Annotated in this window: 43 protein-coding genes, 1 tRNA gene and 1 pseudogene (2 of these 45 only partly in view); 11 read left to right on the top strand and 34 right to left on the bottom strand. The window is 70.0% G+C overall.

Features of this window, described 5'->3' with window-relative positions; translation table 11 throughout:
• Nucleotides 1-666: the 3' portion of an acetyl-CoA C-acetyltransferase gene (locus AB0O15_RS15790; RefSeq protein WP_364318802.1), read on the top strand. It extends 579 nt beyond the left edge of the window; the window shows 666 of its 1,245 coding nt (coding positions 580-1,245); its start codon lies off the left edge, out of view; the stop codon is at nucleotides 664-666.
• Nucleotides 667-759: 93 nt separating this feature from the next.
• Here the strand turns inward: AB0O15_RS15790 and AB0O15_RS15785 are convergent, their stop codons facing one another.
• From AB0O15_RS15785 to pglW, 10 genes are all read right to left on the bottom strand, one after another.
• The gene (locus tag AB0O15_RS15785; RefSeq protein WP_364318800.1) at nucleotides 760-1,041 is read right to left on the bottom strand and encodes a hypothetical protein; all 282 of its coding nucleotides are present in this window, start codon (nucleotides 1,039-1,041) and stop codon (nucleotides 760-762) included.
• A gap of 104 nt (nucleotides 1,042-1,145) precedes the next feature.
• Entirely contained in the window at nucleotides 1,146-1,976 is an 831-nt protein-coding gene (locus tag AB0O15_RS15780; RefSeq protein ID WP_364318798.1) for a Bax inhibitor-1/YccA family protein, read from the bottom strand.
• Nucleotides 1,977-2,545: 569 nt separating this feature from the next.
• Nucleotides 2,546-3,022, bottom strand: a complete 477-nt coding sequence (locus AB0O15_RS15775; protein ID WP_364318796.1) for a hypothetical protein — start codon at nucleotides 3,020-3,022, stop codon at nucleotides 2,546-2,548.
• Nucleotides 3,019-4,071: an AAA family ATPase gene (locus tag AB0O15_RS15770; protein WP_364318794.1), complete on the bottom strand. Its 1,053-nt coding sequence runs from the start codon at nucleotides 4,069-4,071 to the stop codon at nucleotides 3,019-3,021. The genes AB0O15_RS15775 and AB0O15_RS15770 overlap by 4 nt, the downstream gene beginning before the upstream one ends.
• A gap of 461 nt (nucleotides 4,072-4,532) precedes the next feature.
• Nucleotides 4,533-6,650 carry a DEAD/DEAH box helicase gene (locus tag AB0O15_RS15765; RefSeq protein WP_364318792.1) on the bottom strand — a complete coding sequence of 706 codons (2,118 nt, stop codon included), beginning with the start codon at nucleotides 6,648-6,650 and terminating at the stop codon, nucleotides 4,533-4,535.
• 9 nt (nucleotides 6,651-6,659) lie between these two features.
• Nucleotides 6,660-7,961 (bottom strand): BREX system ATP-binding protein BrxD, encoded by a 1,302-nt coding sequence (brxD, locus tag AB0O15_RS15760; protein WP_364318790.1) that lies wholly within the window; start codon nucleotides 7,959-7,961, stop codon nucleotides 6,660-6,662.
• Nucleotides 7,958-10,645 carry a BREX-2 system phosphatase PglZ gene (pglZ, locus tag AB0O15_RS15755; protein ID WP_364318788.1) on the bottom strand — a complete coding sequence of 896 codons (2,688 nt, stop codon included), beginning with the start codon at nucleotides 10,643-10,645 and terminating at the stop codon, nucleotides 7,958-7,960. Before pglZ ends, brxD begins: the two co-directional genes overlap by 4 nt.
• Nucleotides 10,642-14,412, bottom strand: a complete 3,771-nt coding sequence (locus tag AB0O15_RS15750; RefSeq protein ID WP_364318786.1) for a phage resistance protein — start codon at nucleotides 14,410-14,412, stop codon at nucleotides 10,642-10,644. The genes pglZ and AB0O15_RS15750 overlap by 4 nt, the downstream gene beginning before the upstream one ends.
• 98 nt (nucleotides 14,413-14,510) lie before the next feature.
• A complete protein-coding gene (gene pglX / locus AB0O15_RS15745) occupies nucleotides 14,511-18,032 on the bottom strand; it encodes a BREX-2 system adenine-specific DNA-methyltransferase PglX (RefSeq protein WP_364318784.1) in 3,522 nt (1,173 codons plus the stop codon).
• Entirely contained in the window at nucleotides 18,029-22,153 is a 4,125-nt protein-coding gene (gene pglW / locus AB0O15_RS15740; protein ID WP_364318782.1) for a BREX system serine/threonine kinase PglW, read from the bottom strand. The genes pglX and pglW overlap by 4 nt, the downstream gene beginning before the upstream one ends.
• A gap of 401 nt (nucleotides 22,154-22,554) precedes the next feature.
• On the opposite strand from pglW, the gene AB0O15_RS15735 reads away from it, so the two are divergent.
• The gene (locus AB0O15_RS15735; RefSeq protein WP_364318781.1) at nucleotides 22,555-23,931 is read left to right on the top strand and encodes a helix-turn-helix transcriptional regulator; all 1,377 of its coding nucleotides are present in this window, start codon (nucleotides 22,555-22,557) and stop codon (nucleotides 23,929-23,931) included.
• On the opposite strand, the gene AB0O15_RS15730 is transcribed toward AB0O15_RS15735, so the two are convergent.
• Complete coding sequence (locus AB0O15_RS15730; RefSeq protein ID WP_364318779.1) at nucleotides 23,928-24,491, bottom strand: NUDIX hydrolase; 564 nt, start codon at nucleotides 24,489-24,491, stop codon at nucleotides 23,928-23,930. The genes AB0O15_RS15735 and AB0O15_RS15730 overlap by 4 nt on opposite strands.
• Nucleotides 24,492-25,199: 708 nt before the next feature.
• Between AB0O15_RS15730 and AB0O15_RS15725 the strand changes: the two genes are divergently transcribed.
• On the top strand, nucleotides 25,200-25,376 hold the full coding sequence (locus AB0O15_RS15725) for a hypothetical protein (RefSeq protein WP_364318777.1): 177 nt from the start codon (nucleotides 25,200-25,202) through the stop codon (nucleotides 25,374-25,376).
• Nucleotides 25,377-26,371: 995 nt separating this feature from the next.
• Nucleotides 26,372-26,707, top strand: coding sequence for a hypothetical protein (locus AB0O15_RS15720; protein ID WP_364318775.1), 336 nt, complete (start codon nucleotides 26,372-26,374; stop codon nucleotides 26,705-26,707).
• A 403-nt stretch (nucleotides 26,708-27,110) separates the two neighbouring features.
• On the opposite strand, the gene AB0O15_RS15715 is transcribed toward AB0O15_RS15720, so the two are convergent.
• A complete protein-coding gene (locus tag AB0O15_RS15715; protein WP_364318774.1) occupies nucleotides 27,111-27,458 on the bottom strand; it encodes a hypothetical protein in 348 nt (115 codons plus the stop codon).
• A gap of 30 nt (nucleotides 27,459-27,488) precedes the next feature.
• On the opposite strand from AB0O15_RS15715, the pseudogene AB0O15_RS15710 reads away from it, so the two are divergent.
• Nucleotides 27,489-27,758, top strand: a pseudogene (locus AB0O15_RS15710) (recombinase family protein); the annotation flags it as partial.
• A 914-nt stretch (nucleotides 27,759-28,672) separates the two neighbouring features.
• Here AB0O15_RS15710 and AB0O15_RS15705 read toward each other — a convergent pair.
• From AB0O15_RS15705 to eno, 16 genes are all read right to left on the bottom strand, one after another.
• Nucleotides 28,673-28,755 (bottom strand) — tRNA-Leu (locus AB0O15_RS15705).
• A gap of 75 nt (nucleotides 28,756-28,830) precedes the next feature.
• Nucleotides 28,831-30,189, bottom strand: a complete 1,359-nt coding sequence (locus AB0O15_RS15700; RefSeq protein ID WP_364318772.1) for an NAD(P)/FAD-dependent oxidoreductase — start codon at nucleotides 30,187-30,189, stop codon at nucleotides 28,831-28,833.
• A gap of 92 nt (nucleotides 30,190-30,281) precedes the next feature.
• On the bottom strand, nucleotides 30,282-30,851 hold the full coding sequence (locus AB0O15_RS15695) for a hypothetical protein (RefSeq protein WP_364318770.1): 570 nt from the start codon (nucleotides 30,849-30,851) through the stop codon (nucleotides 30,282-30,284).
• Nucleotides 30,852-30,866: 15 nt separating this feature from the next.
• Nucleotides 30,867-32,252, bottom strand: a complete 1,386-nt coding sequence (locus AB0O15_RS15690) for a DUF58 domain-containing protein (protein WP_364318768.1) — start codon at nucleotides 32,250-32,252, stop codon at nucleotides 30,867-30,869.
• 13 nt (nucleotides 32,253-32,265) lie between these two features.
• Entirely contained in the window at nucleotides 32,266-33,264 is a 999-nt protein-coding gene (locus AB0O15_RS15685) for a MoxR family ATPase (RefSeq protein WP_364318766.1), read from the bottom strand.
• Nucleotides 33,265-33,291: 27 nt separating this feature from the next.
• Complete coding sequence (locus AB0O15_RS15680) at nucleotides 33,292-33,900, bottom strand: hypothetical protein (RefSeq protein ID WP_364318765.1); 609 nt, start codon at nucleotides 33,898-33,900, stop codon at nucleotides 33,292-33,294.
• Nucleotides 33,897-34,601: a DUF4129 domain-containing protein gene (locus AB0O15_RS15675; protein WP_364318763.1), complete on the bottom strand. Its 705-nt coding sequence runs from the start codon at nucleotides 34,599-34,601 to the stop codon at nucleotides 33,897-33,899. Before AB0O15_RS15675 ends, AB0O15_RS15680 begins: the two co-directional genes overlap by 4 nt.
• Nucleotides 34,602-34,611: 10 nt before the next feature.
• A complete protein-coding gene (locus AB0O15_RS15670) occupies nucleotides 34,612-35,349 on the bottom strand; it encodes a uracil-DNA glycosylase (RefSeq protein WP_364318761.1) in 738 nt (245 codons plus the stop codon).
• Nucleotides 35,346-35,714 carry a hypothetical protein gene (locus AB0O15_RS15665; RefSeq protein ID WP_364318759.1) on the bottom strand — a complete coding sequence of 123 codons (369 nt, stop codon included), beginning with the start codon at nucleotides 35,712-35,714 and terminating at the stop codon, nucleotides 35,346-35,348. Before AB0O15_RS15665 ends, AB0O15_RS15670 begins: the two co-directional genes overlap by 4 nt.
• Before the next feature lie 18 nt (nucleotides 35,715-35,732).
• Nucleotides 35,733-36,653 (bottom strand): hypothetical protein, encoded by a 921-nt coding sequence (locus AB0O15_RS15660; RefSeq protein ID WP_364318757.1) that lies wholly within the window; start codon nucleotides 36,651-36,653, stop codon nucleotides 35,733-35,735.
• The gene (locus AB0O15_RS15655) at nucleotides 36,650-36,979 is read right to left on the bottom strand and encodes a PadR family transcriptional regulator (protein WP_364318755.1); all 330 of its coding nucleotides are present in this window, start codon (nucleotides 36,977-36,979) and stop codon (nucleotides 36,650-36,652) included. The genes AB0O15_RS15660 and AB0O15_RS15655 overlap by 4 nt, the downstream gene beginning before the upstream one ends.
• Nucleotides 36,980-37,085: 106 nt before the next feature.
• Complete coding sequence (locus tag AB0O15_RS15650; RefSeq protein ID WP_364318753.1) at nucleotides 37,086-37,991, bottom strand: Ppx/GppA phosphatase family protein; 906 nt, start codon at nucleotides 37,989-37,991, stop codon at nucleotides 37,086-37,088.
• Nucleotides 37,988-38,485, bottom strand: coding sequence for an amino-acid N-acetyltransferase (locus tag AB0O15_RS15645; RefSeq protein WP_364318751.1), 498 nt, complete (start codon nucleotides 38,483-38,485; stop codon nucleotides 37,988-37,990). The genes AB0O15_RS15650 and AB0O15_RS15645 overlap by 4 nt, the downstream gene beginning before the upstream one ends.
• The gene (locus AB0O15_RS15640) at nucleotides 38,482-38,967 is read right to left on the bottom strand and encodes a DUF501 domain-containing protein (protein WP_364318749.1); all 486 of its coding nucleotides are present in this window, start codon (nucleotides 38,965-38,967) and stop codon (nucleotides 38,482-38,484) included. Before AB0O15_RS15640 ends, AB0O15_RS15645 begins: the two co-directional genes overlap by 4 nt.
• Entirely contained in the window at nucleotides 38,968-39,549 is a 582-nt protein-coding gene (locus AB0O15_RS15635; RefSeq protein ID WP_364318748.1) for a septum formation initiator family protein, read from the bottom strand.
• 96 nt (nucleotides 39,550-39,645) lie between these two features.
• Nucleotides 39,646-40,929: a phosphopyruvate hydratase gene (gene eno / locus AB0O15_RS15630; RefSeq protein WP_364318746.1), complete on the bottom strand. Its 1,284-nt coding sequence runs from the start codon at nucleotides 40,927-40,929 to the stop codon at nucleotides 39,646-39,648.
• A 168-nt stretch (nucleotides 40,930-41,097) separates the two neighbouring features.
• Between eno and AB0O15_RS15625 the strand changes: the two genes are divergently transcribed.
• Both AB0O15_RS15625 and AB0O15_RS15620 read left to right on the top strand, forming a co-directional pair.
• Nucleotides 41,098-41,757, top strand: coding sequence for a hypothetical protein (locus AB0O15_RS15625; protein WP_364318744.1), 660 nt, complete (start codon nucleotides 41,098-41,100; stop codon nucleotides 41,755-41,757).
• A gap of 40 nt (nucleotides 41,758-41,797) precedes the next feature.
• The gene (locus AB0O15_RS15620; RefSeq protein ID WP_364318743.1) at nucleotides 41,798-42,466 is read left to right on the top strand and encodes a hypothetical protein; all 669 of its coding nucleotides are present in this window, start codon (nucleotides 41,798-41,800) and stop codon (nucleotides 42,464-42,466) included.
• Between the two features lie 73 nt (nucleotides 42,467-42,539).
• On the opposite strand, the gene AB0O15_RS15615 is transcribed toward AB0O15_RS15620, so the two are convergent.
• Genes AB0O15_RS15615 through mfd form a run of 4 tightly spaced genes read right to left on the bottom strand, consistent with a single transcriptional unit; the run spans nucleotide 42,540 to nucleotide 49,454 of the window.
• A complete protein-coding gene (locus AB0O15_RS15615) occupies nucleotides 42,540-44,126 on the bottom strand; it encodes a DUF885 domain-containing protein (RefSeq protein WP_364318741.1) in 1,587 nt (528 codons plus the stop codon).
• Nucleotides 44,127-44,135: 9 nt separating this feature from the next.
• Nucleotides 44,136-45,068 carry a MazG family protein gene (locus AB0O15_RS15610; RefSeq protein WP_364318739.1) on the bottom strand — a complete coding sequence of 311 codons (933 nt, stop codon included), beginning with the start codon at nucleotides 45,066-45,068 and terminating at the stop codon, nucleotides 44,136-44,138.
• Nucleotides 45,068-45,802: a hypothetical protein gene (locus tag AB0O15_RS15605; RefSeq protein ID WP_364318737.1), complete on the bottom strand. Its 735-nt coding sequence runs from the start codon at nucleotides 45,800-45,802 to the stop codon at nucleotides 45,068-45,070. The genes AB0O15_RS15610 and AB0O15_RS15605 overlap by 1 nt, the downstream gene beginning before the upstream one ends.
• Nucleotides 45,803-45,824: 22 nt before the next feature.
• Nucleotides 45,825-49,454 (bottom strand): transcription-repair coupling factor, encoded by a 3,630-nt coding sequence (mfd, locus tag AB0O15_RS15600; protein WP_364318735.1) that lies wholly within the window; start codon nucleotides 49,452-49,454, stop codon nucleotides 45,825-45,827.
• Nucleotides 49,455-49,647: 193 nt separating this feature from the next.
• On the opposite strand from mfd, the gene AB0O15_RS15595 reads away from it, so the two are divergent.
• From AB0O15_RS15595 to AB0O15_RS15580, 4 genes are read left to right on the top strand one after another with little or no spacing between them, the layout of a single operon-like run.
• Nucleotides 49,648-51,432 carry an enoyl-CoA hydratase-related protein gene (locus AB0O15_RS15595; RefSeq protein WP_364318733.1) on the top strand — a complete coding sequence of 595 codons (1,785 nt, stop codon included), beginning with the start codon at nucleotides 49,648-49,650 and terminating at the stop codon, nucleotides 51,430-51,432.
• The gene (locus AB0O15_RS15590) at nucleotides 51,429-53,153 is read left to right on the top strand and encodes a glycosyltransferase family 2 protein (protein WP_364318731.1); all 1,725 of its coding nucleotides are present in this window, start codon (nucleotides 51,429-51,431) and stop codon (nucleotides 53,151-53,153) included. Before AB0O15_RS15595 ends, AB0O15_RS15590 begins: the two co-directional genes overlap by 4 nt.
• Nucleotides 53,150-55,087, top strand: coding sequence for a galactose oxidase-like domain-containing protein (locus tag AB0O15_RS15585; protein ID WP_364318729.1), 1,938 nt, complete (start codon nucleotides 53,150-53,152; stop codon nucleotides 55,085-55,087). The genes AB0O15_RS15590 and AB0O15_RS15585 overlap by 4 nt, the downstream gene beginning before the upstream one ends.
• Nucleotides 55,087-56,121 (top strand): glycoside hydrolase family 6 protein, encoded by a 1,035-nt coding sequence (locus AB0O15_RS15580; protein ID WP_364318727.1) that lies wholly within the window; start codon nucleotides 55,087-55,089, stop codon nucleotides 56,119-56,121. The genes AB0O15_RS15585 and AB0O15_RS15580 overlap by 1 nt, the downstream gene beginning before the upstream one ends.
• A gap of 53 nt (nucleotides 56,122-56,174) precedes the next feature.
• Here AB0O15_RS15580 and AB0O15_RS15575 read toward each other — a convergent pair whose 3' ends face one another.
• Entirely contained in the window at nucleotides 56,175-56,663 is a 489-nt protein-coding gene (locus AB0O15_RS15575; protein ID WP_364318725.1) for a permease-like cell division protein FtsX, read from the bottom strand.
• Between the two features lie 51 nt (nucleotides 56,664-56,714).
• Nucleotides 56,715-57,671: the 3' portion of a lysyl oxidase family protein gene (locus tag AB0O15_RS15570; RefSeq protein ID WP_364318723.1), read on the bottom strand. It continues 543 nt past the right edge of the window; 957 of the gene's 1,500 nt are visible here — the last part of the coding sequence; its start codon lies beyond the right edge, outside the window; its stop codon occupies nucleotides 56,715-56,717.

Genomic DNA, 57,671 nt, shown 5'->3' with positions numbered 1-57,671 from the left:
GTCTCCCGGGCGGAGATGGACGAGTTCGGCGTCCGCAGCCAGAACCTGGCCGAGAAGGCGATCGCGGACGGCTTCTGGGAGCGCGAGATCACCCCGGTGACGCTGCCCGACGGCACGGTCGTGTCGGTCGACGACGGCCCGCGGCCGGGTGTGACGATCGAGGGCGTGGCCGGGCTCAAGCCGGTGTTCCGCCCGGACGGCCGGGTCACCGCCGGCAACTGCTGCCCGCTCAACGACGGCGCCGCGGCGGTCGTGATCATGAGCGACACGAAGGCGCGCGAGCTGGGCCTGACCCCGCTGGCCCGGATCGTGTCGACCGGCGTGACGGCGCTCTCCCCCGAGATCATGGGGCTGGGCCCGGTCGAGGCGTCGAAGCAGGCGCTGGCCCGCGCGGGCATGACCATCGACGACGTCGACCTGGTCGAGATCAACGAGGCGTTCGCCGCGCAGGTCATCCCGTCCTACCGTGACCTGGGCATCCCGCTGGAGAAGCTGAACGTGAACGGCGGCGCGATCGCGGTCGGCCACCCGTTCGGCATGACCGGCGCCCGCATCACCGGCACCCTGATCAACTCGCTCGACTGGCACGACAAGAGCATCGGCCTCGAGACCATGTGCGTCGGCGGTGGCCAGGGCATGGCCATGGTCATCGAGCGCCTCAGCTGAAAATCAAGATCCCGAGGTCGTAGCTGGGTGGTGGGTGCAGACCGTCGCTCCCGCCGAGGGTCGCTTCGCTCCACCTGCGTGAGTGGTTGCGGGTCAGGAGAGGCGATGGCGGGTCTCGTCGACCAGCGAAGCGGCGCCCTCCAGCGGGGCGCCGCTTCCGATCAGGTCGTCGGCCATGACCCGCAGCTGATCGGGCAGGACCATCGGGTGCAGGCGCGGCACCGGGCGCCGGGGCCGGCCCTCGGCGTCCGCGGCCAGGTCAGCCAGGTGCTGAACCAGGGCGTGCACGTGGTCGTCCCGGCCGCGCCAACGCGACTCCGTCCAGTGGGCGATCTGCTTGAGCAGACGCTCCACGCCCGTGCTGAAGTCGGTCACGGGCCGAAATCTACCCGGCGAAGGGACAGCGCCCGGGCCGTGGGGAGACGGCTCGGGCGCTGTTGGCGGCTGGCCAATAGCCGGCCGTCGTCGTGAGTTGGGGACTAGTCGTCGCCCTGGAAGTAGCTGATCAGGCGCAGGACCTCGAGGTAGAGCCAGATCAGGCTGACCAGGATGCCGAACGAGGCGGTCCAGGCGTAACGGGCGGGCAGGCCCAGGCGGACGCCCTCTTCCACCTCGTTGAAGCTGAGGATGAAGCTCAGCGAGGCGACCACGATGCAGACGAGGCTGAAGCCGATGCCGAGGATGCCGTTGTCGCGGAGGCCGGTGTTCACGCCGAACAGCGAGAGCACGAAGTTGATCAGCATGATCGCGAACAGACCGCCCATGACGGCGATCAGGCCGCGGGCGAACTTCGGCGTCGCGCGGATCACCCGGGCGCGGTAGAGCACCGCCATCAGGAAGAACACGCCGAACGTGGCGAGCACCGCCTGCAGCACGATGCCGTGGTAGAAGCTCTCGAACGTCTTGCTGACCAGGCCGACGAACGCGCCCTCGACGATCGCGTAGGCGACCACGAGGCCCGGGTTGGCCACCCGGGAGAACGAGATGATCAGGCCGAGCACCAGGCCGACGACCGCCGCGCCGATCCAGGCGGCGCCGACCAGAGCGTCGGGCACCAGGTTCCACGCCGCCGCGCCGGAGACGCCGACGATGCCGAGCAGGATGACGGTCTTGACGACGACGTCATCGATGGTCATCGGCTGTACGGCCGGCGGGGCCGACGGGTAGCCGCCGTCAGCCGACGGGTACGGCTGACCGTAACCCGGCTGACCGGCGGCCGGTCCGTATGGCCCAGCCGGGGAATACCCAGCAGCCCGCTCTCGCTCGGCCGCTTGGCCGAGGCGCGAGAGCACCGGGTTCGAAGTCTTCACTGTGTCCAGCCTCCCTGAGGTTGCGGCACGCATGATTGTGCCGTTCAAGAGTAGGCGCAAATTGCTCATGGTGCCGTGCCCGCCGGCTGTGAGCAGGCTGAGAGCCGGAAGTTCGGCCAGCGGCTCCGACCTGCGGAAACGGGGGCCGGTGTCCACTAGTCCTCGGAGTGCCCGGGGCGGGTCACGCGAAGCACCCCAAACGCCGGCTACGGCCGGACGAACTTCGCAGCTCGTCATCCAGGAACGAATCGTCCTGCCCCCTCGATAAGGGCGACCGAGAGTTGAAGGCTTCAGCCCACACCCCTCGGTCGCGGTTGTTCTGAATGTTCGCTGCCGGGTTCGGACGCGTAGCGATGGACCGCAAAATGTGATAGCTCGCCGGACTCGAACCCGGCGGGCCGGACGTTGCACCATGCAAACCACGGCACCCTGGTGACGGGCGACCGGCTGCCAGCAGGACTGCTGGCTGGCTGTCGCAGATCATGAGGTTTCCGGCAGTTGTCCGGTCCGGACCGGACCGGACCGGTCCATCACCTCAGCAACTTCGAGCGTCGTTACCGGGTCTCATCTCAGTCAGCTGACGTTTGCCTGAAGGCGGAGCCCTTGGCTGTCCGTGATCCAACCTTCTCCGCGATACGATCGATGACTCTGGATGGGTCCTTCCACTTCATCGCGAGCCTGTCGTGGTCCATGCCGTATTCAGCGATGATGTCGCGAAGTTGTTCCAAGTCGAGTTCGGCTAGGCGCGCTCGCAGGCCGTCTTCACCTTGTTCCCCAAATACGGCGAACGGATCGAGGGCTCCCGGAGCCCGGCGTCCGCTTCGTCGTACGGGACTTCCGGGTGCTGACTGATGAACCTCAGCGGTCAGTGCGCGTTGCAGTGCAGTGGAAAATCGGCTCGTGCGGATCGCTTCGTCGGCGACTGCCGAGATGATCCTGGCCAGCGGAACGGCGACCTCGGGTCGCGTTTCGGCGAGCCGTGACAGCGAGTCGGAAGCTGCTTGCAAGGAGCCGGAGATGGCGTCCGGAGGAATTTGGCTGGTCACACGGCGTCCTCTACGGCGTCGATGAATTCTTTGGCCAGGTCACGAAAAACTTCGTAGCCGCCCTGATACTGGTACTTTTGGCGCAGGGTGGACGTCGAGGAAAACTCGGCCGAGGCGGCGATCGCATTACCTTCGGGGATGACGGTCTCGAAGACAGGCGGCAACTCTTCGTCGTTCAGCAGCCGGTCGATCGTCGTGCGATGAACCGTCGATGCGGCACGGTATTTAGTGACGATGATACCGATCTCGCTGATCGTTTCCCCAAGGTTGTCCGCGAAAGCTTTCACTCGGGCCTGAATCTGGGGAATGCCGTACGTCGAAAGAACGTCGGGGATCGTCGGGATTATGTATCCGTCGGAGATGCGAAGACCGTTCAGTGTCACGATGCCGAGGTTCGGAGGGCAGTCAACGAGGACGAAGTCGTAGTCGTCAAGGATTGGCCGGACGACCCTCCTGAGCAGGTCGGTGGGGTTATTCGAGTAGAACCGACCGGAGGGCATCGACGCTAGCCGATCTTGGACATCGATGAGATCCAGCGAGGACGGCAACAGGTCAACTGTCCTCACCTCGGCGACTGGACTGACCTTTCGCTGAAGGGTGGCGTCGAGGTCGAATTCGGCGTCCTCGCCGTCGGTGCGCAAGGCGTCCGTAAAGAGCGTAACTAGAGTGTTGCCCTGAATGTTGAGTTCACGCCATCTATCCTCGCCGATCAGGACGGTTGTTGCGTTGGTTTGAGGGTCCAAGTCAATTACCAAAACCCTCTTACCGAACTCGGCCGATAGCATTTCGGCCAGCCCAATCGTCGTTGTCGTCTTTCCTACGCCGCCCTTGAGGTTGATCGTCGAAATTACGTGCGCCATGTGCCTGCTCCTCCTCCGAAGATATCGCCTGACCGCATCTCGCGCGAACACTGGGCCGGCGCGAAGTTCCGCCACCGGGGCCGGGAAACGCGCGTCGCGTGTTCGCCAGTTGGAGACCACGGTGCGGCTGACGTGGGCTAGCTCGGCGATCTCCGCCAGGCCGACAAGATCGGCCCCATCCGCAACCATCGAACCTCCTGTGAATGTCGTTCACGACATCACGAGCAAGTGTGAACGTCGTCCACACCTCTGTCAAGGAGCGCCAATACTGCGCACGCGGCGAGCCTGAGACCCGAAGGTAGGCTCCAACAAATCGGCGGCCGCTCGGCTCACTTCAGGCTTTCGCCTCAAGTGTTCAGCGCTCCTTGCCAGGCTTCTGGCCGCAGACTCTCCACTCCGATAGAGATGGTTGGAACTCCCCCCGCATACACATTCTCCCAGCTCACCAGCCATGGGGGGTGCCGGACTTTGCACCATGCGAACCACCCGGCCACCGTCACCGGCGACCCGCTGCCGGAACGTTTGACCAGCACACGCCGCAGTCAAAGTCCCGCTTCGCCATGACGTGGTCGTCTGCCGGAAGGTTGAGAATCCTCAATCCGCGGACGACACGTCAGATGCAAATCAAGATCATCGTGGAAGAAGCTGGGTCAGGCTGAGACGAAGCGGCTCGGTTCCACCAGGATTTGTCGTGCTCCTCCGAGGTCGGCGAGTCGAGCGGCCAGCGTGGCCATCGCGAGCCGCTCCGGCAATGCCTGGCTGAACTTGAGTCCATCCAGGGCCTTCTTGTTGACTTCGGGCAGGCAAAGCCGCTGGCTGGCATCGGCGATGAGGGCCCGCCATTCGGCGGGGGTGACGTTTTCCCTGAGCCTGATGTGCCGGTCGTCGAAGCGCTGAACCGGGTCGACGACCTCGGCGAGTGTTGCGGCGAGTGTGGCGTTCGCGCGGAAGCCTGCCCAGGTCCACCAGCGGAGGTCGTCGCCGCGTTGATCGCGCAGGATGACGCTACCGCCTGGGTGCACCAGTGAGGATTCATCTTCACGCACCTGCGCGAGGCGGTCGATGGCTCGGCGGGTGAGCTTCACCGGCGGGTCGGCGCCGAGCAGTACGTCACGCATGGCACGGCTCAACTCGAAGCCGAGGCCGGACCAGCCGCCGGTCGTCCAGCGGGCTTTGCCGCCGCTGTCGGCGGGTTCGACGAAGCAGCGGCGGCGGCGCCAGTCGATGTAGGTGACGCGCCAGCTGCGTCCGTTGAGCAGGAGGCGTCGGTCGCCCTGGACCTCTTCGGTGAGTAGGGCCGGGTCGATGCGGCCCAGTTCTTCGCGGCCGACGAGCACGGTGAATTCAGGTGCGCCGGTGAAGACGGCGGTCATACCCATGAAGTGCCGGTGCCCGAAACGCCGTTCGGCTTCGGGCCCGATGAACAGCATGCCGCCGTCGCTGTCGAGATAGCCCTGGTCGATCAGGTGGCGCAGGATCGGGTCGGCGCTGCGGTCGAACGGGGCCAGGCCGTTCCACCACTGCGACCAGGTCTGATCTCCCGCCCGGTGTTCCTGCAGGCAGAGGGCGAGTATCTGTTGAGCGGCGATGTGCCGGGGTTCGGGTGGTGCGATGACGGGCTCGACCCACCCGCGGCCCCAGAGGAGGAGCAGGGCAGCGGCTTCGAGTAAGGCGTCGCCGTCGCGGGTGAGGAACAGGCAGTTGCGGGTGCTGCCGGGCCGGCGGCCGGTGCGGCCGAGGCGTTGGAGGAACGAGGCCACGGTCGCCGGTGTGTCGATTTGGATGACGCGGTCGAGGTCGCCGACGTCGATGCCGAGTTCCAGGGTGCTGGTGGAGACGATGACGCAGTCGCGGGCTTCGGCGAACGCTTCTTCCGAGCGGCGTCGTTCGTCGGCGGAGAGCGAGGCGTGTGACAGGAAGGTGGTGATGCCTTTGCCTCGCAGGAGGCTGCCGAGTTCTTCGACGGCTTGCCGGGACTCGCAGAAGACCAGGCGCTTCTCACCAGCGTGGAGACCAGCGATGATCTTGGCGGCGTTCTGGAGGGAACCGATATAGTCGAGCTCGATCTCTCCTGGTGGCACAGCGGAGGATGGTTCTCCCGGTACGAGGACAGGCAGTTCTGGCGCGACGACGCGGGCCGGGCGAGTACCAGTGCCTGAGCCTTGCAGCCAGGTCAGGAGCCGGTTCGGGTTGCCCACGGTCGCGGATAGCCCGACTCGTTGCACTGGCCGGCCGATCAGGTGGGTGAGCCGTTCGAGTACGGCCAGAAGGTGCCAGCCTCTATCGTCGCCGGCGAAGGCGTGGACCTCGTCCACCACGACAGCTCGCAGGCCAGCGAAGAACGCCCGGTGGTCGACGTTGACGCTGACCAGCATCGACTCAAGGGACTCCGGAGTGGTGAGCAGGATGTCCGGGCGGGCGACCAGGATGGCCCGGCGTTTGCTACTGGTGACGTCGCCGTGCCAGAGGGCGACACGGCGGCCGGTCCAGTCGGCGTAGCGTTCCAGCCGGGGTTCGAGATTGTTGAGCAGAGCCTTGAGCGGGCACAGGTAGAGCACGGAAGTGCCAGTCCAGCGCTCGGCTGCCATCCGGGTGAGGATCGGAAAGATCGCCGCCTCGGTCTTGCCGCCAGCGGTCGGAGCGAGCAGCAGAGCGTCCTCACCGGCGATCAGCGGCGCAACAGCGTCGCGTTGTAAAGGCCGCAGGTCGGGCCACCCGAGTGTATTGACGATGTGGTGCAGCAGCACCGGATCCAGCGTGGAACTCATGGTGGGTTCCTACAGCTGCAAGCTGATGTCGTCGGCGGAGGCGGCATTGCGTTCGACCTCGGTGAGTTCGTCCGAGCGTACGGTCAGTGCGTAGTGTTCACGCGGATTCCAGTCGGCGAACTGATCGGCCCGGTCCAGCACGTCAGCGACGAGCTTCTTGAGGTAGACGCGGGGCGCGACACCGACCTGACCGCCGAGCTTGCCGGTCACCGCGACGGCGAGTTCCCGCAGGTAACCATCGTCGATCCGGCCTTCGGCAGCGGGGCTGGCGTAGATGGCGCGGACCCGGCTGCCGAGTTCGACGAGGGCGTCGAGGGAGAAACCCGGCAACCGCAGCTGGGTCGCCCGGGGATTGTCCCAGCGAGGGTCGAACCCGAAGTCGGTGGCCAGCCGTTGGGCGAGTGGGGCGAGCCGCTGCACGCCCTGGGCGCCGTCGTAGAACGCTGGCGTGCCGGTGATGATCAGCAGCAGACCGGGGAACCGGCCGGCGTAGATCTCGTCGATGAGTTGGCGCAGCGCGTTGAGGGCTTTGTCGCGGGCGTCGGACCGGACCCGTTGCAGGGTCTCTACCTCGTCGAGTACCAGCAGCAGGCCGGGGTGTCCACTGTCGCGTAGAACGGTGAGTAGGCCCTGTAGGAAGCTCATCGCGGCGAAGTGGTCGAGGTCACCTTTGACGCCGGCGGCTCGGCGGGCGGCCGCGGCGACATGTGGCTGGCCGCCGAGCCAGGCGGCCAGTCCGTCCGCGACGGCGTGAGCGCCGGAAGCGGTGGCCGCCCGGTAGCCGCGCAGTGCCGCCGCGAAGCCCGGTGTGCTCCGGGAGATCTCGGCGAGCCTGGTCTCCAGCAGGGCACCGACGGAGGTGTCCAACCCGGCGGCGTCGTCCTCGGCCACAGCGCCGCCGTTCAGGACGTCCTCTTCGAGGGCGTAGATCCAGCCGTCCAGGATCGGGCGCAGCGCGCTGGCGGGAAACTGCTCGGTGCTCAGGTTCTCGACCAGCCGGCGGTAGACGGTCTCCATCCGGTGCAGGGGCGTTTCCAGTTCGGAAACCTGCACCTCGGCCGCGGCGAATCCGCGACGTTTGGCGCGTTCGGCGAGCCAGCGGGTGAAGAACGTCTTTCCGGCGCCGTACTCGCCGCGTACCGCCTTGAAAACGCTTCCGCCGCCGGCTGCCCGGTCCAGGTCGTCGTCGAGCGCGGCTTCGAACCGATCGAGGCCGACGGCCAGGGCGTCCAGACCGTTCATGGGTACGACGCCGCGGCGCAGAGCGTCGATGATGTCTTTGCGCCGCCGCGCCGAGATCTCCGCGCTCATGCCGTTCCCAGCTGGAACTGTTCGATCAGCAGCACCCGGTCGAGTTTGACGGTCACGTTGTCGGGGTCGATGGACAGCACCGGATAGCCCTCGACCTGGAGCTGCTTACGCAACGCGGTGATCGCCCCGTGGATCCGACCGGCGGGAACGCCGGCCCGGGCGGCAAGCGTGTCCATGGTCGCCCGGTCGCCACCGTCGATCAGCGTACGCAGCAGCGCGCCGGCCCGTTCGTCGGCCAGCGGAGCCCGGGGATCGCGGCGCTGCCGGTAGAGAGGGCTGGCCAGCAGCTCGCTGATCAGGTCGGGCTGCACCGGAACGACAGTGGGCTCAGCGGGCGGTGTGGCCATGTCGAACAGGCTCTCCGCCTGGGCCGGGACGGTCCTCTTCGACGTCGTCTGCCGACCGGCCTGCGGCGGGACCGGGTGGCTGGGAGTCAGCGGGCCGGTGGCGAGCGACTCCCGCCACCAGGACGGGCTGGCGACCGGCGCGGGCTGCCAGTCGGGATGGCCGGCATCGTCGCTGTCGGTGAGCACGATCAGTGGAATGACGACTTCGGCGGGTGCAGCGCCACCGTGGTAGCCGGCTTTCCGGGGGCCGTAGCGCAGTTGCTCGCGCCAGGCGAGCATGACAGTGCCGTCACCCTTGGCGACCCGGGAACCTCGGACGAGGATCTCGCCGTCGCCTGCGGGCGTGTCGGCCGGCCGCCAGCGGTTCTCGTCGCTGGAACTGGGCCGGTGCGTGGCTTCGGGACCGCGGTCGACCACGTGCCCGTGATCGGAGACGATCACCACGGTTCGCCCGTCGGCCAACACCAGCAGATCCTTGACGCTCGGGATGGTCTCGCTGCTCCAGACGGTGATGCCGGGTTCACTGCGGTCGAGCGCGTCGTCGATGGTGTTGACCACGGCCGCAACCAGTGGCACGCCGGGATCGGCCAGGGCGGCGGTGACGTCCGGGGCGATGGCCGCCCCGGCGTGCCCACGAAGTCTGCTCTTGTGCAGGAGTTGCCCGCCGGGGAAACGCGCGCCGAAGGCGCTGCGTTCGGCCTCTTGTTGCCCTACCGCGATCCGGCCGCTGAGCAGGCTGCACCGGCTGACCTCGGTGATGGTGGGCAGGGCGGCGAGTGCACCCGTGCGGGGCCCACCGTGTGGTGTCACCTCGCTCCAGATGCCGACCCGGGTGAGCGACTCGGCGAGTTCGGTGGCGGCGGCCACACTCATCCCGTCCATGACCAGCAACAGGACCCGGCGACCCCGGTCGAGAATCGGCTGGACCACCCGGTCGAGGACGTCCTCGACCCGGATCAGTTCCCCAGGGGCGGCCTCGGCTTGTGTGTCAGCGGCGAGCAGTTCGGCGAACTGCTGGTCGTGACGGGACCGGCGGGCGTCGACAGCTCGGTGCAACAGGTGCAGCGCCTCGGCGACCTGCGGGTCGGTGTCGCCGGCGAAGATGTCCAGCCGGGCCCGGTCGACCCAGCCGTCATAGCGCACCTGGCGGTGCAGGGCCGCGTAGAGGGTGACGGGCTTGGGCTGCTCGGGTGTGGCGAGCCAGCGCAGGAGCCGGACGGCCATCTGCATGATCTTCAGCCGGTCTGGGTCTCCGCTGCGGTGTTCGCCCAGCCGGGCCAGCGCGTCCTGCGCCGAGGCGATCAAGGCAGGGTCCGCGGTGCCGGCCACCGGCACGGCGAGGCGTACGGCGGCGGCGACGTCCCGCATCCGCTGCAGGAAACCGGTGGGCAGGAGGCTGCTCGCGCCCAGCAGGCCGAGGGCGTCGATCTCCTTCGCGATGCTCTCGGCCCGGGCCAGCATCCGGTTGGCCTCGCCGGCACCGCCTTCCAGACCGATCACCCGGTCCACCCAGATCTCCGCGGCCGACCCGAGCGCCAGCGCGTGTGCCGCACTGAGGCGGGTTCCGCCGAACCACGGCTCCAGCCGGGTCCGTGCCACCGCGATCGCGGTGGCACGCGGTCCGGTGCGGTCCGGCCAGAGGACCCCGACCAGCAGACCCAGCGGTACGGCGTCGACCCCGTGCCCTCCCCGGGTAGCCGCCATGATCGGCACCGCGACGAGCCCGGCCGTCTCGACGAGGTAGCCGGCAAGCCCGTCGAGCAGCTTGCCGGGCAGCTTCTCCAGCCGCAGGACCCGAGCCGCGTCGGTGCTCCACTGCAACAGCCCGGCGCTGTCGATCTCGTCGCGGCCCAGGCCCAGCAGTTCGGTGGCGAGGCTGCGCAGGGCATGGTCGCGGGTGAGCACGGCGCCCGGCGACGGCGGCCACTCGGCGACGGGCTTGTAGTCGATCAGCGCCTCGGCGACCCAACGGCCCTCCGCCACGAGGGTGGGGTCCACCTCGAACACCTTGAACATCTGCGTGGCGACGTCCCACATGTCGACCTTGCGGACGTGCTGCTCGCTGAGGTGGGCGAGCAGGCCCTCGCCGAGTTCGTCGTCGGACAGCTCGGTCAGCAGCACGATCCGTTCCCCGTCGGCCCGGTCGTGCAGGGCGGCGCGGGCGGCGAGTGGAGTCAGGCAGGGCACGACCCGCACGGCGGTGCCGCCGACGGTGAGGACCGGTTCACCGGCCCAGGTCGGTGCGGCCCGCAGGGCGATCGCCGGCGCCCGGTCACGGTCGTCGGTGAGCCAGGCTTCGACCTTTCGCCTGATCGCGGCAGGCTGAACGACGGTCACCGGATCTCCCACGACACGTCGACAGGGCGGCCGGCGTCCAGTTCGGCCCGCAGGGTGGTGACCAGCTTCTGGAGATCCTGCCGGCTCTGGACGACCATTCGGGTGGTGCCCGAATCCTTTCTGGGGCGAGGGATCTGGATGCCGCCGGGGGTGGTCGTCGTCCCGCCAGGCTCCCGCATCGCCGTCGCCGCACCAGTCGTCGCGCCGCCGGAAGCCGGACCGGCTCCGCTCGACGGCGTCGCCGTCGTCGACGGGGTGCCGTCGGAGTTCCCGGATCCAGGTGCAGGCGTCTGCATGATCAGGGCGGTGGCCCGGCTGATCGCGGCTTTCAGCGCTTCGGGCAGATCGGCGGCGTGCGCGTCGTGCCGGGCGGCGGTGGCCAGCCGGTCGAGGACGTCCTTGGCCGGGGGATCGCCGCCGTCGGCGCGCTTGCGGAACATCTCCAGGATGTCCCAGTGCGTGCCGTTCAGCGCCTGGACGATCTGAGCCGCCGTGGTGAAGATGTTGCCGACCGCGGCGTCCTCGATGTCGAATCCCGCGCCGGCCATGATCCCGACCAGCACCAGGTCGTCGTTCTCGGCGGCCAGGTCGGTGAGCAGCCGGGCGGCCTGCCGGGCATGGTGCAGCCGGCCGTGCGCGGCGTCCGGGTCGAGGCCGAGCGTCGTCGCGTGCTGTTCCAGCCCGCTCACCAGCAGCGCCGTCGACTCCCGGTGGCGTTTCGCGGCATCACGGATGGTCTGTGCGAGGGTGGCGACCCCGGCGGCGCTGCGATAGCCCGGAGTGCTCACCCCGAGGATGCCCCCGGCGTGCATGCGGGCCCGGTCCCAGACGTCCTGGTCGGGCAGCTTGACCTGGCGCAGTTCGAGCTGGTCGGTCACCGCCTGGACGGTGTCGACCGGGGCCGGTGAGCCGTGCTGGTACCAGGCGAGCTGCTGTTCCTCGGCGAACACCGCGATGATCAGGTTCTGCAAGTCCCGGTCGAAGCCGCGGGCCGCGGGCTCGTCGAGCAGCCGGCGCAGGACATGGACAGGGAAGTGGGTGGTGTAGTTCTCCCGGGCGGCGAACTGGCTCAGGTGCCCGCTCCACAGGCAGGTGCTCGGGGTGAGCACGTACCGGTGCTCGGCCAGTTCGCCGAGGCGCAGCTGGTTGCAGATCCGCCGGATGTTCCGTTGGTCGGCGGCGTCGACCGCGACCCCCTTGGTCGGGTCGGCGACGGCCCGCCGGGCGTACATGAGGATCTTGTTCAGTTCGGGCCGGGTGGGTGCCTTCTCGTCCTCGGGCAGGGCCGGCCGGCCCGGGTAGGACCAGTTCAGCAGTTCGGCGGTGAGGTTGGCGAAGGCGTCCGCGAGGGTGCCGCCACGCGGGTCACCGACCCGCAACCCCTCGGCGAGCGTATCCAGCACCCCCTTCGCATCCGGTTCGACGTTGGCCGGTTCCGGCTTGGCCACGCCGTAGGCCTGCTTGAACGCGGCCAGCAACGCCGACTTCAGTTGCTGCTGGCGCTGCTGGAAATACACCTTCGCCTGCTGCCGGTACGCGGCGGACTCGTCGGCGGCGAGCACGCTCAGCCGGTCCCCGTTCGGACCGACCAACAGGTAATTGATCTTCGCGAGGGTCCCGACCCGGCCCATCGCCTCCTGGCTGAGGAACAGCGGCATCCAGAACACCGTCCGGGAGCCGCGGGATAGGGTCTCGATGCGCGAGAAGTCCTCGTTGCGCCGGTGCCCCGGATCGAACGGGTAGTCGATGACGACCCGCCACGCGTCGCCGTCGGCGATCACCGCGTTGTCCGGCATGTTGTCACGATCGCGGACGTTGCCGAACCGCACGTTGATCAGATGCTTGCGGCCGCGCCACTCCCGGTAGAACGGGTATTCGCCGAAACCGCCGGACTGGCCGCTCAAGCCCAGTTCACCGCAGACCATGTCGCGCACCATCTGCTGCAGCACCCCGGCAGCGGTCTCGTTGACCGGCACCAGGTCGAGCAGTTTGTCGTAGTCCGCCGAGGTGATCTTGATGGAGATCACCGGATCGGGCCCGTCGGTCATGTGCAGCTCACCCGCATCGGCGGTGAGCTGGCGCAGGCGACCGAGCACGATCTGGTTCTCGTAACCCGGCAGCGGCGAGGCGATCGAACCGAAGTTGAGCGCGTGCAGTTTGGCCGCGGTGAGGTTGTGCAGCGCCGGAACCTCGCTGACCAGGTAACCCAGGATCAGCGTCTTGACCAGCTTGTCGTCGATCTGGAACAGCTCGTGCGTCGCGGTCTGCGACTCGTCGATGCCGTGCATGCCGAGCAGTAACGGGCGCAGCTTGCGCTGATAGGTGTCCCGCGCGTCCTGGAACTTCTGTTTGAGCTGCGGCCGGTCCGGCAATTCGCCGCGCAGGACCAGCGGCTCGAACAGCGCCGCCACCCCGATCAGATCGTTGACCTGCAACGTGTCCCGCCGCTCGACGAGCAGTTCGGTCATCACCTTCAGCGCGGTCCGCTCCCTCTGCAACGCCTGCGACAGCGCCACGAGCGTGGCGACCAGCGCCGGGGAGAACGGGTATAGCCGCCGGAACGCGGTCGCGTCCGAGCCGATGCCAGCGTCACCGTACTGCGCGCCCAGCAGCAGCGCGTCCCACACGTCGCGCCGGTTTCGTACGGCCGCGAAGGCGTTGTCGATGGCCTTGCGGGCGGCATCGCTGTTCGGCTTGAGCAGCCGCTCCTCGGTAATCTGCGGCAGGTTTGTGTCGGCCAGCACGATGTCCGTGCCCAGCCGGCCCTGCACGCTACGCATCACATCCGCCAGTGCGGCCCGCTCGGTGCCGCCGACCTGTGGGCCGAGGAACTCCTCCAGGTTCCGCTGCCGTGCCACGAACGACACGATCGGCAGCGGCCGGGCCTCGTCGGAGGACTCGACCAGCTTGTTCAGCTTCGCGCCTTCCGTCTGCACGAACGTGTGGTCAGCGATCTTCGTGGACAGCCAGAGGATCAACTCGTCCAGGAAGAGCACCATCGCGTCGTATCCGAGCGCCTTGGCGTGCCGGGTGATCACCTTGAGTCCGGTGTCGAGGTCGAGGTATTCCCCGCTGCGCACCGCGCCGGAGAAGAATGTCCGGGTCAGCGCGATGACCAGCTCGTCACGCAGCGGCGTGCCCGGCGGCTCGGCCGCCGCCTGGGCGTAGCTCTCCGCCGTCCAGTCGCCCTCCTGCGCCATGTCCACCGCGAGCTGGCCGGTCGAACCGCCGCCGGAACCGTCCCCGCCGAGAAGCTCGAAGAACCTGTCGTCACCCAGCTGTTTCCGCAACCGGGCCGCGTCGTCGAGCAGGGCGTCGGAGCGGTGCACGGCCGGGACGGGCGCGTCCGGGTGCAAGGCGGTGATCTGCCGCAGGTATCCCTCGAGGACAGCCTGTTCCACCGACCGGGCATCGAGCATGTGGAAGGTCAGCGTCAGAAACCTACGGCCCTTGATCGCCGGATCGGCCTTGAGGATCGGCTCGGCCAGCCGGCGCACGTGGCGCGCCTTCGAGTTGTGCCGCAGAATCTCCCGCAGCACGGCCATGAAGTACGACTTACCGGAGCCGAACGAGCCGTGCAGGAACTTTGCCTGCGATTTCCCGCTGCGCACCGCGTGCGCCACCATGCCCAGCGCCTCGTCGAAGTTGCGCCGCAGATCGTCAGTGACGACGTAATGCTCCAGGTCGGCTGCCTCGGACGCGCGGACCACAAAGTCGGTGTCACCGACCGACTCCGGGATCTCGATGAGATCGCGCAACAAGGTCAACGTCCGCTCCTTACCCCCGGCTCGGGCCACCCCGGACCCTTGCCACTCTCCATGCCCACTGTCCGATGTCACATGCCCGGCATCCGGGCTCCCGGTCGTCACATGACGAACCCGAAACGAAGCTGGTCCAGGTCGGAACGGTCGGCGCCGAGGGCGGCCAGTTCGCCGTCGATGAATCCGGTGAAGAACTGCGCTGGGGAGCCGTTGAAGCCCGGCCGCTGCTCGCCGAACCACTGCGTCAGCCACGGCTCCAGCTCCACGAGACCCGCCAGCAGCGGCAGGAGGCCGTCCCGGCGCTCCCGCTCCCACCCGGCCACGTTCTTGCGTTCCAGGTAGGCGCCGGCGATCGCCTGGGCCTGCGCCAGGTGGTCCCAGCCCGCCCACCCCAGCAGCAGCGTCGGGTCGCCGTCGCGACCCACATTCGGGTACGAGACGAAACGTTCCTTCGGTACGTCAAGCTTGCCCCGATTGCGCCAGTAGCTCGCCTTCACGAAGTCCCCGGACCCGTACTTCGGCGGAACGTCGATCCGCACCGTCTCGCCGGCGTCCTCGCGGCGCTGCAACGCCCAGGTCCGCTCCCACTGCATCCGCTTGCGCAGCCCGGCCGGCTTGTAACGCTGCAGCGGCAGGTACGGCACATGCTCGTCGGCGACCAGCTTGCCCAACGTTTTAGTCAGATCGTGTTGGTCCGAGCTCACCCACAGATCCAGTACGGACCGGAAGTCGTCGTCGTGCCGCATCCGGTCGGCGATCTGCGCCACCGACATTGGGTTGGGAGCACCGGCCCACAGGCCGGGCGCCTCGAGCCGGTCGAGCAGCCAGCCCCGCAGCGCCTCCTGCCGCATAGCCTCCCAGCCGGGCGTCGACCAGCGGCGCTTGCACTCCGGCCGCTCGATCAGCGCGACGTTCCGGTCCGACCCGATGACCGCGATCCGCTTCTCCACGATCGCGCGATACTCCGCTGGCCAGCCCACCGGCAGCTCGGTGATCGGCGTGGAACCGTGCCGCGCGAACCACTGCGTCTCGATCTCGCCGTTGGCCATCTTCCGGGCCAATTCGATCTCGAACGCCCGCTCACCCAGCTTTATCTCCGGCGGTTCCTCGACGGTCAACGACTCGTCGGTCAGCCCGTAGAGCCGGTAGACCTCCCAGTCCAACTCCTCCTGAAGCGCGATCATCCGAGCCCGGGTCGCCAGCCATCCGTCGCGGGCTTGCGTCAACCGTTCCCGCGTCGGCGTGGCGTCATTCGCGACCGCCGCCGGACTCAGGGCTGCCAGGCGATCCGCGCTCCCATCCAACTCCGTAGCCAACCCAAGGGGGTACGCCGTGGGCAGAGGAAAATCCTGAAGTTTCGTCCCCGTGAACTCGTAGAACCGTTCCCATTCCTGGCTCTTGAAACCCTCGTTGACGCCTTGGCTACCCTTGTTGTGGCTTACCTGCTTCAGCCAGAAACAGGCGGTCGAGCTGTTGAGCACCCCGAGCAGCCGCAGGTGATCGTCCTCTGTTGCCTCATCCGACAACTTGATCACCGGTGCCGAACGGTTGAAGACCCTCCCGCCTCGATCCAACACAAAGTGGTTATGCGTAGCCACAAAAGCAAACGTAATCGACAAGGCCGTTTTCAACCTCTTTAGTGCAACCTGATGCCACTCCCACCATGTCCGGCCCTCGCGCCGATAGGAGACTTTGGCAAAGGTCTGCCTATCCCACAAAATCGCCCTAGTTGGCCATAGTCGCAATTCGGTACCAGGCTTGGAGGTTATTGGAAGCAAGCCCTTGTCGTCATACATGAATATTGCTTGATCGCTATCAGAAATAACATAATCACGGACGGCCTCCCCGATGACTACTTGTCGGCGTACATCGTCTTCGACGCCGAATCGCGTCATCGCCGCGCGGCTCGCCAGCATGGCCGCATCTGCGTTGGTTTGGCCGGTGTAGCCGATATCGGGGCCGATATCACCAAGTTTTTGGCGCTCTGAGGTAATTTTTTGCAAAAGATCTGACGAGCCGCCGCCTGCCAGGCTCCATGGGTGCGCAGCAAAGCTGGATCGCGGTAGATCGTAGACGGTCAGCCAATCAGAGTTTGAGCCAACAATATCGATCTGGGCAACGATGGCCGACCAGACGATTCCTTTGGTGGGATCTTCCGGCTGGCCAGGTTCGCCGCGAACACCGAGGGCCGCTCGAACCACCTCGGAACGCTTTTGACTGTTGGCTCGGCCAACAAGGATAAGGGTGGGAGTGCCATGGCCGGGAATGTAAGCGCCGGAGGTGTCGATGACCTCTCGCAGTTCGACCTCAGAGGCGAAGAAGTCGTTGATGAGCTTTGTGCCGAACTCGCGCTTCATGAAGGCGTTGGCGGTGATTTGGCCGACCCAGCCGGCTTCCTGCCCGAATTCGTCGCCGTGGCGCGCCAACTGGAAGAACCGCTGCGCGAACGGCACGGTCAACTGGTACTGCCGGTGGCAGACGTCCTTGTAGATGTCGCGGTAGGTGGCGTTCTGCGCGGAGTCCTTCACCGTAATGTAGGGCGGGTTGCCTACCACGACCGTGTATTGACCGGGCTTCACGAAAGCAGCGACCAGGTCAGCGTCCTCTGTGGCGTAGGCGAAGCCGGTGCCTCCTTTGATCATGTCCAAGATGTCACCCTGGTCACGGGACTTCTCGCCATATTCCCGCAGGGAATCGCCGACGGCTAACCGCAGATTGAAGGCGCGTGCGGCCTCCAGGTCCTTCTGGTCGCAGGCTTTGAGAGCAGCGATCATCAGCCGGAACCGGGCGATGGCCACCGCGAACGGGTTGATGTCGACACCGGTGACCTGATCCAGGGCACGCTGCACCAAGACGTTCGCCTCGGTGTTCGGCTCCCGCTCCTTCCAGCGTGTGATCAGCCGGTTAAAGGCGCCGAGTAGGAAGTGCCCGGATCCGCACGTCGGATCGATGACCGTCGTGCCCGCCAGCCCGAACTCCTTGTAGGCCGGCTCGAAAGTCCGTTCGAGGATGAACTCCTCGACGAACTCCGGGGTCTGTAGCAGCGCGTACGTCTCTCGGGCGTGCGCCGAGAGGTTCTGGTAGAGGTCACCGAGGAACCGGGTGTCTAGGGTCTCGGACCTCAATGACACGTACCCGGCGCCGCGCCGGAAGAAGTCCGACAACTCCTCGGCCACCGGGCCGGAGATGTCGAAGCGCCATACCGAGTTGTGCCCGTCGAAGATCTTCGCGGTCGGGCCGAGGCTCGCCATGTACGTGAACGCCTTGCGCAGCCAATGCCGGTCGTTGTGCAGCGGGTGCGCCACGAGATAGCCCTGGCGCTCCTGCACCGCCCGATCGGCTGGCGCCTTCTCCGTCGGCCCGCCGATCCAGATTCGCGGGATCAGCTCGTTGTCCTCACAGAAGCGCACGAAGACGCAGCCCAGCAACCAGGCCACCGCGGCTTGGTCGAGTACGTCCTCCAGCCACGTCTCGAACGTCCCCGCCGTACGCCTAGCCTCTTTCGCCGCCTCGTGCTCGACCTCCAGCGAGGCCCGAAGATCCGCGTAATCGTCCGCTGCGACCTGCCCGCGCAGGTCGCCGACCAGGGATTTGACCTGGTTCTGGAGCGGCTTGAGCTCGATCATCCGACGGTCCTTTCGGCGACGCGGTCGATCCACGGGATCGGCAACCACAGTGACTGGCCGGCCGGGGAGGTAAGGGGGATCTGCTCGCCGTCTAACATGGCCGGCTCGACGCGGCGGGCTGCGGCCAGAAGCAGCCGGGCGGCGGGACGCGGCCGGGTGGGGTCGGCGAGCCGTTGCAGCAGCGGCATCTGGCCGTACCGGGCCAGCGGCGCGGCCTCGGTGATCAGCACCGGCCGGTCGACCGCCAGGGACTCCTCCAGAGCCGGGACGACATCGCGTTGCACCATGAGCAGCAGAGCCCGGAAGTTCGGGTCGGTCGGGGCGCCGGTGTCCGCCGCCACGATGGTCTCCCAGGCGAACCGCGCCTTGCGGAGCCGGTCGATCAGCAGCGCGGTCACGTCGACCTCGATGAGGTCGAACCGGTCGAGCAGGGTGCGGCGGGCGGCGGCGAGCTGCCGTAGCGGCGCCAGTACGGCCAGGTAGCCGCGCTTGTCGATGGTGGCGGCGAGCTTCACGTCGGTCTCGGCGACGGCCGCCGGGCCGGCCAGCGGGGTCGCGCTACTCATCATCCGGGTACTGGTGTATCGACCGCTGGCCGCGATGGACCCGTACCGCTGGGTGGCCGGATCCCACACCAGCGGCACGTCGCAGTCGCGCAGCAGGTCGTCCAGGTCCGGCCGGCCGGGCAGCGGTTCCGCTTGCGGGAACCTGGCGCGTACCCGGTCGTGCAGGGCTTCCACGCTGAGCTTCTGGCCGATCAGGCTGCCCACCGCCAGGCGCAGCGCCCGCTCCGCGGACATGCCCACCGGATAGAGCTGGCCCTGCGCGTTTACGTCGGCCACGCCGTGGGTGGCTGCTGCGGCGAGCTGGAGCAGGCGCTGGTCACTGAGGGCGGGCATACCCTCCTGGGTGATGGTGCGCAGTCGTTCCACCGCGCGCTGCCGGGTGGGCAACGGCTCCAGTGCGGCGAGTTCGGCGGCGGCTCGGCCGAGCTGCACGGCGTACGCGAGAAGGTCCGCCGCGGTGGTCTCGGCCGCCGGGTCCTCGGGTTCGCGGCCCACCAGTACCGTGTCGGAGACGCGGAAGCGGTGGATGGCGACGCGGGCGTCGCCGCCGCGCAGCAGCTCCGCCTCGACCGCGGCCCGGACCAGCCCGATCGCCTGCGCGGTGCGCTTCGGTTCGGTCGTGTAGGAGCCGCGCGACGCGATCAGCGCTTCGGCGATCTCCTCGGCGGACATGACCAGGCCGCGGGCGTCGAGCAGGGCGACGACCTCGTCCCGTACCCGGGTGAGACCGGGATTCTCCAGCCACGTCCTCGCGTGTTTGCTGATCAGGGTGGAGACCTGCGGCTGGGTCTGGCCGATCGCGATGGCCGCCTCGGTCTGCGGCAGCCAGTGCAGGTAGCGGCCGTTCGGCGTCGACTCCTGCCCGAGCAGCATGGCCAGCGGCGCACGATTGCGGGAGCGGGTGGTGGGCAGCAGCGTCGCGCTGACCGCCTCGACGCCGTAGGGCAGGGCGCCGTCTTCCGGCTCGGGTGCCGGGGCCCCGAGCTCGGCGGCCAGTTCCCGAGCCTTGGCGACGATCTCCTTACGGGTGGCGTCCGGCACGCCGGAGGCTCGGCGCAGCGCAGACCGGTCGTAGTCGAGCAGCTCGCCGACCGTGCCGACACCGAGCCGGTGCAGCGCCGACAGTGCCCGTGCGGTAAGCCCGACCGACTCCAGGCCGGATCCGCGCGACAGCGGTTCCGGCACGGGCGGCACCTCGCCCGGACCGTGCTGGGACAGCTCCGGGATCTCGAAGAAGATGAGGCGCCAGGCGTCGGCCATCTGCTCGGCGGTGTCGAACCGGTCCGGCACCTCGCGGGCAAGTGCCTTGGCGAAGAAGGTGACCAGCCGATCGGCGACGGCCGGGTCGAACATGGCCGGGTCGAGGGTCACCTCGTCCTTGACCGTCGCCGGGTTCGCGCCATTGCCCCAGCGAGGCAGCATCCCGGTGGCCATCTCGAAGAGGGTGACCGCGGCGGAGAACCGGTCGGCGGCGGCGTCGTAGCGCATCCGGCGGGGCGGGCCGAGGAACGGGTCGAGATAAGTCGGGGTGCCCGCGGTGATCTGGTCGGCGGGGGTAGCTGCCAGCGAGAAGTCGAAGATGCACAGGTGCAGCTGGCTGTCGCTGGGCCGGGGCCGGGCGGCCAGGTTGGCCGGCTTGATGTCCCGGTGCCAGATCCCCTCACCTTCCAGGAAGGTGACGATGTCGAGCAGGTCCCGGCCGTAGCGGTCGAGCAGGTCGAGCGCGAGCCGCCGGCCACCCTCCAGATCCTGGGCCAGGGTCCGCCCACCAGCGTTCTGCAGCACCAGCGCGCGGTGGCCGCTGATCGTGACCGGGCCTTCGATGAGGGCGGCGACCTGCCAGTGCCGTTGCATCCGCTTCAGGACGGTGGCCTCGGTGTCCAGGCGGTCGGCGTACTGCGGGTCACGGGCGACCTTGAGGACGACCTCCCGATTGCCGGTGCCGTTCTGCCCGGTGACCAGCAGGGCGGTGGCGGTCGCGCCGCTGCCGAGCCGGCTCTGCACCACCCAGCCGCCCTCCAACAGGTCACCCTTGTGGGCCTGCAACGGGTCGATGTGCACCTCGGGCTCGGGCGCGGTCAGTTCCTCCCACACCTGTTCCAGCTGCTCCCGGAACTCCGCCACGCTGCGGAGCCGGCAGGCGGGGTCGCCGCTGGTCGCGTCGTAGACGAGCATCCCGAGGCTGCCCGGGACACCGTCGACCAGGGCGGACAGTTTCAGGCCGCCCTCGCTGACGGCGGCGATCAGCTCCTCCGGTGTCTCGGCCGGCGGGCGACCGGTGAAGATCCGGTACGCGATCGCACCCAGTGAGAACACGTCCAGCGGAATGCCCGGCACGTCGATCCGGTGCGCCGCCTCGGGAGCCTGGTAGCGGCGCACGTCGTCGTCGAAGAACAGCTCCAGCCCGGCGCCGTCGGTGGAACTGAGCCGCCCCGTCCTGGTTGAGCCGGCCAGCCGGCCGCCGGCCTGCCACTCGGTCACCAGCAGTTGCGGGCGGGAGGCGTCGGGGTCGCGGACGTAGACGGCCTGCGGGGTGAGGGCGCGGTGGGCGAGGCGGCGGCTGTGCGCGTACGCGATGATCTCCGCCAGATCGCCCACCAGATGCAACCGCTGCGCCATGGTCATGGTCGCGTCGTGTTGCAGCAGCCATTGATCGAGGCGCAATGACCCGGGTTCGTGGTTGAAGACCACTGCCGGGCCGAGGGAATGGTCGGCCAGATCGAGTGCCTGCGAGACGCCGGGGTGCTGAATGCCCTGCAGCAGCCGGAACTCGCGCTCGGCGGCCCGCCGGATGACCGGCACGTCCTCGGCCGCCGCTCGACTGGTCAGATAGAACCGCACCCGGCGGGTGATGCTCTGGTCGATGACGTGTTTGGCGAGGAAGTCCTGCCAGCCGATACCCTCGGCGAACGGCTTGGCGAATAGCAACAACTGGCCGATCTTCCGGTCGGCGACCGAGGGTCGGATCTTCGCGGCCCGGACCAGGTCGACGATCTGCCGGCCGCGGTGGGCGTCGACCGCATGCCCGGACCGCGGACGCTCCATCATCAGTTCACGCAGGCTGGTTAGCCCGGATGCGGAATGGCCGTCGAGGCCGTAGACGTGCTGTGCGCCGATCGGGTCGAGGCGGGAGCGCATGTCGCGGGCGTGCAGGAAGACCGCGGCGCCGACGTACGGCGTCAGGTGTTCCTTGTTCTGCTGGCGCGCGTAATAGCGGATCAGGCTGGCCAGCCGCTTCGCCTTCCGGTTAGCCAGGATGAGCGGGTTGTCCCACGGCTCCAGGCGGCGGCCCGGCATTCGACGGACCCACTGGGTACCGCCACCCTCGATCTCGCCCTGCCAGTGCTTCAGCTCGATCACGTAGAGCGCGCTGCGGGTTAGGACCAGGGCATCGATCTCGTTGAGGGAGCCGTCGGTGCCGGTGAACTCGACGTTCGCCCAGACGTGGAACGGCTCCTGATCGGGCAGATAGGAGGCCAGCTCACGCAGTCCGTCCTTCTCCCACTCAAATGCGCTGGGGTTGATCTCCTCCCAGCGGGGCGAATCCAGCCGCACCTCAGCCCTCCCTCTCCAGCGGCGACGCGAACCCACGGCGCCATGCATGAGAGACCACAGTGGACAGTGATTGACGCGGCCCTTAGTAGTCGGTAACGGTAGTGGTACGGATAGTGATCACGCTACCCATTCATGGTCGTCTTCCAAGAACCATGCTTTTGGTTACGCCGATCAACCGATCGTTGGAAACTGCCCAGCTTGCAGCCCCAGGGACGTGCAATGTGGGCGGCAGTCGGTCCCGCTACCCTCCGTCATTGCGCAGGTCCTGGTCATGATTGCATCCGCTGGGCACGCTCGCCTGATCCACTCGGTTGTGTGGGCTCTGAACATCCAACTGAGAGCTATGGTGTCCGGTGTGCCCGGTTACTGGGGCGCCATTCACCTACCGTTGGGGGTGGCCGATGCCGCGGCGGACTGTTGTTGCCCATCCTGACTTCGGTCGCAAGCTCAAGGAGCTGCGTGAGCAGCATGGATTGTCGCTGCGGCGGCTGGGCGGGATGATCCATTGTTCGCATGGACATCTGTGGGATCTCGAATCGGGGATCAAACGGCCGAGCCTTTCCGTGGCGGTTCTGCTGGATCAGGCGCTCGAAGCGGGCGGGCAGCTGTCCGCCATGGTGTCCGAGGTGTCAGCCGACACCGATGCCCGGCCAGTCGCTCTCGAACATGCAGTTGTGTCCATGCCGTCCGGGCTAGAGTTCGCGCCGGACTGGCGGCACGGCATAGATGTCGCTGTTGATCTTTGGCGAGGCGATATGCAGCGGCGGAACCTTCTTCGGCAGGTGGGCTTCAGCGCGACAGCCTTCCTGCCTGCGGCGATGCGATGGCTGATGTCATCGCTCGACGAGCGTCCAACCGGGAACGGTGAACGGCTTATCGGGGCCGCCGACATAGAGACCGTGCGTCGGATGACATCGACGTACCGCATACTGGACAACCAGTTCGGTGGCGGCCACATCCGCGACAGCCTGGTGCGGTTCTTGAACGCCGACGTCACCGAGCTGATCAGTGGCCGCTACGACGCGGCGACCGGCCGTCAGTTACTGTCCGCAGTTGCCGAGACGACCCAGTTGGCCGGTTGGGCTTCGTACGACGCTGGGATGCATGGTCTGGCCCAGCGATACCTGATCCAGGCTCTGCGCCTTGCGGCCGGCGCCGGTGACCGGGCGCTAGGAGCCGAGATTCTGGCGGCGATGAGCCATCAGGCCGCGTTCCTGCGCGCCTCCGGCGAGGCGGTCGACCTGGCCAAGGCCGCCAGCCGCGCAGCGGCCGAGGCGGGCATCGCCGCGATCGAGGCAGAGTCGGCGGTTCTCGAGGCCCAGGGCCACGCCGTCGGCGGCAATGAGAAGGCCTGCGCATCGGCGCTGAGCCGAGCCGAAGTAACTTTTGACAGGGCTGACCGAACTAGCGAGCCGCAGTGGATCGGTTACTTTGACGAGTCGTACCTGGCGGCCAAGTTCGGTCACTGCTTCACCGCTCTGGGCAGGGGCGATATCGCTGCGCGGTTCGCCACCCGGTCGCTGGACATGGACGGCCGGCAGTACGCGCGGGGACGGCAGTTCAACCTCGTTCTGCTCGCCGTGGCGCACGCGCAGAACGGCGAGCTGGAGGAAGCTGCTCGTGTCGGTGTCGACGCGGTCGAAGCCGCGGAAGGGCTGCACTCTTCACGGGCCCGCGACTACCTGACCGACCTCGCCAACCGACTCTCCAAGCACGTCGGGCTACCCGCGGTGCAGGAGTTCGCCGAGCGGGCACGGCCGGTCCTGGCCAGCGCCTAAAGTTTGCCGGTCGCCTTCCGCAGTAGTAGGGCGAGCAGCCCGGAGACGGAGCCGGCTCCGACGATAGTGCCGTTGTCGATGTGCTGCTGGATCTCGCCGAGCGGGATCCAACCGAGGCGTTCGGCTTCGTTGATGTCCGGGGCCGCGCCGGTGAAGTCGGCACCACGCCCGAGATAGACCATGTTCTCCTGGTCGATGGTGCCCACCATCGGCTGGAAGCTGATCAGCTTCTCGATGCTGCGCGGCCGCCAGCCGGTCTCCTCCTCGACCTCGCGGGCGGCGCAGGTCATGGAGTCCTCGGCCGGGTCGAGGTAGCCGCCGGGCAGCTCCCAGACCCAGCGGTCCACGATGAAGCGGTGCCGCCACATCATCAGCACGCGTTCGTCGTCGTCGAGCACGATGACCATCGCGGCGGCCGGGATCCGCAGCACGTACTGCTCGAAGCGGACGCCGTCGGGTAGCTCCACGTCCGCGATGCTCAGCACCGCCCGGCGCGTGTCGTCGACGACGCGTTCCCCGTGGATGGTCCACTCACTGGCCCGTTTCGGCTCAACGCTCATCCGCGCACAGTAGCCGTACGCCTTCCGGTTTGTACTCCGTCACGTGCCGCGTCGGCTGACAGCGGCTGACGCCTGTCGCCTTCATTTCCGGGTCACCGGACCGCCACGCTGTGACCGAAACACCTGCTGAACAGCAGCGAAGCCCACGGCGACCACCGGCATCACGCCGACCGCCACCCTGGAATCGAGACCGGGCACGCGGTCCCCGCCGCACCACGACAAACACCTGCGGACCGGCGGGACCACCGCGACATTACGTCGCAGGTCGGCGTGCCCACGCCTATCACGGAAGGCAGGACATGGCGACGACCAGGAACCACCTCTCTCGCGGAGGTGAACCCCAGTGGTGGTAGTAGCGGCGACGAGTGCACTCCTGCTGGGGTTCCTCGCGGGCCTGATCAGCTTCAAGGTCAAAAGCCGGTGGTGCCCGCACTGCGGCGCGATGACCACCGCCGATCTGCCCGCAGCGACCACCATGCCACGAGCTCCGAGCACGCCAAGTTGGTCGGCGCTGCCGACGCAGTCCTACAACCAGGTCGGCCGAGCCGGAGCACTCACACCGGCTCAACGGCGCCGCGCGAACGGCGGCCATTGATGCTCGTTCCGAGGACGCCACACCAGCCCGACCGACCAACGTGGGACTGCCTGGCCTGCGGTGAGCCATGGCCGTGCGCACCCGGCAAGGTCGAGCTGGCCGAACAAGGGTCGGTGCATCGCCGATCGCTGCGGCTCTACCTCGAGTCCTGCGCGATCGACATGATCGACGACCGACGCGACGGGCATCCCGCCAGCGGCCGCGACAACTCGATCCACGACCGCATCCTCGGCTGGCTCGATGCGCACCCGCCTGCTCCGGCCGACTGCGCGACGCGACGGGCGGGCTGACGATGCTCTGCACGCCCGTTGTCGCGTCTGCTACGGCACCCACAGCGAGGGCGAGCCGACGTCACTTCCCCGGTCGGGAGACTTCCCCTATAGGGAAGAGTCGGGTCGGTCGGGTAGCTAGCACAGCAACTCCTGGCTGCGGTGTTGGGCGTGGAGGGCCGGCCTGGGGTCGGCCCGGCGATGCCGGGTCCGGGCCGACACGTGGGCCGGCCAACAGACCGGGCTCAGGCTGACAGCGCAATTTTCGGGCCAGCGCCGCGGCGGCAGCGCCGGTCGGGCAGTTGCGTTCAGCGGTTCAAACCGGCGGCTGGCGCGGGGAGGTCTGCGCCGCCTTTCGCACTTGCACGTCAGCCCCGCGGCCGGGCATTGGTCGTCCACCAAGGTGGAAAGCGGTGCGGTCGGGAGCGAACGCGGCTCGCTCAAGCCGACGCCGGCGCGATCCCCCGAGCGCGGACATAGGCCGCCGAGCGGTTGATGTCCTGTCTGCCAATGCCTCCGGTTGGGTGCCCAACGCGGCGTCCGTCGCGGCTGGGCCGCCCAACACCGACCCAACAGGACCGCGAGGAGATCACCTGACCGTGTCGGGCATGGTCACGTGATCCAACATGGCCAACAGCGCAGGTCGGTGCGCTGTTGGCCGGTGACCGCTGGAACCAGCACCGCCCAACAACGGGGCTCTGTTGGGTGGCTGTTGGCCAGGGACGGCCCCACGGACGCCGCGTACCGGGCCGCAACGACGCCTTTGTGAAGTGCGAACACGGCCAGTCGGCACGGGGCAACACGCCGATGACTGCTCACGACACGGCATCGATCATCCTCTGGCGCACCGCCTTGGGCGGCACCGTCGCGACAGAGGCGTCCGCGACGGCACACGACACCTCCACCCACGCGGCAGGCCATGAGCCGCCGGCGTCAGATCGCGACAGCGACGCCGACACCCCACGACAGACCGCCCGCTCCACGCCGGTGAAATTCGGACGTCCGGGACGGCGGCCGTGACACCCCATGACAGCGGTCGCGGCCCGGGACGTCAGAATCCGCGCAAATTTCGTGTCACCCGTGACACCGCGACCGATCAACGCGACAGCGCCCTGTCGCACGGCGACAGAGCCGACAAGCCGAGCCCGCCGGCAGATGAGTCACGTTACGGTGCGGCGGCCCAGGCCGGCGCCACGCAGCACTCCGGCACCGATCCGCTCAGCGTGAAGATCACGTTCGTGGTGGTTCACGGAATCGCCGCCGAGGAACTGATCCAGCGGCAAGGGGCAGCCGTCCGGGACGCGCTCGAGTGGTTTGCCCACCACCCACCCGACGAGACAGACGGAGGATGACTTGACCGCACAGCCGCCTGAGGTATCGCAGCCCATCGAAGCTGGCGACGAGGTGACGCTGCTGGACTGGCTTCGTATCGTTGCCGACCAGAACGTTCCCGAGACTCTCCAGCAGGCGGCGGTGGCCGTCGCGTGGATGGGCCGCACGTCGACTGACGACGCGCAGGATCCCACCCTCTCCCTCCCCCGCCAACTGGAGAACTCGCGCAACGCGCTGCCACCCGGATTCGTCATCGTGGCGAAGTTCTACGACGTCGAGTCCGGGCGCAAGAGCGTCGAACGCCGAGGCACCGGCACGGCACACGAGCAGTTCGACATCCCCATCCCTCGCGACGGTGGGATCGCGGACCTACTCGCGGAGGCTCAGCGACCGGACCGGCGATTCGTGGCGGTGGTCTGCGAGTCAATCGAGCGGGTCGCGCGGACCACCTACTTCAGCACGAAGATCGAATACGAGCTGGAGCAGGCCGGCGTCGCTCTGCTGGCCGCCGACGAGGGCATCGACCCGTCCGCGGTTCCGGGACTCGACAAACGCGCCGCACCGTTCCGCCGGGCCACGCCCACCCTGACCCGGCGCATCAAGCAGGCCATCGCCGAGTGGTACGTGCTGAACATGCTGGAGCTGTCCTGGGGCGGCACCAAAGCCCACACCAACCAGGGCTTCAACATCGGCAAGCCCCCGTACGGCTACGCCGCCGTCAAGACCCGCCACCCAGTCAAGAACAAGGCCGAGCAGGGCCGAACCAAGCACCGCCTCGTCCCGGATCCCGTCCGCGGGCCGGTGGTCACCCGGATCTTTCTCCTACGGGCCTTGGATCGCATTGGCTACCAGGCCATAGCCGACCGCCTCAATCGTGACCCCGACCGGTACCCACCACCAGACCCGATCATCGGAGAAGGCCGCCGCCACCGGGTCGGCGCCTGGACGGCGAGCAACGTCCGCGAGGTCCTCGACAACCCCAAGCACACCGGATACATGGTGTGGAACCGCCGTAAACGCCCGCGGCCGGAACGCGGCATTCGCGGCAAGGTCAACCCGCCGTCCGCGTGGGTGTGGTCCGCCATGCCGACCCACGAGCCCCTGGTCACCCGCGAGATCTTCGAAGCGGCCAGCACGGTCGGCCGATTCCGCCAAGGCTCGCGGTCCGACGCCACGCCGAACCCGTTGGCGAAACGGACCTACCTGCTCCGGAGCTATCTTCGTCACGCGCCCTGCGACCGGCGCATGTGGGGCCACACCGTCCGTCAGCTGACCTACTACCGGTGCAGCCCGAAACCTGACCACCACCGGCACCTGCTGTGGTTCGACGCCCACCCGGCGCACGTGACGGTCCGGGAAGACGACATCATGCCGCTGGTCAATCAGTTCTTCGAGAGACGGATCTTCGGCGAAGCGCGCGCCGGCTTCCTGGCCGCGGCGGTAGACCGACCCACGGTCCGCAACGATGTCGACGAACGCGCTGCCGCACTCACCAGGGAGATCGCGGCTCTTCAGCGCCGCCAGACCAACCTCATCACCGAGCTCGAGCAGTTCGAGCCGTCCGGGGACGACAGCTTCGACCAGGCATGGCGTTCCGGAATCCAGGAGCGATTCCGAACGATCCTCGCCGACCTGCGCAAGAAGACCGATCTGCTCGCAGAACTCACCGAGCAAGGCCAGCTCCAGCCTGAGACCGACCCGGCGCTGCTGGAGGCGATACCCCAGACAAGCCTCGCCGTCAGCCAACTACCGGAAGCGCAACAGCGACGCCTGTTCGATGCCTTCCACCTTGAGCTGCGCTACCACGACCGCACCAGCGAACTGGACCTACGGGTCACCGTCACCGCAGACACCGCGACCATGCTCAGCGCCACCGTGCACGAGATCCTCGCCTCGGAAGGCGTTGCGGAACCCTTGCGTGCCCCCAGTGGGGCGCGCAACGGACCTCAACCAACTGCCGATGATCTCCGTGCGGATGCTCAGGGTGCCCGGGGCGGGGGTCGAACCCGCACGCCTGTGAGGGCAGCCGCTTTTAAGGCGGCCGTGTCTGCCTTTCCACCACCCGGGCCGTCGGAGGGCTGTGCTCACCGTATCTGCTGGCCAGCGCCCGACAAGACGCCGGACGGCTGAGTACACCCTTGTCCTACCGGACGCCCGAACCCACCGGCTCGGCCGGTCGATCGCTGGTCAGCGGGGGTGTGACGGCATTGAACTCCTCGCGCGGCTGGTGCAGCTGACCGAGAGAGATCGTCTCGCGGCGGAACACGAAGGCGAGGGTCCAGTCGGCCACCACGCGCGCCTTGCGGTTGAACGACGGGATGCGGCTGACGTGATAGGTCCGGTGCATCAACCAGGCCGGCAGGCCGGTGAGCTTGATGCCGTAGACGTGGGCCACGCCCTTGTGCAGGCCGAGGCTGGCGACGCTGCCCGCGTACTTGTGCCTGTAGGGCTTGGGCGCGCCGCCGAGCAGGGCCAGGCGGATGTTGTCGGCCAGCACCTTGGCCTGGCGGACGGCGTGTTGCGCGCTGGGTGAGCAGTAGGCGCCGTCGGGCTTGGTGAGGTCGGGCACCTGGGCGCAGTCGCCCGCGGTCCAGGCGCCGTCGAGCACCCGGTCGCCGTCGACCACCTGGAGCGTCGGCAGCGCGGTGAGGTGACCACGCGGGCCGCGCGGCAGGTCGGTGCGGTCGAGCATCGGCGACGGCTTGACCCCGGCCGTCCAGACCAGCGTCTCGGCCTTGAACCGGTCGCCGTCGCTCAGCTCGACCCAGCCGTCCACGCAGGAGACCAGGCGGGTGTCCAGGCGCAGGTCGATGCCGCGCTTGTCGAGCTGACGAGCGGCGTACGCCCCCATCTGGGGGCCGACCTCGGGCAGGATCCGGTTGGTCGCCTCGACCAGCACGAACCGCACCTCATCCTGCCGGAGCTCGGGGTAGGTCGGCAGGGCGTCGCGGACGACGTCTTCCATCTCGGCCAGCGCCTCGATGCCGGCGTAGCCACCGCCCACGAAGACGAACGTCAGCGACGCCGCGCGGACCGCCCGGTCGGGCGTCACGGCCGCCACGTCGAGCCGGTCGAGGATGTGGTTGCGCAGGTAGATGGCCTCGCCGATGGTCTTGAAGCCGATGCCGCGCTCACGCAGCCCGGGGATCGGCAGGGTGCGCGACACGGAACCGGGCGCGACCACGATGTGGTCGTAGGTCATCTCGGTCGGCGGGCCCTCGATCGGCTGCACGGTGACCGTCTTGCGGTCGTGCTCGATGCGGGTCACCTCGCCGGAGACGATGCGGCAGCGCTTCAGCTCGCGGCGCAACGGCACCACCGAGTGGCGCGGCGAGATGTTGCCCGCCGCCGCCTCGGGGAGGAACGGCTGATAGGTCATGTGGGGCTGGGGGTCGATGACGACGACCTCGGCCCGCCGCGGGCTGACCCTCCGCGACAGGCGCAAGGCCGCGTAAAGGCCGACATGGCCGGCTCCGACGACAATCACACGCTGAGGTCTCACGTGGTCCATTGTCCGCACCGGAGCACCCCGATGCGGCGCGGTGTGACGCAGCACAAGCCCAGGTGGGGGTGCTGAGGAACACACGTAAAAGGTTAGTTACCGGTACGTCGCAGCAACCTTGCCAGCAGCAGCGTCGCGGCGGTCGCGGCGGCCAGCCCGACCACGGTCGCCAGCACGAAGGCGCTGCCGGCCAGCGCGTCGGAGAGGCCGAGAGCGATCACCGTGAGCACCGCCGAGATGAGGACCGCCGCCCCGGCCCGCAGCAGCCAGCGGACCACCACGTCGAGGTTCACCACCCCGTCGTACGGCAGCACCGCGGCCAGCGCGGCCAACGTGTGCCCGAGGTAGAGGAAGGTGCCGATGGCGATCACCCGCCACGCCTCGACCCGGCCGTCGTACCAGGTCGTGCCGGCCACCCAGCCGCCGACCACGACCAGCACCGCGAGCGTCGGGCCCCGGCCGCGCGGCGCGAACGCCGGATAGATCGCGAAGAGCAGGAGCGGCAGCACGAACTGGCCGAACACGATCGCCGCCGGCCAGGCCACGATCATCGCCCCGGCGAAGGTGGCCGCCACCCCGGTCTTGACCAGCAGGGGCACCAGCGTCGCCCGGCTGATCGCGGTCTGCATCCGGGTCAGCCGGTTGGTGATGCCGTCGAACATGTCTGCTCGCCTCCCTCAATGACCTCTCGGCGCCGAGGCCATCCGGGCCACGTCCCGCAGCACCAGGTCGAGGCTGCCGGTGCCGGCCCAGGACACCACCGGCACCCCGTGCTCGCGGAGCCGGCCCAGCACGTTGTCCCGCTCGATCCGCCACAGCCGGGTGGCCAGCGGCGTCCACGCGCTGCGCTGCGGCGGCGTCAGGCCCTCGGGCAGGGTGTCCACCGCCACCGTGTACCGGCCGCTCTGGGTGAGCCGGGCCAGCATGTCGGCCGACCGCGGGTCGACCAGCGGGGTGAGCACCACAACCAGCGCGTCCGAGGACACCTGGTGGGCGCCGAAGGCGTGTTCGAGGGCGGCCTCGGCGTCGTTGTCGGCCTTCACGTCGAGCAGCCACTCCAGGACGGTCAGGTACTGCCGGCGGCCGGTGGCGGGACGCAGCCGGCGGCCGTTCGCGCCGTACTCCAGCAGGGACACCCGGTCGCCGCGCTTGAGGTAGTGCTCGGCGATCGCCGCCGAGGCGCGGACCGTGGTGTCCAGGACCGAGGCGCTGCCCTTCAGGCCGCCCGAGACGCCGGCCTCGCCGAGCACGTCGAGCAGCAGCAGGACCTCGGCGTCGCGGTCCGAGAGGGTCGAGGCGACATGCAGGTCACGGGTACGCAGCGACACCCGCCAGTCGATCCGGCGCAGGCGGTCGCCCGGCATGAACGGGCGTACCCCGGCCAGCTCGCCGCCCTCCCCCGGCCGCCGGGACCGGTGCGGACCGACCAGCCCGGCCGCGGCGGGCATCGACTCGACCGCGGCGAACGGCTCGGTCATCGGGTAGACCCGCACCGCCCGGGCCGGCGTCACCACCGGCCGGCAGGCGAGCAGCCCCGAGCAGGCGGCGACCCGCGCCGCCGCCGGGCCGATCTCGTGCCGGCCCCACCGGCTGGCCTCGCCGGTCAGCTCGATCTCGGTCCAGTCGCCGACCGGCACGCTGATCGCGAACGGACGGTCGGCCTGCTCCAATTTCACCCACGGCGAGGCGCGGGTCCGCAGCACGACCAGGTCGTAGTCGAGGACATCCGGATTGGCGACGGTCAGGCCGGCGGTCACCGTGCCCCCCTCGACCAGGTGTTCCTCGTCGGCGCTGATGGTCACCTCGGGCGCCGAGCGCGGCATCCGGCGCAGGGCCATCGCGGCGCCGATCGCGAACGGCGCGCCCAGCAGCACCAGGTCGATGCGGCCCAGCGCGACGCCGAGCACCAGCAGCAGGCCGGTGAGCAGCACCGCGCGGCCCAGCGCCCGGGTGGGCACCCAGGCCGGCCCGCTCAGCGACTCGTCGGCCTCCTCCACCGCGGGCGGGGCGGCCAGACGCAGCCGGGGCCCCTCGCCGTCCGCAGCCCCACCACCGCCCAACATCGGACTGAAGGCACTACTCATGGCGCGCGTACGTGGGCATCGCGCCGCTGGCCGGCGCCGGCACCGCGGTCAGCACCTCCTCGACCACGAACGAGGGGTTGACCTTGCGCAACCACATCTCGGGCCGCAGGGTGATGCGGTGGGCCAGTGCGGGGACGGCCACCTCCTTGACGTCCTCGGGCACCACGAAGTCGCGCCCGGCCATCGCCGCCCGGGCCCGGGCCAGCAGCAGCAGCGCCAGCGAGCCGCGTGGCGACGAGCCGACCAGCGCCGACGCGTGCTCGCGGGTGGCCGAGGTGAGCGCCACGATGTAACGGCCGATGGAGTCTTCGACCACCACGTTCTCGAGCGCCGCCTGCATCGCCAGCAGCGAGCGGGAGTCGACCACCGGGGCGAGCAGCTCTTCCTCCTGGCGGCGGGTCATCCGCCGGCGCAGCACCTCCCACTCCTCCTCGGCGGTCGGGTAGCCGAACGACACCCGCAGCAGGAAGCGGTCGAGCTGGGCCTCGGGCAGCGGGTACGTGCCCTCGTACTCGATCGGGTTGGCCGTCGCCAGCACGTGGAACGGCGGGTCGAGCCGGTAGGTCACGCCCTCGACCGAGACCTGCTTCTCCTGCATCGCCTCGAGCAGGGCGGACTGGGTCTTCGGCGGCGTCCGGTTGATCTCGTCGGCCAGCAGCATGTTGGTGAAGACCGGGCCGGCCCGGAAGGCGAAGTCGCCCTTGCGCTGGTCGTACAGGAACGAGCCGGTGACGTCCGCGGGCAGCAGGTCGGGGGTGAACTGCAGGCGGCGGAAGTCGAGCCCGAGCGCCTGCGCGAAGGACCGCGCGGTCAGCGTCTTACCCAGGCCGGGCAGGTCTTCCAGCAACACGTGCCCGCCGGCCAGGATGCCGGCCAGCACCAGCTCCAGGGCGTCGCGCTTGCCGACCACCACGGTGCCGACCTGGTCGAGCACCGCACCGGCCAGCCGCCCCACCTCGTACGGGGAAAGGCCCTGCGCCGCGTCCGCCACCGATTCACTCCTTCGCAAGATCACAATTCACAGACGTTCGAGTGCGTCCACATAGCCGGCCAGATCCGCCCGTTTCGGCGGCCGCCGGCCGGGGTCGGCCAGCAGCAGCCAGAGCGGTTCACCGACCAGCTCGCGCGCGCGCCGCGGATCGGACGACCGGGTGATGCCGTGCCGCAGCCGCAGCCGCTCGTCGGTCAGCTCGGCGAGCACCGGCAGCACGTTACGCGAGAACCGGTCGGCGTCCGACTGCGACCAGTCCAGCCGGAGTTCCCACCGGCGCACGGAGGTCCGCAACGAGTCGCTGCCGGCCCAGTGGTATTCGCCCGGTTCCTCACCCGAGGCCCGCTTGGTGACCCGGGCCGACGAGGGCGGCGAGACCGCCGCGACGGCCAGCATGAGCAGCCGCAACGCGGCGAACGCGGACACCACGATCAGCAGCGGGACGCTGAGGCCGGCCATCCGCAGGCCGGCCACGGTGACCGTGGTGGCCACGGCGACCAGCAGCAGGTTGCGCACGACCCAGCCGGCCCGGGACGGCGGCCGCTTGACCTCGGGCTCGGGGGCGCGGCGGGCGGGCTGCTCGTCGGCGTACTGGAACAGCGCGTCGAGCCCGTCGCCGCCTTCCTCGCGGGTCATGACGGCACCTGGGTGGTGCCGAGGTCGGCGCGGAGCCGTTCCAGGGCCGATCGGGCCTGCGAGCGCATCTGGTTGTCGACCGTGTGCGTGGCGTAGCGGGCCTGGCGGTAGACCTCGAGCAGCGCGGCCAGCACGCCGGCGTCCACCTGCTGTTCGCGCAGCAGCCGGCCGACCAGGTCGGTGGGGCTGTCCCCGGCGTGCCGGGGCGTGCCGGCCGAGGCGGCGGCCTGTTCCAGCCGCACCCAGCAGGCGATCACCGCCCGGCGCGGGTCACGGTCGGTGTCGGAGAGCTCCTCGATGCCGGCGTCGAGCGCGGCGACCAGGTCTTCGGCGGTGTTCGGGTCGGTGCGCTCACGCTCGGGCCGGGCCCGGCGGCCGCGACGGCGGGCCTGGTCGCGCAGGATCGCCCAGACCACCAGGACGATCAGCACCAGCGCGGCCACGCCGAGGACGACCAGCGCCGCGGTGGTCAGCCACGCGGGCAGGCCGCTGTCGGACGGCGGGGGCGTCCCGCCGCCGGCGGACGGCTGGTTCGTGGCGATCGGCTTGGTCGGCAGCAACGGGGCGGCCTCTTCGGGCGGCGCGTCCGGCCGGATCCGCTCCAGCTGGGGCAGCGACCGGGTGGCCGCCACCGAGGCGAGGAAGAGCAGGCCGAGGATGGCGGCCAGCGGCCACCATCGACGCAGTCGGGCGAGGTCCATCGAGCACGAATCATGCCAGGCCCGCCAAAGCTTTGGCACGGGCCAGCACCTCGTCGAGCATCGCCGGGGTCAATCGACCGGTGAAGGTGTTCTGCTGGGACACGTGATAGCAGCCCAGCAGGACCGGCGCGCCGGGCATCGCGACCTCGGCGCCGTGCCCGAACCTGGGCCGCGGAACGGGCGGCCGGAGCCCGTACACCCGGGTCAAGGACGGCCACCACGCGGCCCAGGCGAACGCGCCCAGCGCGATGACCACCCGCAGCGTGGGTCTGATCAAGGACAGCTCCCGATGCAGCCAGGGAGCGCAGGTGTCCCGCTCGGACGGCAGCGGCTTGTTGTCCGGCGGGGCGCAGCGGACCGCCGCGAAGATCCGGGTGTGCGCGATCGTCAGGCCGTCGTCGCGGTCGACGCTGAGCGGCTGGTTGGCCAGGCCGGCACGGTGCAGCGCGGCGAAGAGCACGTCGCCGCTGCGGTCGCCGGTGAAGATCCGCCCGGTCCGGTTGCCGCCGTGCGCCGCCGGGGCCAGCCCGAGGATGCCGACGGCCGCGTCCGGCGGGCCCATCCCGGGCACCGGGCGCCCCCAGTACTCCTGGTCGCGGAACGCGGCGCGGCGCTCGGCGGCGACCTGTTCGCGCCAGGCCACCAGCCGGTCGCAGGCGAAGCAGTTCGCCACCTCGGCGTCGAGTCGCGGCAGGTCGGGCGCTTCCGCCGCCCGCGACACGACGTCGTCGGGGGTACGCGCGGTCATGACGCGCGGGGGCGCAGGCAGAGCAGGTAGCCGCCGTTGCCCGTACTCGAATAGACGATGAACTTCTCACCCTCGCTGAAGAACGTGTCGCAGGCCGGCCCGTCGGCGTCGGTCGTGCCGTTCACCCGCCCGGCCACCTCGTAGTCGGCCTCGGCCGAGTCGCACGGCACCACCTCGGCCCGGGCGGCGGTGCCGGCGGTGATCTCCCGGCTGGTGCCGTGCACGCAGTCGCCGGCCCGGGCGCCACCGGCCTTGTCGCCGAAGAGGAACTCCTTGGCCGCCAGCACCGAGATGCCGATGGCCAGCGCCAGCAGGATGTGGATGGTCACCTTGAAGGCGACCGACCCACGTTCAGCCTCGTGCACGCATGGGACGGTAGCGCGTCAGCCGGACGGTGTGGGGGCGGGCGCGGCGGGCGCCGGCTTGTTGCCCAATCGGAACGGCGCGTTCTCGGCGCAGTACGGGTAGACCGACTCCGGAGCGCCCCGGCTGTACGAGCCCTGGTCGTCGTAGCAGTTCGGGTCGCCCAGCCGGATCGGCTGACCTTCCTGGTCGAGCAGCCGCGCGCCCTCGACCAGGTTGCCCTCACGGTCATAGACGAAGACATCACGAACGTCGTTGTACGGATCGGAGTAGCCGGCGTTCATGTAGGGATCGGTCCGGCTGGCCGAGTCGGCGTCGCTGAAACCGGCCAGTGCGACCACCACCAGGATGCCGGTGCCGACGGTGTGCATCAGCCGCAGCGGCCGCTTCAGCAGGAACCGGCGGCGGCCGAACCAGATCGAGGCCAACACGCAGGTGGCGAGCATCCCGAGAGCCACCAGGTCGCTGCCGCCGACCCGGGGCAGCAGGCCGATCTGGCTGCCGTCGCCCAGGGCGCTGGCCAGCACCATGGCGACCAGGTAGCCGCGCAGCACCCACCACGCCGGACGGAGCTGGGCCAGGAAGTCGCTGGCCTTCGGCCGGCCGAAGAGCGGCCCGGAGCTCTCGTCGAGCTCGCGCACGCGGGCGCCGAGCGAGGCGCGCGCCCGGCGCAGCCGGGTGGCCCGGCGCGGCGGCGGAGGCGGGTCGGGGAAGCCGCCACCGACGTAGCCGGCGCTGGCCAGCAGCTCGGCGGCGTACACCGACGGCGGGCCGAGCCGGTCGGCGAGCGTGCCGATGTCGTCGGCGACCACCTCGGCCAGGTGTTCCGGCAGGTCCTCGAGCAGTCCCTCGCGGACCTCCTCGGGCAGGCCGGCCAGCGCGGCGCGGACCGCCTCGACGTAGGCCGTGATCTCGTCGATGTCGGTGTCTGTTGCGTTCACGCCGTCCCCCGCTCGCGAAGAAGGTCGTCCATGGTGGCTGAGAACTCCTGCCAGATCTTGCCGGAGTGCTGCAACTCGGCTCGTCCGGCGGCGTTCAGGGCGTAGTACTTGCGGTGTGGGCCTTCGTCGCTGGGCACCACGTACGCGTTCAGCAGCCCGGAGTTGAAGAGGCGTCGCAGCGTACCGTAGACGGAGGCGTCGCCGACCTCCTCCAGCCCGGCCACCCGCAGCCGGCGGAGGATGTCGTAGCCGTACCCGTCCTCGTCCCGCAGCACCGCCAGGACGGCCAGGTCGAGCACGCCCTTGAGCAGTTGCGTCGCATCCACGCACCGCACACTACTGTGCAGTGCGAAGTACCGTCAAGAACAGAACAGTGGTGGCCCAGAACGGTATTCGCCGCCGAAACGGCGCGCCGGGCTACCACCGGAGGGGTCAGACGAGGCCGTAGGCGATGCCGTCGAGGATGTCGTGCTCGCTGGCCACCACGTCGTGCTTCTCGGCCCGCTCCATGATCGTGCGGAGGATCAGGGCACCAGCGCCGATCACGTCGGCCCGGCCGGGATGCATCACCGGCAGCGCTCGGCGCTCGGCCACCGTGGCCGCCAGCAGGTTCGCGGTGACCTTGGCGACCTGGTCGTACGAGATCGTGGCGTGGTGGATCCGGCCGGCGTCGTACCCGGGCAGGTCGAGAGCGAGAGCCGCCACCGTCGTGACCGAACCGGCCAGCCCGACCATCGTGTGCGCGAGCCGGCCCGGCACGGCCGCGAGCGCCTTGTCGACCTGGGCGGTGATGTCCTTCTCGGCCGCCGCGATCTGCTTGGCCGTCGGCGGGTCGGCGAACTTGTGCCGCTCGGTCATGCGCACGCAGCCGATGTTCACCGAGCTCGCCGCCTCGACCGCCGCCACCCCGGTGACGAACTCGGTCGAGCCGCCGCCGATGTCCACCACCAGGAAGGGCGGGTCCTCGGTGAGCCCGTGCACCGCCCCGACGAAGGAGAGCGCCGCTTCCTCGTCGCCGGTGATCACCTCGGGGTCGACCCTCAGCACCGACCGCACCATGTCGCGGAACTCGCCCGCGTTCTTGGCGTCTCGTGACGCCGAGGTGGCGACCATCCGCACCCGGTCGATGCCCAGCTCGGCGATCTCGGCGGCATAACCGAGCAGGGCCTGACGGGTACGCTCGATCGCCTCCGGAGCCAGCCGGCCGGTGCGGTCGACGCCCTCGCCCAGCCGGACGATCTCCATCCGGCGGGACACGTCGGACAGCCGCTCGCCGTCCACGTCCGCGATCAGCAGACGGATCGAGTTGGTGCCGCAGTCGATCGCCGCGACCCTCATAGATGCAACAACATTCGCGTGTTCCCCAACGTGTTCGGCTTGACCCGCTCCAGGTCGAGGAACTCGGCGACACCCTCGTCGTACGAGCGCAGCAGCTGCTCGTAGACCGGGTGTGGCACCGGCGCCCCGTCGATCTCGGTGAACCCGAAGGAGCCGAAGAACCGGGTCTCGAAGGTGAGGCAGAAGACCCGGGCCACCCCGAGCTCACGCGCCACCCCGAGCAGCTCGGTGACGATCTTGTGGCCGATCTTGGCACCGCGGTGCAAGGGGTCGACCGCGACCGTACGGATCTCGGCCAGGTCTTCCCACATCACGTGCAGCGCGCCGCAGCCGACCACGGTGTCGTCCTGGTCGGCGGCGACCCAGAACTCCTGGACGCTCTCGTACAGCGTGACCGTGGCCTTGCTGAGCAGCCGCCGATCGGTGGTGTAGGTGTCGACCAGCGTGCGGATCGCCTTCACGTCGCTGGTCCGCGCCCGTCGTACGGTGATCATCGGCACTTGCCCTCGGACCAGAACTCGCCGATCGCGTCGCGCACCTCGTCGCCGAACGGGTTCACACCCGGTCCCGCCGCCAGCGCGTGCGCGAGGTGCACGTGCAGGCACTTCACCCGGTCGGGCATCCCGCCGGCCGACACCCGGGCGATCTCGGGCACGTCCTCGATCTCGGTCCGCCGGGCCAGATAGTCCTCGTGCGCCTTGGCGTAGCGGGCGGCCAGCTCCGGATCGGTGGCGAGCCGTTCCTGCATGTCGCGCATCACCCCGGCCGACTCCAGCCGGCTGCACGCCGCCGTCGCGTGCGGACAGGTCAGGTAGTACAGCGTCGGGAACGGCGTGCCGTCGGCCAGCCGCGGCGAGGTCTCCACCACGTCGGGATTGCCGCACGGGCAGCGGTGGGCGATCGCTCGGGTGCCACGGGGGCGGCGGCCGAGCTGCGACTCGACAACGTCCAGGTCGGCCGGCTGGGGGGATTCCATCTAGTTTCGAGGCTCCGAATTGGCTGCTTGCACGCTGGACCACAGGGTGTCGTACCAGCGGTCGGGTGCGGCGGCGGCGGGTGCGCGACCGGCGTCCCGGGCGGCGCCGGCCGGGTCGTTCAGCACGATCAGCGGGGTCTCACCGGGGCGTACGTAGTAGAAACGCTCGCGCGCCTGGGCCACCACGTACTCCTCGTCCGACCAGAGCGCGACCTCGTCCGCCTTCTCGGCGATGAGCCGGCGCTGGATCTCCTGCGCCTGCTCCATCTTGGCGATCTGCGATTCCTGGGCGAGATAGACCCGCAGCGGGTACGTGTAGGCCAGCACCAGCGCCACCAGCACCGCGATCATGACCGTGGCCCGGCCGGTGATCGCCCGGGGCCGGGGCGCGACGGTGCGTTTGGCGGCCGCGCCCTTGGTCGCCGCGGTGCGTTTCGCGGCCATCGGGCGGGCCTGCCGGGCCACCCGCGGCTCGACCCGGGTGGACGACGTGTCGCGCACGCGAACACGCTGCGTGGGGCGGGACGCGCGGCCGGGGCGGCGCGCCGGACCCTGGCCGCTCGGCGTGCGGCGCTGCGTCATCCCTGCCCTCCCCCGTCATGGAGTTGCGGCACCTGCCACCGCGAACCTATGCCCCGGCGCGTCGATGCCACAACTCCATGATCCGACGATGCGGGACTACGCGGTGCGGTAACGCGGGAACGCGCCCGCTCCGGCGTACCGGGCCGCGTCGCCCAGCTGCTCCTCGATGCGCAGGAGCTGGTTGTACTTGGCGACCCGGTCGGACCGGGCCGGCGCGCCGGTCTTGATCTGGCCGGAGCCGACCGCGACGGCGAGGTCGGCGATGGTGACGTCTTCGGTCTCACCGGACCGGTGGCTCATCATCGTCTTGAGGCCGTTGCGGTGGGCCAGGTCGACCGCGTCCACCGTCTCGGTCAGCGAGCCGATCTGGTTCACCTTGACCAGCACGGCGTTGGCGGCCTTCTCGGCGATGCCGCGGCCGATCCGGGTCGGGTTGGTGACGAACAGGTCGTCGCCGACGATCTGGATCTTGTCGCCGAGCTGCGCGGTCATCGCGCTCCAGCCGGCCCAGTCCTCCTCGGACAGCGGGTCCTCGATGGAGACGATCGGGTACGTCTCGGCCAGCTTGGCGTAGTAGTTGATCATCTCCTCGGACGACTTGGGAGCGCCCTCGAAGACGTACGAACCGTCCTTGTAGAACTCCGTCGCGGCCACGTCCATGGCCAGCACGATGTCGGTGCCCAGGGTGAAGCCGGCGGCCTGCACGGCCTCGGCGATCAGGTCGAGCGCGGCCGCGTTGGTCGGCAGGCTCGGCGCGAAGCCGCCCTCGTCGCCCAGCCCGGTGGACAGACCCTTCTTCTTCAGCACCGACTTCAGCGCGTGGTAGACCTCGGCGCCGGTGCGGAGCGCCTCGGAGAACGTGGCGGCGCCGATCGGCGCGACCATGAACTCCTGCACGTCGACGTTCGAGTCGGCGTGGGCGCCGCCGTTGAGGATGTTCATCATCGGGACCGGCAGCAGGTGGGCGTTCGGGCCACCCAGGTAGCGGTAGAGCGGCAGCTGCGCCGAGAGGGCGGCGGCCTTGGCCACGGCCAGCGACACGCCGAGGATCGCGTTGGCGCCCAGCTCCGACTTGTCCGGGGTGCCGTCCAGCTCGAGCATCTTGGCGTCGATCAGGCGCTGCTCGTCGGCCTCGTAGCCGATCAGCTGCTCGGCGATCTGCTCCTCGACGTTCTCGACCGCCTTGGTCACACCCTTGCCCAGGTAGCGGCCCTTGTCGCCGTCGCGCAGCTCGATCGCCTCGAACGCGCCGGTGGACGCGCCGGACGGAACCGCGGCGCGGCCGATCGAGCCGTCGTCCAGCCCGACCTCGACCTCGACGGTGGGGTTGCCTCGCGAGTCGAGGATCTCCCGGGCGACGATCACTTCGATGGTGGCCATCTGTCGTGTGGCTCCTTGTGCTCGTACGGCTGCCTGTGTCGCGCTCCCGGGGCCCTTCGTCGCGTCGCCGGGGCATCATGGCTACTTCGTCACCGGAAGGGTATCGAGCCCGCGGGCCCGCCATGTCAGCGGCTGTTTTTTGTCCGATATGCGGCACGGATTTCCCTCATGCCGGTGGCCGGGCGGCCGATGTCGGCCAGCATGAGCGAACACGTGCTTCCCGAGGCCGGCGCCGACGTCGAACTCACCGCGGCGTGCTGCGACCCGGTGCCCGGCGTCCGCGTGGTCGCGACCGAGTCCGGCCTGCTCACCCTGTCGCTCGCCCTGGCGGCCGTGCCCCAGGCCGGCTCGAACGTCACCCTCCGGTGGCCGGCCGGCATCCGCGGCCGCTACTCCCTGCCGGTGCACGTCGCCCAGGTCGACGAGAACCGGATCCAGGTCCGCCCGATCGGCCGGGCCGAGATCGAGCAGCAGCGCAACTTCGTCCGCGGCGGCGGCGGGGAACAGGTGATGCTGCGCCGGCCGGGCCTGCCCGACGTGTACGGCTGGATCCGCGACATCAGCGAGCAGGGCGTCCGTGCCCACTTCGAGGACATCATCCTGGCCGAGCGGGAGGAGATCCGGCTGCGCGTGCAGCTCGACGACGAACTGGTCGACGTCGCCGCCCTGACCGGCAAGATCGCGTCGCTGCGGCAGACCGTCCCGGTCCACGGCCCGATGAGCGTGGAGGTCGTCGCCACCCTCCAGCCGGACGAGCACCAGGCCCAGCAGATCCGCCGGTACGTCATGCGGCAGCAGGTGCTGACGCGCGCCCGGAGCGCGGGATAGCGGTTTGCACCGTGGTGCCCGATCCGCTTAGGTGTTGCACGTGCCAGCCATCCGCCGCGCCCTCCCCGCGCTCCTCGCCGGCTGGCTGCTGCTCACCGGCTGCGGCGACCTGCCGGCCGCGTCGGCCCAGGGCCTGGCCGGGAACGACCTGGTCGGCGCGATGGTGACCCAGCTCACCGCCTCGGCCGGCCTCACCTACACGGCCGGCTACCACCTGGCCGGCGGCACCACGGCCACGTTCACCCAGGCGCAGAAACCCCTGCGACAGGGGTACGACTATCCGGGCGGCCGCCTCGTCGTCAGCTCGTCCGAGGTCACCGACTGCCGCGGCGCCTCCCGGCCGGCCTGCACGCTGACCAGCCCGCCCGCGACCGGCTCGCTGCCGCCGGCGCTGTCCGCGGTCCAGTCCACCGGCCTCGTCCCGCCGCCCGTGGTGATCAAGCTGCTGAACACGGCGGCCCTCGACCAGAACGTCACGATCGCCCCTCGCGACACCACCATCGCCGGCCACCACGCCACCTGCCTCGACCTGACCGGCATCGACAACGCGGCCGCCCGTGACCTCGGCGTCTGCGTCACCAACGACGGCGTGCTGGGCAGCTTCAAGGGCATGATCGCCGGCCGGCAGGCCGACATGACCATGACCGAGTACGACCCCACGGCCCGATACACGGCCTTCACCCCGCCGCCGGGCGCCCGCTTCCCCTAGGCGGTGTTCAAAACCCGGCCAGGGCTGCGGCGTGGCCGGGTTATGAAACACGGCCCAGCCACTTCGGGGGCGGTCAGACGCCCAGCAGCGTGCGCAGGTGGCGCGGCGGCGGGGAGCCGTGCGCGAGCATCGCGTCGTGCCAGGCCTTGGGCGTCGCGCCGAACGGGCGGGCGGCGGCGATGGCCGCGATCTCGGTGTAGCCGACGAAGTAGGTGGAGAGCTGGGTCGAGGTGAGCAGGGCCCGCCGCCACTTGCCGGCCGCCTCCCCCGCCTCCTGGAAGCCGACGTCCGTCATCAGGGCCATCGCCTCGGCCTCGGACAGGTCCTCGCAGTGGACCAGCTGGTCGAGGACGGCGTTGAGGCTGGTGCGCAGCTGCATCTTGAGTTGTTGCATGCGCACCGGCAGGCCGCCGAAGCCGAGGCCGGCCATCAGCTCCTCGGCGTACACGGCCCAGCCCTCGACGAACGGACCGGAACCGCCGATGGCCCGGACCCGGGTGCGGCCGCGGAACCGGCGCGCATGCGCGATCTGCAGGAAGTGGCCCGGCATGGCCTCGTGCACGGTCAGGTTGCGGACCATGTGGTCGTTGTACTCGCGGTAGAGCGACTCGGCCCGCTCCGGCGACCAGTCACCGGGCGCGGGCGCGATGCAGTAGAACGTGGGCAGCCCGGCCGGCTCGAACGCCCCGGGTGAGTCGCAGTAGGCGACGGCCACCCCGCGGGCGAACTCCGGCATCTCCTCGATCACCAGCGGGTCGTCGACCAGCGTCAGCAGGTCGTGGTCGCGGACGAACGCGGTCGCCTCGTCCAGGCTGACCCGGGCCAGGCCGACGATCGTGTCGCCGTCCGGGTGATCGTCGGCGAGCCGGGCGAGCGCCTCGCGCACCGACCCGCCGGCGGCCAGCTCCCGAAGCTCGGCCCCGGCCGCCTCCACGTTGCGCCGGGCCCGGGACAGCACCTCGGCCGCGGGCAGCTCGGTGTCGAGCGTGTGCCACAGCCGCGCCTCCCACAGCCGGCGGCCCAGGCGAGGGTCGCGGCCGGGCACGTCCAGCCGGGTGCGCAGCCAGTCGCCGAACTCGGCCAGGGCGGCGGTCGCGGCGGCGGCGGCCGGTTCGACCGCGGCCCGCAACGCCGGCTCCTGGTCGAGCAGGCCGGGCACCTGGCCCTCGATCAGCCGGGCGACCCCGGCGAACTGGCCGATCGCCGTCTCCACGTGGATCCGCGGCATGTCCCGCAGCACCGCGCGGGCGGTGGCCAGCGCGTCGGGGATCGCCGCGAGCCGGCCCCCGAGGCTGGCCAGCCGCTCGGGCAGCGGCGCGAAGGGCCGGGCGATCAGCCCGTGGAGCAGTCCGCCGGGGTTGTGCAGCAGCGGGTTCCACTCGTGCTCGCGCACGTCGGTCAGCTCGAACAGCCCCCGCTCGACCCGGGCCGAGAGGATCGCGTGGTCGACCTGCTCCTCGGCGTCGAACGCGTCCGGGTCGATGCCGGCCAGCGCGTCGGCGGCCTCACGGAGCATGGTGACCCGCTCGGCCACGGCCCCCGGCGACAGGTCGGGCAACCGATCGTCGTAGCGGTGGTCCCCGACGTAGGAGGCCAGGCGCGGGTCGCTCTCCAGGAGCGCGTCAACGATCCGCTCGGCGGTGTCCACGAAGTCCGGCATGTCAGCAACCTACTCGGCGGCGCGCACCCGCGCGGCGTAGGCCAGGGTGGCCTCGCGCAGCGCCTGCTCGGGATCGCCGCCGGCCTCGCGCGCCTCGGCCACCAGCCGGAGCAGCGTCGAACCCAGCGAGTCGTCGGCCGGCAGCGGCACGGACAGGCCGGCGCGGGACGTGCGCTGCAGGATCTTGGCCGCCAGGGCCAGCGCCGGCTGGGACAGGGCCACGCCGTCCAGGGCCGAGTCGCGCGCCTTCTCCTGCTTCTTGATGCGTTCCCAGTTGTCGATGATGTTCTCGACCGAGTCGACCTGCTCGCCGGCGAAGACGTGCGGGTTGCGGCGGATCATCTTGTCGACCAGGGTGCCGGCCACGTCGTCGACGTTCCAGGCCGACTCGCCCGGCAGGTTCTCGGCCAGGCGGGCGTGCAGCACGACCTGGAGCAGCACGTCGCCGAGCTCCTCGCGCAGGGCGTCGAGGTCGTTCTCGGCGATCGCGTCGTAGGCCTCGTAGGCCTCCTCGAGCAGGTACTGGGCCAGGCTCTGATGGGTCTGCTGCAGTTTCCACGGGTCGCCGCCGGGCGAGGCCAGTCGGTCCATCACGGCGACGGCGTCGAGCAGGCGGGCGCCGGGCGGGTCCCAGGAGCCGTACATCAGCTCCATCTCGGCGAGCTGAGGCTCGCGGGCCAGCCGGAGACCGAGCTGCCGGGCGAAGTCCTGGTCGCCGGTCGGGCCGGCCAGCCAGACCACGGTCTCGTGGGTCGCGAGCTCGCCGACCAGCGCCTCGACATCCGGGCCCAGGACGGTCACCGGCACACCGGCCGCAACCCAGGCGTCGCCGGCGGCGGCCGAGTACACCGGATGGGCCCGGACCAGGTCCCAGGCCGCCGCGGTCAGCAGGCCGGTCGGTAGCCGCGGCGACGTGACCAGCAGGACGATGCGACCGGGCATCAGGACTTGTTCAGCACCGTCGCGTCGTCCTGGTCGACCAGCGGGATGGACACCAGGTTGAGCGGCTTGTTGTCGGGGCCGTTCTCGGCGTACACCGGGATCTCGCCGCTCGCGAACCGCGGGTTGATCTTCAGGTCGGCCTTGTCCCACTCGGTCTGCAGGTCTTTCTTGACGTTCAGCGCGCGGCCCAGCGTCTGCAGCGCCTCGGCCGACACGCTGGACTTGAACTCTTGATAGGTCAGGCCGGGCTTCATCTGACCGGTCTCCTCGAAGACCTCGAACACGTGCTTGACGTCGGCGTCCGGCGGGGTGCCCGGCTGTGCGGCCTGGAGCAGGCTGTTCAGCAGCAGGCGGCTCTCGCCGTAGAGGCGGACGTATTCCGCGTTGCCGGGCACGCCGATGCTGGCGCCGATCTCTTGAAGCGGCACGTCGGCCGGGAGCCGCACGTTCTTCGCCTTCGCGACCCGGGTGACCAGGTCGTGGGTGACCATCGCGCTGACCACCTCGGGCATGCTCACCGGCGCCGGGGCGGGTGCCCCGGAGGCGCCCGCGGCGGCCGGCTGGGCGGCCTTCTTGGCCGTCAGGTCGTCGAAGACGTGCTGCGCGTCGGCCACCGAGATCGTCCGGTCGCCGATGTAGGCGGCCACGTCGGGCTCGGACCGGCAGGCGGACAGCCCGCCGATGGCCAGGGCGGCGGCGACGGCGACGGACGCGAGACGGCGGGCACGCTGCATGCCGATGACTCTCTCACGTCCCTCAGGAGGCATGCTGGCGACCCCCGGAAGTGGCGGGCTCCCCGAGCACGTCCTTCAGCAGCTGCGCACACCACTGGAGCAGCGCCTGGTCGCGCAGCGGTTCGCCGCCGACCCGCCGGGTCATCGGCCGGGGCACGCTGACCTGGTCGTTGACCGACTTGTAGACGGAGTCGGGGTGGTACCGCTTCAACCGCATCTGCTTCGAGTCGAGCAGCGGCAGGGGCGAGAAACGCAGGTGCTTCCCCTGTACGGAGACATCGGTCAGGCCGTAGGTGCGGGCGAGCTGCCGGAACCGGGCCACCGCGATCAGGTTCGCGACCGGCTCGGGCGGCTCGCCGTACCGGTCGGTCATCTCGGCGACCACCTCGTCGAGGCGGGCGGTGTCCCGTGCCTCGGCCAGCTTCCGGTACATCTCCAGCCGCAGCCGTTCCACGTTGATGTATTCGGTCGGCAGGTGCGCGTCCACCGGCAGGTCGATCTTGACCTCGGTCTCCTCCTCCGGCCGCTCCCCCTTGAACTGCTGCACCGCCTCGCCGACCATCCGCACGTAGAGGTCGAAGCCGACGCCCTCGATGTGCCCGGACTGTTCGCCGCCGAGCAGGTTGCCGGCGCCGCGGATCTCCAGGTCCTTCATCGCCACGTACATGCCGGCGCCCAGTTCGGTGTGCTGGGCGATGGTGGCCAGCCGCTCGTGCGCCTGCTCGGTCAGCGGCTTCTCACGCGGGTAGAGGAAGTAGGCGTACGCCCGCTCGCGGCCCCGGCCGACCCGGCCGCGGATCTGGTGCAGCTGGGAGAGGCCGAGCAGGTCGGCGCGCTCGACGATGAGCGTGTTGGCGTTCGGGATGTCGATGCCGGACTCCACGATGGTGGTGGAGACGAGCACGTCGAACTCCTTCTCCCAGAAGCCGACCATGACCTTCTCCAGGGCGTCCTCACCCATCTGCCCGTGCGCCACCGCGATTCGCGCCTCGGGCACCAGCTCGCGCAGCCGGCGGGCCGCCCGGTCGATCGACTCGACCCGGTTGTGCAGGAAGAACACCTGGCCGTCACGGAGCAGCTCGCGATGGATGGCCGCGGCGACCTGCTTGTCGTCGTACCCGCCGACGAAGGTGAGCACCGGGTGCCGTTCCTCCGGCGGGGTGGCGATCGTGGACATCTCCCGGATGCCGGTGATCGCCATCTCCAGCGTCCGCGGGATCGGGGTGGCCGACATGGTCAGCACGTCGACCGACGCGCGCAGCGCCTTGAGCTGTTCCTTGTGCTCGACGCCGAACCGCTGCTCCTCGTCCACGATGATCAGGCCGAGGTTCTTGAACCGGGTCGAGTTGGCCAGCAGCCGGTGGGTGCCGATCAGGATGTCGGCGGTGCCGTCGGCCGCCTTCTCCAGGGTGTGCTTGGCCTCGGTCGGGGTCTGGAACCGGGACAGCTGCCGGATCTCCACCGGGAACTGGTTCATCCGCTCGGTGAACGTGTTGAAGTGCTGCTGGGCCAGCAGGGTGGTGGGCACCAGGATGGCCACCTGCTTGCCGTCCTGCACCGCCTTGAACGCCGCCCGGACCGCGATCTCGGTCTTGCCGTAACCGACGTCGCCGCAGATCAGCCGGTCCATCGGGACCGCCTTCTCCATGTCGTCCTTGACCTCGTGGATCGCCGAGAGCTGGTCCGGCGTCTCGGTGTAGGGGAACGCGTCCTCCAGCTCGCGCTGCCACGGCGTGTCCGGCCCGAACGCGTGGCCTTGGGACGCCTGCCGGGCGGCGTACAACTGGATGAGCTGGGCGGCGATCTCGCGCACCGCCTTCCGCGCCCGCGCCTTGCTCTTCTGCCACTCCGAGCCGCCCATCTTGTGCAGCGTCGGCGACTCGCCACCGACGTAGCGGGAGAGCTGGTCGAGCTGGTCGGTGGGCACGAACAGCCGATCGCCGGGCTGGCCCCGCTTGGACGGCGCGTACTCGATGACCAGGTACTCCCGCTCGGCGCCGTTGACCACCCGCTGGACGAGCTCGATGTAGCGGCCGATGCCGTGCTGTTCGTGCACGACGTGGTCGCCCATCTTGAGCTCGAGCGGGTCGATCGTGTTGCGCCGCCGGGACGGCATCTTGCGCATGTCCTTGGTGCTGGCGCCGCGCCCGCCGGAGATGTCGTTGCCGGTGATGATCGCGAGCCGGGCCGGCTCGTCGACGAAGCCGTGGTTGAGCCCGCCGCAGGTGATCAGCAGCTGGCCCGGCTCGATCGCGGCCGGGATGCTGTCCACCGGGGTGACGCCGAGGCCGGCGTCGCGCAGCAGCTCGGTGGCGCGCTGGGCGGTGCCGTGCCCCTCGAAGACCAGCGCGATCGCCCAGCCGTCGGTCACCCATCCGGACAGATCGGCAGCGAGACGCGCGGTGTCACCGTGATAGAGCGGCACCGGCTGGGCCGACAGAGCGATCGCATCGCCCAGATCCGGCGAGACTTCGACGGTCTCGGTTGCGAGCCACGGCGTTTCGTCGGATCGGTCAGGTTCTTCGGAGGCCAGGCCGAACGGCGACACCGTCCACCATGGCTGGTGCAACGTGGTGGCGTGCGACCGCACGTCGGCCAGGGTCCGGAACGCCGCCGCCCCCACGTCGATCGGCGCCTGCCCACCCACGGCGGCCGCGGCCCAGGAGGCTTCGAGGAACTCGGCCGAGGTACGCGTCAGGTCGTGCGCCCGGGTCCGGATCCGCTCCGGGTCGCAGAGCAGCACATGCGTTCCCGGTGGCATGCAGTCGATCAGGAGCTCCATGCTGTCCGTCCCCTGGAGCAGGGCCGGCGCCAGCGACTCCATCCCCTCGACCGGGATGCCGTCGGACAGCTTGTCGAGGATCTCGCCCAGCTCCGGGTGTTCCACGGCCAGCTCGAAGGCCCGGGTCCGCACCTCGGGCGTCAGCAGCAGCTCGCGGCAGGGCGGCGCCCACAGCCGCCGCACCGGATCGATGGTCCGCTGGTCGGCCACCGCGAAGGTGCGGATCTCCTCGATCTCGTCGCCCCAGAACTCGACCCGGGACGGGTGTTCGTCGGTCGGCGGGAAGACGTCCAGGATGCCGCCCCGGACCGCGAACTCGCCACGCTTGGTGACCAGGTCGACCCGGGCGTACGCCATGTCGGTGAGCCGCCGCGCGACCGCCTCGAGCTCGGCCTCGCCGCCGGTCGTCAGCTCCACCGGCTCGAGGTCGCCGAGGCCCTTGAGCTGCGGCTGAAGCAGGCTACGGACCGGCGCCACGATGACCCGCAACGCCTCGCCGGGCGCCGGGTGGGCCAGCCGTCGCAACACGGCCAGCCGCCGGCCGACGGTGTCGGAGCGTGGCGACAACCGCTCGTGCGGCAGCGTCTCCCACGACGGGTAGACCGCCACCGCGGCCGGGTCGATCAGGCAGCCGAGCGCGTCGGCCAGGTCGTCGGCCTCGCGGCTGGTGGCGGTGACCGCGAGCACCGGGCGCGAGGCGCCGCCGCTGCCGGCCGGCGAGGCGACGGCGGCGACCACGAACGGGCGCAGCGAGGCGGGCGCGGTGAGGTCGAGGGCGTCGGAGTCGACCCCGCCCTTACGAGCGAGGTCACGGGCGCGGGCGAGCCCACGGTCGCGCAGGGCGGCCGGGATCAGACCGGACAGTTGCACGGAAGGAACTCCTAAGCAGGCACGGCGAGCAGCCCCACGCCCAGGAAGGACGGGGGGTACGCCACCCAGCTTAGTCCGCCCCGCGAGCAGGAAACGTGAGTCACCGCTATCGGACAACATGTCCGACATGGGCGTCTATACGTAACCAAGACTCCCCGATCACTGTTGCCAATTTCCGGGGAGGACAGTGCTGATGACGAATCGAGCTTTGCGCATCTTATTGCTCGTCTCAGCTTTCAACGGCCTGAGCCAACGCGTGTGGTGCACGCTGCGCGAGGCCGATCATGACGTCGGTGTCCTGCTCGCCACGAGTCCGAAAGACATGATCGAGGGGGTACGCGCCGCGCGTCCCGACCTCATCCTGTGCCCGTTCCTCAAGGAACGGGTGCCGGCCGAGGTGTGGCAGAACTGGCGCACCGTGATCATCCATCCCGGCCCGGTCGGCGACCGCGGCCCGTCCTCACTGGACTGGGCGATCGCCGACGGCGCGCGCCGCTGGGGCGTGACCGCGCTCCAGGCGGTCGAGGAGATGGACGCCGGGCCGATCTGGGCCACCCGCACGTTCCCCCTTCCCGCGGCCCCGCCGCGCAAGTCGTCGCTCTACACCGGCCCGGTGGCCGACGCCGCCCTGGAGTGCGTGGCCGAGGTCCTGGCCAAGGCGGCCGACCCGGACTTCCAGCCGGTGCCCACCGACGACATGCCGACCGAGGTGCCCGGCACCCGGCTGCGCCCGGCGATGCGCCAGGAGGACCGCGCGTTCGACTGGGCCGACCCGACGGAGGACATTCTGCGGCGGATCCGCGCGGCCGACGGCGCACCCGGTGTGCGGACCTCGGTGGCCGGGCTCGATGTCTTCGCCTACGACGCGCACCGCGGCCCGGCCCGCACCGGCCCGCCCGGCACGCTGCTGCGCCGCCGGCAGGGCGCGGTGCTGGTCGGCACCGGCGACGGCAGCCTCTGGCTGGGCCACCTGCGCGTGCCGGACGGCGTCAAGCTGCCCGCCGCGCGGCTGCTCGGCAAACGGCTGCGCGACGTGCCGGACGCTCCCCTGCCCCCGGGCGTCGAGCCGGAGTCGCCGGCCGCGTACCGGCAGATCCGCTACCGGCGGGCCGGCCGGGTGGGCTGGCTGACGTTCGACTTCTACAACGGCGCGATGTCGGCCGGGCACTGCCGGCGATTACTCGCGGCCCTCCGGCACGCCGCCGCGCAGAGCACCGACGTGCTGGTGCTGCGCGGCGGCACCGACTCGTTCAGCAACGGCATCCACCTGAACGTCATCGACGCCGCCCCGGACCCGGCTGCCGCCGCGTGGGCCACCATCCGGGCCGTCAACGAGGTGTGCCGGGAGATCATCACGTGCACGCGGCAGGTGGTGATCGCCGGGTACGCGGGCAGCGCCGGCGCCGGCGGGGTGATGCTCGGGCTCGGCGCCGACGTGGTCGCGGCCCGCTCCGGGATCGTCCTCAACCCCTACTACGACATCGGCCTGTACGGGTCGGAGCTGCACACGTACTCACTCCCCCGCCGGGTCGGCGCGGAGACGGCCCAGCGGCTGATCGACGACAAGCTGCCGGTCAGCGCCGGACAGGCGGCGTCGCTGGGGCTGGTCGACGAGGTCGGCCCGCGGCACCCCGAGGCGTACACGGAGTGGCTGGCCGAGCTGGCCGCCGAGCTGGCCGAGCCGCGGGCCGCCAAGGCGAGGCGCGCGGCCAAGGCCCGGCGGCTGTCCGGTGAGCGGGTGCCGCTGGACGTGTACGAGGCCCGCGAGCTGGCCGAGATGAGCCGGGACATGTGGGCCGACCGGTCCGGGTTCGCCGCCGCCCGCCGCGCGTTCGTGAGCAAGCAGCGGCCGGCCTCCACGCCGGACCGGCTGCTGATGACGCCGGCCGGCCCGGGTAGGCCGATCGCCCGGCCCCGGATCACCGACGACGGCGACGGCCGGCCCGCGGTCCGCCCGGCCGTGCCCGTGTCCGCGTGAGCCTCAAACCACCCCTGGACCCGGCCGCCGTACGGGCGCTCACCGCCAAGACCGTCAAGCTGCCCCAGCGCTACGGCTACAGCGCGTACAGCGTGCTGGCCGGCCCGGCCGCCACCGCCGAGGAGGCGGGCGGCCGGGTGGAGATGCGCCGGCTGTCCCGCCGCCGCCCGTTCCTCACCCTGCTGATCACCGTGTTCGCGTTCGCCTTCGAGAGCACGTTCTTCGGCTGGCTGCTGCTCAAGATCGAGGTGCCCGACCACGACCTGCGCCCGATGCTCTACGCCGCGACCGTCTTCATGATCGCGGCGACCGCCCTGATCGAGCTGTTCCGGCTGGTCAACGTCGTGACGTTGTGCCTGTCCACGCTGTGGGCGCGGGATCCGCGGCCGATCGTGCCGGACGCGACGCTGCGGGTGGCCTTCCTGACCACGATCGTGCCGGGCAAGGAACCGGTCGAAATGGTCGAGCGCACGTTGCGGGCCGCGATCGACGTCCGGCACGCCGGGCCGTACGAGGTGTGGCTGCTTGACGAGGGCGACGACGCCGAGGTGAAGGCGATGTGCGGGCGCCTCGGCGTGCGGCACTTCACCCGCAAGGGCCGGCCCGATCGCAACACCGCCGCGGGCGAGTTCAAGGCCCGGACCAAGCACGGCAACTACAACTCCTGGGTACGCGAGCACGGCGACGCGTACGACGTCTTCGTGTCGGTCGACCCGGACCACGTGCCGCAACCGAACTTCTGCGAGCGGCTGCTCGGCTACTTCCGCGACCCGGACGTGGCGTTCGTGGTGGGCCCGCAGATCTACGGCAACTACGACAACGTGGTGACCCGCTGGGCCGAGTCGCAGCAGTACCTGTTCCACTCCCTGCTCCAGCGGGCCGGCAACCGGCGCGGCATCGCCATGCTGGTCGGCACCAACAACGCTGTCCGGATCAAGGCCCTCACCTCGATCGGCGGCCTGCAGGACTCGATCACCGAGGACATGGCCACCAGCCTGGTCGTGCACGCGACCCGGAACCCGGCCACCGGCCGGCGCTGGCGCTCGGTCTACACCCCGGACGTGCTGGCCGTCGGCGAGGGCCCGTCCACCTGGACCGACTACTTCAGCCAGCAGCACCGCTGGTCGCGCGGCACCGACGAGGTGGTGGTCCGGCAGTTCGCGCGGATGATCCCGCGGCTCGGCCTGGGCCGGGCGCTGCACTACGGCCTGCTGATGTCGTACTACCCGCTGACCGCGCTGGCCTGGCTCCTCGGTGCGGCCAACGCCGCCTGCTACCTGGTGCTGGGCGCCGAGGGGGTGCAGGTTCCGCATCAGGTGTGGCTGATGCTGTACGTCGACGCGGCGCTGTTCCAGGTCGGCCTGTACGTCTTCAACCGGCGGCACAACATCAGCCCGCACGAGGAGGCCGGCTCGTCCGGGCTGTCCGGGATGCTGGTCTCCACCCTGTGCGCGCCGATCTACGTGGCGTCGTACGCCGGCGCGCTGCTGCGCCGCAAGGCCGGTTTTGTGGTCACGCCCAAGGGCGACTCGGCCAGCCCGGACCGGCTCGCCACCTTCCGCCACGGCCTGGTCTGGGCCGCCTTCTACGCCGCTCTGCTGCTGATCGCGCCGCTGGCCGGGCACGTGGACGGCGCCATGTGGGTGTGGCCCGCGGTCAACATCGTCATCTGTCTCACGCCCACGATCGTCTGGGCCTTGCGAAAGGGAGGAACAGCGTGAAGCCCCGCCCCCGCCCCACTCTCGCCCGCCGGCTGGCGAGCGGCCTGGTCGCGCTCGCGGTGCTCGGCGTCGTCGCCGTGGTGAACCGCCCGATGGTCGCCGCCGGAAGCGAGGCGTTCCACGAGTTCAGCATCAACCGGCAGTCCTACAAGGAGCGTTACGGCCACTGGGCCCGGCTGCCCGTGCCCCCCGAGTTCCGGGTCAACGCCATCCACGCCGCGCTGCTCAACACCGGGAAGGTGCTGATCATCGCGGGCAGCGGCAACAACCGGGAGGCGTTCCAGGCCGGCACCTTCCGGACGATCCTGTTCGACCCGGCCACCGACACGTTCACCGACGTGCCGACGCCGACCGACGTCTTCTGCGCCGGACACACCTTCCTGCCCAACGGCAACCTGCTGATCGCCGGCGGCACCAAGTCGTACGAGGTGCTGGAGACCGACATCAAGCACGCGGCCGGCGTACTCAAGATCAAGAATGAGTCGCCCGACCACGGGCCGCGGTTCTTCCCCAAGGGCACCCGGGTCACCTCTCCGACCGGGTACGTCTACCTCACCCGCGCCGACGTGACCGTGCCCGCGGCGACCAAGATGCAGCACGGCCGGCAGTGGATGGTGCACGCCGGCCAGGCCGAGGTGTGGGTCGACGCCGAGCTGGCCGGCAACGCGCCGATCGTCCGGCGGCCGGCCCAGTACCGGGTCGCCGACCTGAGCGGCGATGTCTACGGGCTGGCCGACAAGATCACCCGGGAGAAGCAGGAGTACGGCGGCGACAAGACGTCGTACGAGTTCGACCCGCGCACCGAGCGCTACGTCCGGGTCGGCGACCTGGTGAAGCACCGCTGGTATCCGACGCTGACCGAACTGCCCGGCGGCAACGTGCTGGCCGTGTCCGGTCTGGACGAGTTCGGCAGGATCCTGCCCGGCGACAACGAGAAGTACGACCCGGCCACCCGGCGCTGGACCGCGGCGCCGGAGCTGAAGCGGGTGTTCCCGACGTACCCGTCACTGCATCTGATGGCCGACGGGCGGCTGTTCTACTCGGGCTCCAACTCCGGGTACGGCTCGGACACCGTCGGGCGTACCCCCGGCATCTGGAACGTGCGCACCAACCGCTTCTCCGACGTGGCCGGCCTGCGGCAACCGCAGATGACCGAGACCAGCTCGTCGGTGCTGCTGGCGCCGGCCCAGAAGCAGAAGGTGATGATCCTCGGCGGCGGCGAGGTGGGCGAGTCGCCGGTGTCGACCGCGCGGACCGACGTCATCGACCTCACCCAGAACCGGCCGCGCTACCGCCCGGGACCCGACCTGCCGGCCCCCGCGCGCTACCTCAGCACCGTCCTGCTGCCGGACGACTCGGTGCTCACCACCGGCGGCTCGTCCGGCTACCGGGGCGGCGCCTACCAGGGCCGGGCGCGCAGCGACCTGTTCAACGCCCAGCTCTACCGGCCGACCACGAACCGCTTCGAGCGGCTGGCCGACTCGACCGTCGGGCGCAACTACCACTCCGAGGCGATCCTGCTGCCCGACGGCCGGGTGATCACCATGGGCAGCGACCCGCTCTACGACCGCACCGGCCGCAATCCCGGCACCTTCGAGCAGCGCGTCGAGGTGTTCAGCCCGCCCTACCTGTTCCGCGGCGCGCGGCCCGCTCTGACCAGCGGCCCGGCGTCGATCAGCCGCGGCGGCAAGGCCTTCTTCGGAACGCCGTCCCCGCGCCGGATCGTCGGGGCGCGGCTGATGCGGCCCAGCGCGGTCACCCATGTCACCGACGTCGACCAGCGTTCGGTCGCAGCGTCCGTGGCCGCGGCGCCCGGCGGCGTCACCCTCACCGTCCCGTCCGGCCGCGGGCTGGTGCCGTCCGGCTGGTACATGGTGTTCCTGGTCGACGATCGCGGTGTGCCGTCGGCCGGCCGCTGGGTGAAGGTGCGCTGATGGCGACCCACGCCCGGGTGGGGCGGCGGGCGTGGCTCGCGGTTTCGGTCGCCCTCGCCGCCGTGGCCGTGGGCGCCTCCCTCGTGGTGGCCAGCTCGCCCGAACCGCCGGTCTACTCATCGCCCGCGTCTCCCATGCCCTCACACACCGTGCCCGCCTCGGAGTTCTATGTGGACCCGGCGGGTGCGGCCGCCGAGCAGGTGCGGGCCTGGGAGCAGACCGGGCGTACGGCCGACGCGGCGCTGCTGCGGAAGATCGCGGACCGGCCGGTCGCCACCTGGTTCGCCGACGCCGAGCCCGGGTTCGCGGTGCGCGCCCAGACCCTGGTCGGTGACGCCGCCCGGGCCGGCCGGCTGCCGGTGCTGACGCTCTACCACATCCCGCACCGGGACTGCGGCGGCCAGTCGGCGGGCGGGGCGCCGGACGGCCCGGCGTACCGCGACTGGATCGCGGCCCTGGCCACCGCCCTGGACGGGCATCGCGCGGTGGTGGTCCTGGAGCCGGACGCGGTGGCGCAGGCCGTGCAGGGGTGCCTGTCCGACACCCGGACGGCCGAGCGCTACGCGTTGCTGGCGCACGCGGTCGACACCCTGCGGGCGGTGTCCGGCGTGACGGTCTACCTGGACGCGGGCAACCCGTCCTGGATCCGGTCACCGGCGAAGATGACGGCCGGCCTGCGCAAGGCCGGCATCGCGCGGTCGCACGGCTTCGCCCTGAACGTGGCCAACTTCGAGACCACCACGGCCAACGTCCGCTACGGCACGGCCCTGTCCCGCATCCTCGGCGGCGCCCACTTCGTCATCGACACCAGCCGCAACGGCAACGGCCCGGCCCGGCCCGGCGCGGGCGACCAGCACTGGTGCAATCCGCCCGGCCGCAAGCTGGGCGAGGCGCCGACCCGGCGCACGGGTCACGCCCTGGTCGACGCCTACCTGTGGATCAAACGCCCCGGCGAGTCCGACGGCGCCTGCGGCCCGGACGCCCCGCCGGCCGGCGTGTGGTGGCCGGAGTACGCCCTCGACCTGGCCCGCTGAGGAACCGGCCCGCTGAGGAACCGGCCCGGTGAGGAACCGGCCCGCTGATTCGTTCAGCTCGCGGCCGGGGCCGGGGACCTCCGGCGGATGGAGTCGGCCTTGCACTCCTCGAACGTGGTGCACGTGAACACCAGGTCCTGGACGCCGGGCAGGGCCTTGAGCTCGGCCTGGAGCGGGGTGTCCCGGACGTTGCGAACCGCGGCCTGGTCCTTCATCTTCACCACGAAGGTCTCCGGCAGGTTCTCCGGCTCGAAGTTCTCCGGCATCTCCTGGTTCTGCTCGGCGAACATCTTCTTCATCTTCGCGTACGCCACGTCATGCCCCTCGAAGGTGACCGTGGTGACATCCGGCAGCGTCCGGAGGCGCGCCTCGACGGCCGCCTTCCGCTCCGCGGGGTTGTCGTCCCGCAGGAAGACCGAGAACTGGGCGTTCTCCTCGATGAGGCGTTCGATCTCCTCCTTCTTCTCGTCACGGTCGAGAAGACCGCAACCGGAGAGGCTCACGAGCGCGAGCAGGACGACGACCATGGTTCGGCGAAACACGGGGCGGAGGTTAGCAGCAGAGGCCGGCCGCCGCCCCGTGTGCGCCGGCGTTCAGTCCAGGCCGTGCAGGGGTGGCACGCGCAGGGTGCGCTCGCCGCCCGGCGTGCCGCCCAGGACGATCTTGCGCAGGGACGCGTTGTTGGTGGTGCGGAGCTCGGCCAGCTTGCCGTCCGGGTTGGCCTTGACCTCGACCCAGTACGTGCCGTTGGGCAGGTCGGTCACGTCGAAGGACTGGCCGGGCAGGTACTGGAAGTAGGTGTCGCCGTTGCCGATGTCGAGGCGCTCACGCACCCCGACCGCGGTGTTCTGGCCGCACGAGCTGGCCAGGTCGTTGTTCGGGGGCCGCCAGGCCGCGTTCGGCCGCAGGTAGTCGACCGGGTCGGTGTTGGCCAGGCAGAAGGCTTCCTTGCCGGAGCGCACGGCCAGGCTCCGGTCGGCGGTCAGCAGGTTGTACTGCGCGAAGTCGGTGAAGTGCCAGTGCAGGTGGCCGTCGCGCGGGTCCCACTCCATCGTCCCGGCCGGCCGGACTCCGACCTCGTTGCCGGCCGCGTCGTAGAAGTACTGGTAGGCGTCCATCAGGTCGGTTCCGCTCCGCCGGAAGCCGTCCACCAGCAGCGGCGACGTGCCGGCGTTCCAGACCGTGGCGGCGAACACCACGTTGGTGCGGCCCTCGACGGTGTCGAGGGCGATGTTCCAGGCGGGCAGCGATCGCAGGTCGGGGCGCGGTCCGGCGGCCGGCGCCGAGGCCAACGGCGTCGGGATCTTGGCCGGTGGCCGCAGGAACGGGTGGTACGCCGAGAGCTGCTTCGACGCGTCACCCTCGTGCGCGTGCTCGCTGCCGGCGGGAACGGGTTTCTTCCGGAGCCCGGCGTTCCGGTCGACCACGGTCAGATTGAGGTCGACGGTGGCGTCGGCGGGTGACACCCCCAGCCAGGCGCGATATTTCTCGGCCAGCCGGGCGGTGACCCGGTAGGAGCCGGGCGCCAGGTCGAACTGCGTGCCGTCCGG

This window comes from Actinoplanes sp. NPDC089786, from assembly GCF_040684855.1.
In the GTDB taxonomy this organism is placed as follows: Bacteria; Actinomycetota; Actinomycetes; order Mycobacteriales; family Micromonosporaceae; genus Actinoplanes.
Note: the sequence above shows the minus strand (reverse complement) of the source record. Positions and strands in the feature narration are given on the sequence as shown.

Bases quoted from the DNA above. Each gene is read 5' to 3' on its own strand.
- AB0O15_RS15770 (WP_364318794.1), bottom strand. From the start codon at position 4,071: ATGGTTGCGGATGGGGCCGATCTTGTCGGCCTGGCGGAGATCGCCGAG.
- AB0O15_RS15765 (WP_364318792.1), bottom strand. From the start codon at position 6,650: ATGAGTTCCACGCTGGATCCGGTGCTGCTGCACCACATCGTCAATACA.
- brxD (WP_364318790.1), bottom strand. From the start codon at position 7,961: ATGAGCGCGGAGATCTCGGCGCGGCGGCGCAAAGACATCATCGACGCT.
- pglX (WP_364318784.1), bottom strand. From the start codon at position 18,032: ATGATCGAGCTCAAGCCGCTCCAGAACCAGGTCAAATCCCTGGTCGGC.
- AB0O15_RS15735 (WP_364318781.1), top strand. From the start codon at position 22,555: ATGCCGCGGCGGACTGTTGTTGCCCATCCTGACTTCGGTCGCAAGCTC.
- AB0O15_RS15730 (WP_364318779.1), bottom strand. From the start codon at position 24,491: ATGAGCGTTGAGCCGAAACGGGCCAGTGAGTGGACCATCCACGGGGAA.
- AB0O15_RS15695 (WP_364318770.1), bottom strand. From the start codon at position 30,851: ATGTTCGACGGCATCACCAACCGGCTGACCCGGATGCAGACCGCGATC.
- AB0O15_RS15690 (WP_364318768.1), bottom strand. From the start codon at position 32,252: ATGTTGGGCGGTGGTGGGGCTGCGGACGGCGAGGGGCCCCGGCTGCGT.
- AB0O15_RS15680 (WP_364318765.1), bottom strand. From the start codon at position 33,900: ATGACCCGCGAGGAAGGCGGCGACGGGCTCGACGCGCTGTTCCAGTAC.
- AB0O15_RS15675 (WP_364318763.1), bottom strand. From the start codon at position 34,601: ATGGACCTCGCCCGACTGCGTCGATGGTGGCCGCTGGCCGCCATCCTC.
- AB0O15_RS15670 (WP_364318761.1), bottom strand. From the start codon at position 35,349: ATGACCGCGCGTACCCCCGACGACGTCGTGTCGCGGGCGGCGGAAGCG.
- AB0O15_RS15650 (WP_364318753.1), bottom strand. From the start codon at position 37,991: ATGAGGGTCGCGGCGATCGACTGCGGCACCAACTCGATCCGTCTGCTG.
- AB0O15_RS15645 (WP_364318751.1), bottom strand. From the start codon at position 38,485: ATGATCACCGTACGACGGGCGCGGACCAGCGACGTGAAGGCGATCCGC.
- AB0O15_RS15640 (WP_364318749.1), bottom strand. From the start codon at position 38,967: ATGGAATCCCCCCAGCCGGCCGACCTGGACGTTGTCGAGTCGCAGCTC.
- AB0O15_RS15635 (WP_364318748.1), bottom strand. From the start codon at position 39,549: ATGACGCAGCGCCGCACGCCGAGCGGCCAGGGTCCGGCGCGCCGCCCC.
- eno (WP_364318746.1), bottom strand. From the start codon at position 40,929: ATGGCCACCATCGAAGTGATCGTCGCCCGGGAGATCCTCGACTCGCGA.
- AB0O15_RS15625 (WP_364318744.1), top strand. From the start codon at position 41,098: ATGCCGGTGGCCGGGCGGCCGATGTCGGCCAGCATGAGCGAACACGTG.
- AB0O15_RS15615 (WP_364318741.1), bottom strand. From the start codon at position 44,126: ATGCCGGACTTCGTGGACACCGCCGAGCGGATCGTTGACGCGCTCCTG.
- AB0O15_RS15610 (WP_364318739.1), bottom strand. From the start codon at position 45,068: ATGCCCGGTCGCATCGTCCTGCTGGTCACGTCGCCGCGGCTACCGACC.
- AB0O15_RS15605 (WP_364318737.1), bottom strand. From the start codon at position 45,802: ATGCAGCGTGCCCGCCGTCTCGCGTCCGTCGCCGTCGCCGCCGCCCTG.
- AB0O15_RS15595 (WP_364318733.1), top strand. From the start codon at position 49,648: ATGACGAATCGAGCTTTGCGCATCTTATTGCTCGTCTCAGCTTTCAAC.
- AB0O15_RS15580 (WP_364318727.1), top strand. From the start codon at position 55,087: ATGGCGACCCACGCCCGGGTGGGGCGGCGGGCGTGGCTCGCGGTTTCG.